55 protein-coding genes and 1 pseudogene (2 of these 56 only partly in view) are annotated in these 57,671 nt (G+C 41.9%); 4 read left to right on the top strand and 52 right to left on the bottom strand.

From position 1 onward, the window contains the following. The 3 genes from H8S51_RS08560 to H8S51_RS08550 all read right to left on the bottom strand — a co-directional run. Positions 1–498, bottom strand: partial view of an N-acetylmannosamine-6-phosphate 2-epimerase gene (locus tag H8S51_RS08560; protein ID WP_015520595.1) — the 5' portion only. The gene continues 201 nt to the left of window position 1, outside the view; the window shows 498 of its 699 coding nt (coding positions 1–498); the start codon lies at positions 496–498; the stop codon falls past the left edge of the window. Positions 499–777: 279 nt separating this feature from the next. Beyond that, positions 778–1,272, bottom strand: a complete 495-nt coding sequence (locus H8S51_RS08555; RefSeq protein ID WP_015520593.1) for a QueT transporter family protein — start codon at positions 1,270–1,272, stop codon at positions 778–780. 136 nt (positions 1,273–1,408) lie between these two features. Further along, positions 1,409–1,855 (bottom strand): S24/S26 family peptidase, encoded by a 447-nt coding sequence (locus H8S51_RS08550; protein WP_186899560.1) that lies wholly within the window; start codon positions 1,853–1,855, stop codon positions 1,409–1,411. 127 nt (positions 1,856–1,982) lie between these two features. Between H8S51_RS08550 and H8S51_RS08545 the strand changes: the two genes are divergently transcribed. After that, positions 1,983–3,176 (top strand): PqqD family protein, encoded by a 1,194-nt coding sequence (locus H8S51_RS08545; RefSeq protein ID WP_186899559.1) that lies wholly within the window; start codon positions 1,983–1,985, stop codon positions 3,174–3,176. A gap of 11 nt (positions 3,177–3,187) precedes the next feature. Here the strand turns inward: H8S51_RS08545 and H8S51_RS08540 are convergent, their stop codons facing one another. From H8S51_RS08540 to H8S51_RS08440, 21 genes and pseudogenes are all read right to left on the bottom strand, one after another. Continuing rightward, positions 3,188–4,954, bottom strand: coding sequence for an ABC transporter ATP-binding protein (locus H8S51_RS08540; protein WP_117919239.1), 1,767 nt, complete (start codon positions 4,952–4,954; stop codon positions 3,188–3,190). Positions 4,955–5,092: 138 nt separating this feature from the next. Then, positions 5,093–5,398, bottom strand: a complete 306-nt coding sequence (locus H8S51_RS08535) for a hypothetical protein (protein WP_241070976.1) — start codon at positions 5,396–5,398, stop codon at positions 5,093–5,095. Between the two features lie 106 nt (positions 5,399–5,504). Then, the gene (locus H8S51_RS08530) at positions 5,505–5,885 is read right to left on the bottom strand and encodes a hypothetical protein (RefSeq protein ID WP_117919237.1); all 381 of its coding nucleotides are present in this window, start codon (positions 5,883–5,885) and stop codon (positions 5,505–5,507) included. Positions 5,886–5,992: 107 nt separating this feature from the next. Next, positions 5,993–6,109 (bottom strand): annotated as a pseudogene (locus H8S51_RS18425) (glycosyltransferase); the annotation flags it as partial. A 60-nt stretch (positions 6,110–6,169) separates the two neighbouring features. After that, the gene (locus H8S51_RS08520; protein WP_186899558.1) at positions 6,170–7,591 is read right to left on the bottom strand and encodes a DUF4832 domain-containing protein; all 1,422 of its coding nucleotides are present in this window, start codon (positions 7,589–7,591) and stop codon (positions 6,170–6,172) included. 14 nt (positions 7,592–7,605) lie between these two features. Then, complete coding sequence (locus tag H8S51_RS08515; protein WP_118208969.1) at positions 7,606–8,871, bottom strand: nucleotidyltransferase domain-containing protein; 1,266 nt, start codon at positions 8,869–8,871, stop codon at positions 7,606–7,608. Next, a complete protein-coding gene (locus tag H8S51_RS08510; protein WP_186899557.1) occupies positions 8,855–10,399 on the bottom strand; it encodes a lipopolysaccharide biosynthesis protein in 1,545 nt (514 codons plus the stop codon). Before H8S51_RS08510 ends, H8S51_RS08515 begins: the two co-directional genes overlap by 17 nt. A 42-nt stretch (positions 10,400–10,441) precedes the next feature. Next, on the bottom strand, positions 10,442–11,428 hold the full coding sequence (locus H8S51_RS08505) for a glycosyltransferase family 2 protein (protein WP_241070975.1): 987 nt from the start codon (positions 11,426–11,428) through the stop codon (positions 10,442–10,444). A gap of 18 nt (positions 11,429–11,446) precedes the next feature. After that, positions 11,447–12,685 carry a DUF4874 domain-containing protein gene (locus tag H8S51_RS08500; protein ID WP_186899556.1) on the bottom strand — a complete coding sequence of 413 codons (1,239 nt, stop codon included), beginning with the start codon at positions 12,683–12,685 and terminating at the stop codon, positions 11,447–11,449. After that, positions 12,660–13,457, bottom strand: coding sequence for a glycosyltransferase family 2 protein (locus H8S51_RS08495; RefSeq protein WP_118209041.1), 798 nt, complete (start codon positions 13,455–13,457; stop codon positions 12,660–12,662). The genes H8S51_RS08500 and H8S51_RS08495 overlap by 26 nt, the downstream gene beginning before the upstream one ends. A gap of 35 nt (positions 13,458–13,492) precedes the next feature. Beyond that, positions 13,493–14,716: a glycosyltransferase gene (locus tag H8S51_RS08490; protein ID WP_118208972.1), complete on the bottom strand. Its 1,224-nt coding sequence runs from the start codon at positions 14,714–14,716 to the stop codon at positions 13,493–13,495. Further along, positions 14,688–15,071, bottom strand: a complete 384-nt coding sequence (locus H8S51_RS08485; RefSeq protein ID WP_117919225.1) for a DUF2304 family protein — start codon at positions 15,069–15,071, stop codon at positions 14,688–14,690. The genes H8S51_RS08490 and H8S51_RS08485 overlap by 29 nt, the downstream gene beginning before the upstream one ends. Further along, positions 15,068–16,522, bottom strand: coding sequence for an exopolysaccharide Pel transporter PelG (pelG, locus tag H8S51_RS08480; RefSeq protein WP_118208974.1), 1,455 nt, complete (start codon positions 16,520–16,522; stop codon positions 15,068–15,070). The genes H8S51_RS08485 and pelG overlap by 4 nt, the downstream gene beginning before the upstream one ends. A gap of 3 nt (positions 16,523–16,525) precedes the next feature. After that, positions 16,526–17,968: a GT4 family glycosyltransferase PelF gene (gene pelF / locus H8S51_RS08475; RefSeq protein ID WP_117919221.1), complete on the bottom strand. Its 1,443-nt coding sequence runs from the start codon at positions 17,966–17,968 to the stop codon at positions 16,526–16,528. Positions 17,969–17,970: 2 nt separating this feature from the next. Continuing rightward, on the bottom strand, positions 17,971–19,845 hold the full coding sequence (locus H8S51_RS08470; RefSeq protein ID WP_241070974.1) for a DUF2194 domain-containing protein: 1,875 nt from the start codon (positions 19,843–19,845) through the stop codon (positions 17,971–17,973). A gap of 30 nt (positions 19,846–19,875) precedes the next feature. After that, positions 19,876–22,266 (bottom strand): amino acid ABC transporter permease, encoded by a 2,391-nt coding sequence (locus H8S51_RS08465; protein WP_241071006.1) that lies wholly within the window; start codon positions 22,264–22,266, stop codon positions 19,876–19,878. Positions 22,267–22,286: 20 nt separating this feature from the next. Beyond that, complete coding sequence (locus tag H8S51_RS08460; RefSeq protein ID WP_186899555.1) at positions 22,287–23,198, bottom strand: hypothetical protein; 912 nt, start codon at positions 23,196–23,198, stop codon at positions 22,287–22,289. After that, the gene (locus H8S51_RS08455; protein WP_186899554.1) at positions 23,195–25,372 is read right to left on the bottom strand and encodes an NAD-dependent epimerase/dehydratase family protein; all 2,178 of its coding nucleotides are present in this window, start codon (positions 25,370–25,372) and stop codon (positions 23,195–23,197) included. Before H8S51_RS08455 ends, H8S51_RS08460 begins: the two co-directional genes overlap by 4 nt. A 13-nt stretch (positions 25,373–25,385) precedes the next feature. Then, on the bottom strand, positions 25,386–25,637 hold the full coding sequence (locus H8S51_RS08450; protein WP_117919213.1) for a PqqD family protein: 252 nt from the start codon (positions 25,635–25,637) through the stop codon (positions 25,386–25,388). A 21-nt stretch (positions 25,638–25,658) separates the two neighbouring features. Beyond that, on the bottom strand, positions 25,659–26,504 hold the full coding sequence (gene dapF, locus H8S51_RS08445) for a diaminopimelate epimerase (RefSeq protein ID WP_117919211.1): 846 nt from the start codon (positions 26,502–26,504) through the stop codon (positions 25,659–25,661). Between the two features lie 54 nt (positions 26,505–26,558). Further along, positions 26,559–26,867 (bottom strand): hypothetical protein, encoded by a 309-nt coding sequence (locus H8S51_RS08440; RefSeq protein ID WP_241070973.1) that lies wholly within the window; start codon positions 26,865–26,867, stop codon positions 26,559–26,561. A 155-nt stretch (positions 26,868–27,022) separates the two neighbouring features. Here H8S51_RS08440 and sigG point away from each other — a divergent pair, with 155 nt between their 5' ends. Further along, entirely contained in the window at positions 27,023–27,802 is a 780-nt protein-coding gene (gene sigG / locus H8S51_RS08435; RefSeq protein WP_118208980.1) for an RNA polymerase sporulation sigma factor SigG, read from the top strand. Here the strand turns inward: sigG and H8S51_RS08430 are convergent. The 18 genes from H8S51_RS08430 to H8S51_RS08345 form a co-directional block, all read right to left on the bottom strand. Continuing rightward, positions 27,799–29,409 carry an MBL fold metallo-hydrolase RNA specificity domain-containing protein gene (locus H8S51_RS08430; protein ID WP_186899553.1) on the bottom strand — a complete coding sequence of 537 codons (1,611 nt, stop codon included), beginning with the start codon at positions 29,407–29,409 and terminating at the stop codon, positions 27,799–27,801. The two genes, sigG and H8S51_RS08430, sit on opposite strands and share 4 nt — an antisense overlap. A 128-nt stretch (positions 29,410–29,537) precedes the next feature. Continuing rightward, the gene (sigE, locus tag H8S51_RS08425; RefSeq protein ID WP_117919201.1) at positions 29,538–30,269 is read right to left on the bottom strand and encodes an RNA polymerase sporulation sigma factor SigE; all 732 of its coding nucleotides are present in this window, start codon (positions 30,267–30,269) and stop codon (positions 29,538–29,540) included. Positions 30,270–30,300: 31 nt separating this feature from the next. After that, positions 30,301–31,092: a sigma-E processing peptidase SpoIIGA gene (locus H8S51_RS08420; RefSeq protein ID WP_330414569.1), complete on the bottom strand. Its 792-nt coding sequence runs from the start codon at positions 31,090–31,092 to the stop codon at positions 30,301–30,303. A gap of 208 nt (positions 31,093–31,300) precedes the next feature. Next, positions 31,301–32,500 carry a cell division protein FtsZ gene (gene ftsZ, locus H8S51_RS08415; protein ID WP_186899552.1) on the bottom strand — a complete coding sequence of 400 codons (1,200 nt, stop codon included), beginning with the start codon at positions 32,498–32,500 and terminating at the stop codon, positions 31,301–31,303. Positions 32,501–32,614: 114 nt separating this feature from the next. Then, entirely contained in the window at positions 32,615–33,370 is a 756-nt protein-coding gene (locus H8S51_RS08410) for a cell division protein FtsQ/DivIB (protein WP_117919195.1), read from the bottom strand. Positions 33,371–33,372: 2 nt separating this feature from the next. Then, positions 33,373–34,491, bottom strand: a complete 1,119-nt coding sequence (locus H8S51_RS08405) for an FtsW/RodA/SpoVE family cell cycle protein (RefSeq protein ID WP_117919193.1) — start codon at positions 34,489–34,491, stop codon at positions 33,373–33,375. 47 nt (positions 34,492–34,538) lie between these two features. After that, positions 34,539–35,903: a UDP-N-acetylmuramoyl-L-alanine--D-glutamate ligase gene (gene murD, locus H8S51_RS08400; RefSeq protein WP_186899551.1), complete on the bottom strand. Its 1,365-nt coding sequence runs from the start codon at positions 35,901–35,903 to the stop codon at positions 34,539–34,541. A 30-nt stretch (positions 35,904–35,933) separates the two neighbouring features. Then, positions 35,934–36,887, bottom strand: coding sequence for a phospho-N-acetylmuramoyl-pentapeptide-transferase (gene mraY, locus H8S51_RS08395; RefSeq protein ID WP_118209043.1), 954 nt, complete (start codon positions 36,885–36,887; stop codon positions 35,934–35,936). A gap of 74 nt (positions 36,888–36,961) precedes the next feature. Then, positions 36,962–38,716, bottom strand: coding sequence for a peptidoglycan D,D-transpeptidase FtsI family protein (locus H8S51_RS08390; RefSeq protein ID WP_186899550.1), 1,755 nt, complete (start codon positions 38,714–38,716; stop codon positions 36,962–36,964). A gap of 52 nt (positions 38,717–38,768) precedes the next feature. Beyond that, on the bottom strand, positions 38,769–40,820 hold the full coding sequence (locus H8S51_RS08385; protein ID WP_186899549.1) for a peptidoglycan D,D-transpeptidase FtsI family protein: 2,052 nt from the start codon (positions 40,818–40,820) through the stop codon (positions 38,769–38,771). Between the two features lie 44 nt (positions 40,821–40,864). Next, positions 40,865–41,368 (bottom strand): hypothetical protein, encoded by a 504-nt coding sequence (locus H8S51_RS08380; protein ID WP_118208986.1) that lies wholly within the window; start codon positions 41,366–41,368, stop codon positions 40,865–40,867. A gap of 15 nt (positions 41,369–41,383) precedes the next feature. Then, entirely contained in the window at positions 41,384–42,322 is a 939-nt protein-coding gene (gene rsmH, locus H8S51_RS08375) for a 16S rRNA (cytosine(1402)-N(4))-methyltransferase RsmH (protein WP_118208987.1), read from the bottom strand. Positions 42,323–42,333: 11 nt separating this feature from the next. Beyond that, positions 42,334–42,768 carry a division/cell wall cluster transcriptional repressor MraZ gene (gene mraZ / locus H8S51_RS08370; RefSeq protein ID WP_117919182.1) on the bottom strand — a complete coding sequence of 145 codons (435 nt, stop codon included), beginning with the start codon at positions 42,766–42,768 and terminating at the stop codon, positions 42,334–42,336. Positions 42,769–43,037: 269 nt separating this feature from the next. After that, complete coding sequence (locus tag H8S51_RS08365; RefSeq protein WP_117919180.1) at positions 43,038–43,205, bottom strand: Spo0E family sporulation regulatory protein-aspartic acid phosphatase; 168 nt, start codon at positions 43,203–43,205, stop codon at positions 43,038–43,040. A 181-nt stretch (positions 43,206–43,386) separates the two neighbouring features. After that, entirely contained in the window at positions 43,387–43,974 is a 588-nt protein-coding gene (locus H8S51_RS08360) for a zinc dependent phospholipase C family protein (protein WP_118208988.1), read from the bottom strand. Positions 43,975–44,191: 217 nt separating this feature from the next. Next, entirely contained in the window at positions 44,192–44,509 is a 318-nt protein-coding gene (locus H8S51_RS08355) for a DUF1540 domain-containing protein (protein ID WP_117919176.1), read from the bottom strand. 173 nt (positions 44,510–44,682) lie between these two features. Next, complete coding sequence (locus tag H8S51_RS08350; RefSeq protein WP_241070971.1) at positions 44,683–44,907, bottom strand: hypothetical protein; 225 nt, start codon at positions 44,905–44,907, stop codon at positions 44,683–44,685. A gap of 74 nt (positions 44,908–44,981) precedes the next feature. Continuing rightward, complete coding sequence (locus tag H8S51_RS08345) at positions 44,982–45,485, bottom strand: SEC-C metal-binding domain-containing protein (RefSeq protein WP_117919172.1); 504 nt, start codon at positions 45,483–45,485, stop codon at positions 44,982–44,984. Between the two features lie 239 nt (positions 45,486–45,724). Between H8S51_RS08345 and H8S51_RS08340 the strand changes: the two genes are divergently transcribed. After that, positions 45,725–45,940, top strand: a complete 216-nt coding sequence (locus H8S51_RS08340) for a hypothetical protein (protein ID WP_241070970.1) — start codon at positions 45,725–45,727, stop codon at positions 45,938–45,940. A 22-nt stretch (positions 45,941–45,962) separates the two neighbouring features. On the opposite strand, the gene H8S51_RS08335 is transcribed toward H8S51_RS08340, so the two are convergent. The 8 genes from H8S51_RS08335 to H8S51_RS08300 all read right to left on the bottom strand — a co-directional run bounded on the left by H8S51_RS08335 (position 45,963) and on the right by H8S51_RS08300 (position 54,882). After that, a complete protein-coding gene (locus H8S51_RS08335; protein WP_118208990.1) occupies positions 45,963–47,324 on the bottom strand; it encodes a citrate/2-methylcitrate synthase in 1,362 nt (453 codons plus the stop codon). Further along, positions 47,321–47,767 carry a MarR family winged helix-turn-helix transcriptional regulator gene (locus tag H8S51_RS08330; protein ID WP_241070969.1) on the bottom strand — a complete coding sequence of 149 codons (447 nt, stop codon included), beginning with the start codon at positions 47,765–47,767 and terminating at the stop codon, positions 47,321–47,323. Before H8S51_RS08330 ends, H8S51_RS08335 begins: the two co-directional genes overlap by 4 nt. A 268-nt stretch (positions 47,768–48,035) precedes the next feature. Then, positions 48,036–48,686, bottom strand: coding sequence for a DUF4340 domain-containing protein (locus H8S51_RS08325; RefSeq protein WP_117919165.1), 651 nt, complete (start codon positions 48,684–48,686; stop codon positions 48,036–48,038). Beyond that, positions 48,686–50,806, bottom strand: a complete 2,121-nt coding sequence (locus H8S51_RS08320; protein WP_186899548.1) for a Gldg family protein — start codon at positions 50,804–50,806, stop codon at positions 48,686–48,688. The genes H8S51_RS08325 and H8S51_RS08320 overlap by 1 nt, the downstream gene beginning before the upstream one ends. Then, entirely contained in the window at positions 50,806–51,753 is a 948-nt protein-coding gene (locus H8S51_RS08315) for an ABC transporter ATP-binding protein (RefSeq protein WP_186899547.1), read from the bottom strand. The genes H8S51_RS08320 and H8S51_RS08315 overlap by 1 nt, the downstream gene beginning before the upstream one ends. 181 nt (positions 51,754–51,934) lie before the next feature. Beyond that, a complete protein-coding gene (locus H8S51_RS08310) occupies positions 51,935–52,537 on the bottom strand; it encodes an HAD family hydrolase (protein ID WP_186899546.1) in 603 nt (200 codons plus the stop codon). Positions 52,538–52,554: 17 nt separating this feature from the next. Then, entirely contained in the window at positions 52,555–53,835 is a 1,281-nt protein-coding gene (locus H8S51_RS08305) for an adenylosuccinate synthase (protein WP_117919157.1), read from the bottom strand. A 165-nt stretch (positions 53,836–54,000) separates the two neighbouring features. Then, on the bottom strand, positions 54,001–54,882 hold the full coding sequence (locus tag H8S51_RS08300; protein WP_186899545.1) for a LysR family transcriptional regulator: 882 nt from the start codon (positions 54,880–54,882) through the stop codon (positions 54,001–54,003). Between the two features lie 159 nt (positions 54,883–55,041). Between H8S51_RS08300 and H8S51_RS08295 the strand changes: the two genes are divergently transcribed. Then, a complete protein-coding gene (locus H8S51_RS08295; protein ID WP_186899544.1) occupies positions 55,042–56,391 on the top strand; it encodes an MATE family efflux transporter in 1,350 nt (449 codons plus the stop codon). A 165-nt stretch (positions 56,392–56,556) separates the two neighbouring features. Here the strand turns inward: H8S51_RS08295 and H8S51_RS08290 are convergent, their stop codons facing one another. Both H8S51_RS08290 and H8S51_RS08285 read right to left on the bottom strand, forming a co-directional pair. After that, entirely contained in the window at positions 56,557–57,432 is an 876-nt protein-coding gene (locus tag H8S51_RS08290; protein WP_117919151.1) for a DegV family protein, read from the bottom strand. Positions 57,433–57,447: 15 nt separating this feature from the next. Further along, a protein-coding gene (locus tag H8S51_RS08285) for a methylglyoxal synthase (RefSeq protein WP_117919149.1) crosses the window boundary here: on the bottom strand, positions 57,448–57,671 show its 3' end. 256 nt of this gene lie beyond the right edge of the window; only the last 224 of its 480 coding nucleotides appear in the window; its start codon lies off the right edge, out of view; its stop codon occupies positions 57,448–57,450.

The following is a 57,671-nucleotide window of genomic DNA, read 5'->3' as shown; positions in this document are numbered from 1 at the left end:
TTCAATTTTGTCATTTACGCTGTACGGCGTATATCCCACAAGTGTTGTTCCAATAAAATCAAATCCAATTTCATCTGCAAATAATGCTTCCTCCACCGTTGAACAGTCTGCCATAAATTTTTGATCCGGATATTTTTCTTTCACTTTTTCAAAAAATTCTTTCAGATAAGTTCCATCTGGTCTGATGCGCTTTGTTGCATCCACTGCAATAATTTCTGGTTTTATCTCCATCAATGCATCTACCTCTTTTAAGGTCGGTGTAATATATACTTCTGAATTGTCATACACCTCCTTGATAATACCGATGATTGGAAGTGAAACATTCTTTCTTATCTCAAGAATATCTTCTACCGTATTTGCCCGAATTCCTGCTGCTCCACCCTCATATGCGGCTTTGGCCATCCGCCCCATAATAAATGATGAATGTAAAGGTTCATCTTCTAGTGCCTGACACGATACAATCAGCTTGCTTCGCAAATTCTCAAACTGCGCTTCCATTCTCTTACTCCTTTCACATCACCTTTGGGATCCTCTGTGATATAAATTTTATACCCCGAATTTCCGGTTTTTTCAACGATTTTACCCGATACTGAATCTACTTTCCTTCAAAATTGATATTTTTTGTTTTTGCGAAACTTCTTTCACAAAATTCTTTCAAAATTCCGGTTTCTTTTGTACACTTTTGCACAAACATCAGAAGAAGGTTCATCAAAATTGACAAAAAAAGAGTACTGATCACAAGCTGCACTTATAATCAGTACTCCTTTTCTGCCCTCACTAATCTTCGTTTTTAAAGATCACACTGCGGTAATTATTTAACACTTTATATAAGATCATACCTAACACATAGCAGGAAATCACTTCGCCGATTCCGACAGTCAACATAAAGAATGGGATCGTCCCCTCTGCCATGTACACATATGCCAGAACAAACGGTACAATGATCGTATTTGCCACGATCGGTGGTAACGGAGCCAGCCATTTGTGCTTTCTTAACGCATAAGTTCCACATGCCCCGATCAGTGTCGCAAGACTGCCAAACACAACATCAAGCGGCATGCAGCCGGTGAGCAGATTGCTGAGCAGGCATCCTATAAAAAGTCCCGGAATAGCTGCCGGTGTAAATACTGGTAAAATGGTAAGTGCCTCGGAAATCCTGACCTGAATTGCGCCGGAAGCAAGATTGAATGCACTGATAAAATAAGTCAGTACAACATAGATAGCTGCGATAAGTGCAGCTTGCACGATAAGTAATACTTTTTTGTTTCTCATTTGTTTCTCCTTTAGTTTTGTTTTACGAGTGGAAGGTCTCGAACACTCGATATTACTGCAACTTCCTGAGTCTAACATAACTTTTGGAAAAAAGCAACACCCCGGCAGAAACATTTGCTTTTTTTATATATTTTATTTATTTTTGTATAAATTTATTTATATGCAGCTTTCGCACCCATGCAGTAAATGACCAAAATATCCCTCTCACCGGTCGCAGCAGCAGCCACATACCTGATAAAATTACATAAAATGGATTTTTCACGCTGATGCGGTGTCCATTTCTTACAAATGCAGTTAGAATCCCCTTTATCTGGTCTTCCTGCACCGGTCCTTCTATCTCCATCTGATTATCACCGACCATATAAAACTGACCATCCCTGCATTTTACGACACGGTGTAAAACCAGGATACTTCCTTTTCTGCGATATAACACGACATCTGCACGCCGAATTTTTTTTACATCTGCCTTTTTTATGACTGCAGCATCCCGCCCCGGTACAAACATCGGGTACATACTATATCCTTCGGGATAAATCTGTATTACTTCCCCCGCTTCTAATAACTGCTCGATATCGTACTTCATTACATTCCCCCCGTTAAAATCACTCCGTCTTTTTTAATTTCATGACATCCGGAAATATTGTAGCATTTCCATTTTGCTAATGCTATAATATTTCCAATTCATTTTCATGTAAAGGAGCCGCAGCCATATGAAAATATCTGACGGATTTTTTAAAACAACACTTTCCTCTGTTCCCTATGTTCTTCCCTATGGGCAGAAAATTGCTGACCATGCCCGTTCTCTGCGTCTGAATGAGTCTGGTGCCCTTTTATGGGACACTCTCTCCACCGGTGCGGATAAAAGCACACTTTTGTCAATCATGAAAAACTACTATAATGCAGATGAAACTATGCTGCCACAGTTCGAATCTGACTTGGACAGTTATCTTTCCACCTTAAAAAAACTTGGCATGCTTTCTGACAATACACTGACACAAACTGCCTGCCCGGATCATGTCTGGACCGGCAATACTTTTCCTGCACTTTTTTCCGACAATCACGCACTTAAATATTTTAAGATCGGTACTCTCTGCTTCTCATGGTCCGGTCCGGATGTTTTGTTTGACACTTATTTTAAAGATTTTTCCTGCGAAGCCGCTGTGGCTGATCAGGCCATTCTGGTACAGACCGGAAAGCCGTCGGGGCTTTTAGAAGGAACACTGCTGCTTAGTACTGCCGAGCTTACTATCTTCGACGTTACAGACACTTACCGTTTTGTCTTTGGCACCCACTGGGGTATTCATGAAATGCGTGTAAAAAAAGACGGTTCCGCCGCCGTCCTCTACTGCACCGACGACTACACCACAAACCACGCAGATGATATCTTTCATGCACTGCGTTTTGCTTTCCTGATTGTTGCAGCATGGCATGACCTTTTTGTCCTGCATTCGGTTTCCATATTATATCAGGGCAAAGCCTGGCTCTTTTCCGGCAGTTCCGGCACCGGCAAATCCACACATGCAGACCTCTGGATGAATCAGTACCAGACTCCGGTTTTAAACGGAGATCTGAACATCCTTGGCATAAAAAACGGAATGCCTTGCGTATACGGTCTGCCCTGGTGTGGAACCTCTGAAATATACACCACCACGACCTATCCACTTGGCGGCATTGTATTTTTAAAGCAGGCTCCTTTTAACCGTGTCGATTTTCTCTCTCTGGATGAACAGGCACTTTGTCTGGTGCAGCGCATGATCTCTCCGACCTGGACAAAAGATCTGGTGCTAAAAAGCCTTGCATTTGCAGAAAAACTTGCCCCGCTGACACGGATTCTCCGGTTGAACTGTACCAAAGATCCCGAAGCTGCAGCCGTCATGAAAGCAGCTATCGATTTGTCTGTCTGAGCTGTTTTCTTTTAAAAATCATCCATCATTTTCTGTACTTCCTGTGTTGTCAGCACGACACACTTCTGCTCACGGATACCATACACTCTCTCACATACTGATAATACTGTCGGACGGTGTGTGGTCACAATGCAGGTGCGCGGCTCATCTGTCTGCATAATATTTTTCAAAACCTTTCGCTCTGTTGCAACATCAAGTGCACTTGTTGCCTCATCTAAAAGCAAGATCGGCGCATGGCGAAGCAGTGCCCTTGCGATGGAAAGGCGCTGCGCCTGTCCCTCTGAAAATCCTCCTCCCCGCTCTCCTACTCTGCTGTATATTCCATCCGGCAGTTTCTGCACAAACTCCCATGCGCAGGCTGCTATAAGGACCTCTCTGATTTCATCATCCGTAGCGTCCGGTCTGACGTTGCGCATATTCTCTGCAATTGTTCCGGAAAACATTGTATTTCCCTGTGGTACATAAGAAAAAAGCCGACGTGCTGCTGGTGTGATTGCAAGTACTTCTCCTGTTTTCTCTCCCACCAGATCCTCCGCACCTCCTTGTATATGTAACAGAGCAAGCATGATACGTAAAAGTGTTGTTTTTCCTTCACCGGAAGGTCCCACTAACGCAACGATCTCGTGTGGATGTGCTTCAAAATCCGCTTCTGTAAATACTCTTGTTCCATTGTGGTAGGTATAAGACATCTTAGAAAAACAAAGACCGATACCACGCTCCCTGTTCTCCTCATAAAATTTTTCTACACGTTCTGCATCCGAATAATCTTCTTTCGGCATTCCAAGGATATCCATCAGCCTTCCCGCAGATGTGGTCAGTGAAATTGCCGTCGGTACCAGCGACACAAGCTGATTTAATGTTCCTGTCAGCGAACCGGATAAAGATAAAAACATCGTCATAGTACCATAGGAAATCGCACCACTCCAGACACGGTAAATACCAAATCCATAACAGCTATATGACACTGCAAGCCCGACAACCGATAATAAGATCGAAGTTGCCATGGACATTTTCTGGAACTCTAATTTCATGCTAAGGTATTCTTTCTGCAGACCGCGCAGCCGTTCTCCGTAGAGACGCACCAGATCAAATGCTTTGATCGTCTGTATATTAGAAAATGCTTCCTGGTTAAATCCTGACATCTTCGCATTCATGGCTGCACTTTTTTCATTATTGCCCTTCATGCGTTTTAAGATCCGTTTCGACATAAGCATGCTGACCGGCATGCCAAGCATGGCAAGCAGTGCAAACATCGGATCATTGTAAAAGACAAGTGCAAATGTACTGATGAATCGCACCGTATAGATGACCAGATTTGGAATCCAGCTTAAAATACCATTCGAAATGTTGGAGGCATCAGAATTCCAGCGTGTCAGAAGATCACCCGTATGATACTTCTGGATCTCTTCAAGATCCGTCACAAGCATTTTATCAAAAATATCTGCTTTGATATCATTGTCCACACTGATACTGATCTTATTGGAAAAATAACTTGTAACCTGTGAGATCAGCATATTTCCTATGGAAAATCCGATATACAGACAGAATGTACGCACTAAAAGTCCTGCCTGCTGTCCAGTGATAATATCGACCATATCCCTTGAGATCAGACTTGATATCAGTGAAATGACCGTTCCCGACAGACCAAGAAGGGTATAAAAAATCATCTGTTTCCAGTACTTTCTCGCATACTCATAGATCCAGACAGTTTCCCGCCACATATCTTTTAATACGCCCTCTTTGATCCTTTTATGATAATGTCTCAGACTGTCTAACATAATAATCTCCATTTCATTCCGTTCCCGGTTATTATAACAAATCTGTACCACGAAAAAAAGAGGTTACCACATGGATATGTGTCAGATAATCGCCCAAACACATGCCATATGATAACCCTGTTCTGATTTCTATATGCTCTACATAGACCAATCCGTTACCGTATCATCCGGTCCGTATCCTTTCTTTTCCCATGTTGGCTTACGGTTTCCATTATCGGTATCATAGCTTCCAGCGTATCCGGAATCCACGTAATGTGTCTTAAGTCCACAAGCTGAAGCTGTATTAGCCGGACATCCCAGACATCCGAACTGCTGCCTGTAACCTCTGGTACCCCCATTCCATGAAGAATAGTCCGGTGCCTGCCAGTTGCCGTTCATATACTGGCTGTCACATTTTATGCCGCTTGCTACATGGTCGTTTGCACCACCGCTTGCAAGATACACGCCTTCTGCCGTATCCTAATATGCGATGATCGTTGGTCTTTCATATCTGTTGATTACTTCTATATTCCTCAGTTCATTTATTATTTTATCTTACCGGATCTGTCCCTTAGTCTGTAATACTTACCCCTGTAATTGCAAGACCTGCATCTGACTGTACGACCAGATCGCCAAACCCAATATTATCCGTCGGATTCTGATGATATCCCAAAGCAATGCAAAGGGAACTTGTTCCGTCACCTGATGTACATCCTGTACCACCGGATACATAACTGACCGGCTGGTTAAACGAAATGTTCAACTGCTGTGCTTCCCTGGTATGATCTGCATCATGTTTACCATTAACCTGAATGCGGTAATCTCCTCTTCCGTCCTGCGGAGTCTGATGTATATAAGCAGATGCTGTATAACATCCTGCCCCACTTGCCAGATACACCCCTTCTGCAAGTTCATCACTGGTAACTAACATCGGTTTCATATACTCTCTCATATGAACTTCCCTCTCCCTGTTTTTAGTCTTATTCTATAATTTTACCCATATCCGTCTGTACTGTCAAGCATCACCACACGTCTTTTTTCTCCCAAAATCGACTTTTTAATGATCTCCACATCTTCTCCACCCGGCAGCAGAGATTCAATGCACCTTGTCATGTAACTTTCAGAGTTATAGCATGGAACTACAAAGCTAAGATATATTTTTCTGTTCTCTGTCATAATTTTTCCTTCCTTTCACAGTTTATCTTACGGAAAAACTCAAACAAAATCGGAACCATTTTACGATTCGAGTAAAATGGTTCCGATCTTATATCCTTCATTTTCTATTTTCTGTTCATTGGCAAATGTGATAAAACTGCCGTCTGCTGTATCACGCAGTGCAAAATACACACTGTAGCATCCCTTTTTTACTCCCCGAAGCGGTACACTGACAGAAAAGCTCTCTTTTCTGTCTGCTTCATTTTCTCCCAAAAGCGATCTGACATCTCCTGATGGACTTTCCTCATAAATCGTCTGTCCGTTCTCATCTTTCACAAGAAGTACCGGCTCATATTCTTTATAGACCGGTGCAAAACCGACATTTTGCAATGCCACTGTGATCTCTGCCGTATCTTCCCAGAAGTCATGCTGCATGGAAACTTCTGACAACAGCAGACGATAGCCTAAATGTCTGCGTATATACGAAAGGCCATCCATACCATCAAAACAATCCTCTGTCTGCACCTTAGATGATGCCCATTTTTCCAATACGGCTTCATCATAATCCTCATTCAGATAGGTCACATGCATGGTTTTCAGATCCGCAATGGCATGCTCGAAATCATTGTATCCGTTGTCAATAATGACCTCCCCGCCATTTGGCACACGTGAACATAACTTTTCCTGAAATGCAAGTTCTTCACTGCGGTTCCATGCCTGATCCACCCCGGCTTCTGCAGCACTCTTCTCCCCATAAGTTCCGCAGTCATTGCCGCTTCCTAACATTCCGTCATTGAACAGTCCCAGCATGTCATATAAAGGATCATTCGGACCATTTTTTCTGGAAACGTCTGCACTTTCCATGATCTTCCTCCACTGTACCGGTGTTCGCACAGCAAGATACATCTGACCATTTGTCGATTGTACAAGCTGTTTTGCAAGCTGCTGCAAAGAATCCGTTTCTGCATATTTTGTTCCATTCAGTTCCCCCCAGTTGCCGACAAAAAGCCCCTGTAGTGTAAAAACAGAATCCCTGTATTTTGCCAATACCTCTCCTGTCTGCTGCATATGTTTTAACACAATGTCAATACTCTGTGGCTCATACTTTTCATTTTCTCCATTCCAGTCATACAAAAAACGTACGATCCAGTGTACTTTTGCAGCCGACATCGCCTGAAACAGTTTTTCTATATTTTGCAGACCTTCTTTTGATATCTCTTTTTCCCGATATTCCCTTAAATTGATCTGCACCATGGCAAGTGCATGATCTGAATCTTTTTCCATCTGTGTGTCTAACTGTTCCCCCATATCCACCGGTTCGTCCGATATCAAAAACCCATAAATATGATAAAAACCCCGGTCCGGATTCCATATTTCCTCTGAAGATTCCGTAAAATTTTCTTCCGTCAGCATTACTTTCCAGTGAAAATAGTCATGTACTCCGGCAATAATCCCGGCAATCACAAGCACAAACAGAATGAAAAACAGTAATTTTTTTCTCATTCTACTCCTCTTTTTTAGTCCATTTCAAACAGTTTCATTTTTGTTACCAGACGGCTCCGTTTTTTTGCATTTTTTAAGATAGCTATGCTCGATATTCCGCGAAGTTTCCGGTTACGGTATACAAATCCGAAGAATGTCCTTACCCACAAAATGGGATAAAGTATTTTATACCTTCCGGCTTTCGGATGGCTTAAATGCATCTGATGATGGAACTCCCGGATATAATCCATCCATCCAGTCCCCCTCATGGCTACCATCCGCTCCGGGGCCGCCTCACCAAACTCTTCAGATTCCATGATCTCTGTAAAAAATTCTTTCAGGTAAGATTCATCCTTCATACCGTCAGCTTCGCCCTGATTTTTGAGAAACTCCACCTTTTGTTCTGATAATCCCAGATATCTGATACAAAATTCCGTAACGACACATGCAAAATTTAAAATTCCGCATTCCCGGACCAGATTTAAAAATATCTTATCTTCCTCTGCCGTACATCCATGTTCCCAGAACACAACCCAGTCACATAAAAGTTTTAATCCAAACCCCGAACGCAGAAAATGCTGAAGCATATGTAACAGCAGATAAAATGCCTGATACGGTGGTGATGTCAGGAAAAAATCCACCCCCATCACATTTTCCGTAACTCTGTTTTCAAAGAAAGTCTTCTGACATTTTTTCATAAAAGCGTTCACTTCCTGTGAATCAAATGGCTCCACCAGCGCACTATGCAGTTCCAGGCGAATCCCTTCCTGACTTATATAAGTAAGATGATGATTTTCCTGATGACCACCTTCCGCCATAAAACCATGCGCTAACAGATAACTGCCCGCTTTCTGCGCCGTCTGTTCATCCTCAAATAAAAGATCAACATCCCCTGATTTACGCAGTTCCGGCACCGGATAAAGTCCTGCTATACCGCTTCCCTTCAGTAAGATCGTATGCATCCCTGCATCCTCCAAAAGTCCGGTCACATACCTGCTCATAAACAGCAGGCGATAAGACTGCCCTACAGTCTGTATACTTTTCTCTTCCACCCTTTTCCAGTCTTCCCCGTTTTCAGGCAGGATGTCTTCCAATACATCATATAAAAGCGGCAGCACACGATGGTTATCCGCTATCGAAAGAATGCTTTTCCAGTCTGTTTTCTGTTGTTTTATCTTTTCACATTTTTGTTTTATATCTGCCGGATTATCCTCATGCAACTCTGCATGCAGAGCTGCATCCAGAAGGCTGCACAATATAAGTTCTTTTTCTTCATTTTTTTCTTCATTTTTTTCTTCCATCGTTCCACCTCTTCTTCCAGATAGCAAGTGCCTTTCTCTTTACAATCCCAAATTCTTTTGTACGGCAAAAACATAAAAGCATCACAAGATGTGGCACTACCGCACAAATGAAAAGTCTTTTCAAAAATACAACAATGACACTGCCGCCTGAAAATGCACATATCCTGTCTGTTCCATACCATGTCAATCCTGTCACTGCTGCATAGATCACATAACGGACAAAGAATGAAGATACTTTCGCATGCAGTCTTTGCCGGTACAGAACATATGGCTCCACCCATACAGATGTGAGCATGGTAGAGAGAAACGTTCCTGCAAATACTCCAAATGTTCCTGCCTTCCATACCAGAATTACCGAAATGACAAGGTTTAACACTGCTTCTACCAATGCTTTATACCTGTCAAACCAGAACAATCCAAGTGAATCTCTGAATGTCAGTACCGCTTTTCTCGTTCCATTGATATAGAAATTGATGCATAAGATCAAAACCACAGGCATCTGAAACAAATACTGCTTTCCAAATGTGAGTTCCACAAATGGATTTAACAATTCATACAGACAGATCGCAGCGAATCCATAAAGCCAGTTTCCGATAAAAAAAGCCGTCTCAAAAATACTCTTTACTCTTTTTTCGTCTTCCGTTGCCCCAAGATTTCCGACACTCGCTGTGATTCCCTGAAAAATCTGATCCAGCACCTGTCTGACTGATCCGATCAAAAGGTAATAATTTGAATAAATACCTACACTGACAACCCCCACAAAGGAGGAAATAAGCAGGTTATCTGTATTATTGACCACTACATTTCCAAGTTTATGCATCAGCATGGCTTTTATATTGCGGAATATATCTTTTCTCTCTTCTTCCGGCAGTTTTTCTTTTGTTTTCTCTTTCAGATAGGGATACATCCGATCCGCCTTCAACGAGATACAGATATTTGAAAGCAGTGTACAGACAATATAAATGATCAGGAATAATATAAAATTGTGTGTTGTAAGTAAAATGAGGATCTGACAGATATCCTGCAAAATCAGAAAAGCCGTCTGATATAAAAGAACGATATAGTTCAACTGATGCACTTCGATCAATGTTCTTTTATATACCAGCAGATACGATACGACCGAATTTGCCAGATATAAAAAATAAATAAGCATCAGATGATCCACATCCGGCCGGTTTTTCATAAGAATATCAAAGAAAGGGACGATCGACAGTCCTAACACTGCCACACAGCCTGCTGTAATACGGTAGAATGTCTGAAACATCCGCATCAGAATCTGCTGTCTTTTGATATCCCCCTGCGCGATCGGGCGATAGAGCGCATAACTGATCGCCGTCTCCACACCAAGTTCTGTCAGTGAGAGTACATTTAAGATATCTGTGAAAAGTCCGTTGATTCCGACATAACTTTCACTGAGTGTATGTGTAAATACCACACGTGTCACAAATCCCATCAGGATCGCAGCGATTCTTGAGATCATTGCAACCATGGTATTCATGGTAGAATATTCTGTTCTGCTCTTTTCCATCTGTATTCTCACCTCTCTCCTATTTTCACAAAATGTGCCCGGTTATTCAGATTCCACACCGTGCAGTAACCGGTAGACTGCGCCAAATGCCCTTACGCTGACACTGATCATACAGGCGCTTCCCTTTAAATGAAGTGAAACCTTTTTATCCATAAGATACTGGGGCAGTTTTTGTCTGACATATTTTTTTATTTTTCTGCAGTCAGCGGCAACATAATTACCGTTCCGGCTCATTGCAGCAGCCATCCCCATCAGATCAAACAGATAGTGGTTTTCAAATAATTTTTTATACTGTGGATACCTGCGTGAATACATCCTGCAGTAATCCTCAAACATCATCATTGCCTTCTGGTATGTTCTGTCATATCCACAATTGCATACACCTGATTTTCTCTGCATATAATAATATTTCGTTTTTGTTCCGCATACGATTCTGCCACATTGCTCTAGTACCCGGCAGAACATCTCATAATCTTCCGCAAAAGACAGTTCCGTTGAAAAACGGATTCCGTCAAGAACCTCCCGTCGAAACAGTTTATTCCAGACATAGGCACGCAGATAGCATCTCTCATGCAAAACACCAAGTGCTTCTCTTCCGTTTAAACAGACCACATTTCTTGGACTTTCAAACCTTTTTTCCACACCGGAATCATATTTGTACCATCCGGAACATGTGGCGATCTGTGCTTTATATGTTTTTAAAAGCCCGGTCAGGTAGGTATACATATCCGGATCTAATACATCATCCGCATCAACAAATGCAATATATGCACCTGTTGCCTCCTTCAGACCTTTATTTCTCGCACCAGACACTCCTTTATTTTTTTCGTGATATACTTTTATACGCGCATCTGCACCCTGGAGCCTGTCACATATCTCTGCAGAACCGTCATTAGATCCATCATCGATCAAAAGTATCTCCAGATCCGGATATGTCTGACCCATAATACTCTGCACACAGCTTTCCAGATAATTTTTCACATTATATACCGGCACGATCACACTGATCTTGTCTGTCTTTTTTGTCATGTTTTTCATACTCCCTTTTTATCTGAGATATAGCTGTTCTCCTGCCCCCTCATTTGCAAAACGTATCTCCGCTTTTCCTCTGCATCTTGTCAGCTTCAGATAATATTTTTCCTTTCCATCCTGCAATCCTGACAGTGGAAATATAATTTTTGCTGTTTCATGTCCGGATAATGTCCGGATATCATAATCTGCCGTATAAACATCTTCTGTTCCGTCCATATTTTCCTTAACCAATGCAAGTTCTGCTTTATCACAGATATTGGAAAATCCGGTATTGGCTATCTCAATTTCTATTCTGTCTGTATAAAATACAGCTTTCTCTGCCACAAAACGATATCCCAGGTGTGCACCAATATACTGGTAGAAACTGCCCCATTCCCCATATTCCATCTGTTTCCATTGGTCTAATATCTGCCCCTCATAAATGCTGTTGAGATATGTAACCCGCAAATCTTTCAGCGAAAGCAGCATTTCTTTCACAGGTGCCTCCTGCCCAAAAAGCACTTCCCCACCAAACGGAACCAATCCACATGTTTCCCGCATATAAACCAGTTCATCTTCAATGCACCAGTCCTCTGTCCACACACTGTCATCACGATGCTTCTGTCCAAAGGTCCCCATATGATTTTCTGAGCCAAAGATCGCATCATCAAATACTCCAGGCGCCAATTCGCCATCCTCTCCTGCCACTGCCATACGGCAGAAAGACGGTTTTCTGAGTGCGATCTTAATGTCCGGTCCTATCGCCTCTCTCCACGCTGCATAGAGTTTCCTGATGTATTCCTGATCCAGAAACTTAGATCCATGCATTTCCCCCCAGTTACCGATAAATAATCCCTGTGTTACAAAGATATCATCCTCATGTGCACGCACAACCGCTCCCATCTGCCTCATATGTGTTAAAATCATGGAAAACAACGTCGGTTCCCGTTCCATTCCTTTCCCCTTTGTGTCATACAAGACACGCAAAATGACCTCTTTCCCGTAACAGTGAAAACATTTTAAAATTTCATCAGCATACGCAAGTGCTTCTTGCGGAAGCTCTTTTCCCCGATATGCCCCGATGTCAAATCGTACCAGCACCAGTGTCTCGTCATCCCAGAAAGGCTGATATAAAAGCCCATCCGTATCTCTCTTATCCAGTGTAAATGTGTAAATATGATACCATCCTCTGCCCGGATTTGCACATTCTTTTCTGCTCTCTTCCGGGAATCTTACTGTAAAATGTTTTTTATTTCTGTTCTTCCAGAAAAACATCTTCTTTCCCTGCCCCCGCATCAATTTTTAGTACTTTTACACGGAATACTACTCCGATAATTGAAAACACCATACGAAACATGTAAATAACCGGTTTCAGTCCGGAATGCATACTGACCCCCGTCTGCCTGTTATGCATGACTGCCGGTATCTCTTCCACCTTAAATCCAAGCAGCAGCATCTGAATGATCATATTTGCATCCGGATATTTATCATCAAAATGCTTGTATTTCGAATAATATAAAAATGCCTTCCGGCTAAGTCCCTGCAGTCCGGTTGTCGGATCATATATATGACGTCCTGTCGTCATTTTGATCATCTTACGGAACAGCGCATATGCCAGTTTTTTTGTCATGGAAACCGGAAAATCAGAACTTTCCTCCATAAATCTTGATCCAAGCACAATGTCCGGATATCTGCCATCCGCATCCTTCTGCCGGAGTCTCTCATAAATTTGGGGAATATTGCATACATCATGCTGTCCGTCTGCATCCATCTGTATCACATACTTATATTTCCTTCGTATCGCATACTTATAACCGAGCTGTAAGGCACTGCCGTAACCAAGGTTAAACACGTGCGTAACTAACGTATGTCCATGCGCCTTTACCACCCAGTTTGTTGAATCCGAAGATGCATCATTCATAACAAGAATATCGGCAATAGACGCTATTTCCGGCTTTTCAAGTTCACAGAGCACTGCTTCGATATTCTTTTCCTCATTGTATGCAGGCATAATAATCAATAACTCTTTTTGCTTTTTCATTTCCATTCCAATCCTCTTTTTTGCTGCATGTATCTTTTCCGTCAATCTGACAGTAACCCGGTCAACAGTTCCATATCTTTCTCAAAGACAACATTTTTTTTGAGAGATGCCTCCCCGTACCGTTTTCTCATTGCCACATCTTCCACCATTCTGCATACAGCATCACTGACTGCTTCTGGTTCTAATCTGCATAAAATACCATCCACACCATCTTTGATCTGTTCACGGCTGCTCTCCGACGCAATTACCGGAAGTCCAAGTGTCTGTGCCTCCTGTATCGCAATGCTTTTTCCTTCAAATCCGGTTGCATGTACATAGATATCTGCACCCTTATAATACGGATACGGATTTTCCACAGATCCACACAGAATAAAATCTTTCTGTAAGCCAAGTGACCCGATCAACCGTTCGAGTTCCCTTCGTTTTGGTCCTTCCCCAAGAACATACCAGCGGACATTTTTATGTTTCTCTTTTATCATTTTCATTGCACGTATTGCTGTTGGATAAGATTTTTGTTCTGTGAGCCTGCCGACCGTCAAAAGCCTGATACCGTCAAAATCATCAGAAAATCCACCGGGTTGCAACGCCTTTGTTTTTATTTTTTCTGTATTGATGATATTATGAAAAACCTTTGTCCGTCCACTGCATTCCGGATAAACCTTCAAAAACTGCTGCTTTATTTCTTCCCCGATTGGAAAAACAGCATCATATTTCAGATAACAGTCACGGTCTGACTTCCTTGTATATCCTGCTTTCGTGTAATCAATATGTATGAACGCAGCCTTTTTCTTTGCATGGACGTGATCTGCAACATAATATGCCGATCCCCCCTCTAAATATGCAACCGCAAGATCATATTCTTCCGCAAACCGCTCTCCTCCATCAGACAGCACACGCCAAAGCAGTTTATCCGGTAAAATCTTACGTTTCTTTAACATATCCGCAAGCAATGACAAAAGATACGGCATCAGGCGGAATATGGTTCCACGGACAAACATGGTCTTTAATATTGTCCTGTACATGAAATATCTTCCCTCTTTCTGCAGAACAGACAAGGGCTGATACGATTTATTTTTCAGTATCACTTCTCCCGGCAGCCGCTTTACCAGTTCTCCCTGCCCCATCAGGACATAAAGAGATATTTCATACTGTACATCTTTTGTTTTTTCATTTTCCTTTATCAGTTTTTCAAGCAGTTCTAAAAGTGCCATCTCCGCACCGGCTCCGCCTAACGTATTAATTACGAACAATATCTTCTTTTTCATCCACAAGCACCTTCAGCTCCTGCAATATTCTTTCATTTTCCTGATTGAGCAGCGATACCTGCATCGCCAGTTCCTGATTTTTTACTACCACAACTGACACTGCCATACTGATCTTAAACAAAAACAGAATTATAACAGCAAACACCGCAAACATAAGCAAAACGATATTTTTTGCCCCACTCCACAGATAACAGACATCATCCAGGCTTACAACGATACCCGCCACAAGTAATGCCAGCGAAACGATCGCCCAGCCAAGTCCGATCACATCTGTGAGTTTCTGTCTTGCATACATAAACAGATCCATAATAAGCAGAAATATACCAAAACCTATCATCAACACTTTTAATATCATGCCCTGATCCCCTCTTTTCTGTCATAACTTTTTGCGGAAGGTTTTTTTCCTCTTTTTATTTTAAATAATTCACCCTGGCAGAAAATATGCACATCCATATGTCGTTCCACCCAGCGAAGTCTGAAATATCCAACAGTAAACCCAAGGAAACTTCCCATGACAAGCCCCGCACCATACCAGAGGTCAGGGAGTTCCTTTGAAAACAGCGTTCCAAAAAAAGTACCCATGCAAAAACATACCGCTGTTAAAAGTGCTCCTGTCATGTCATTAAAATAATACAGAAAAATCAGTTCCGCGTACAGCAGGAAAAGAATAAAATATCCGGCTGCAAGACAAGGATAAATCTGCATTACAAGCCCTGAAAATCCCATTCCCGGCAGCAATATCACACAGAGCAGATAAAGCACAACCGAAACGATAAACTGGATTCTCACAAGATTCATAAGCTCGGCGGCAAGCTGGCGGAACATTCTGTTTTTGGCATTGTTGATATCTTCCCATCTTCCACCGATAACAGCCTCCGAATAAGCCTTGTATCTCTCATGAAAATGCATTTCCACGCGGCTGATAAAAATAATAGTCGACGAAAGATTCGTAAACATTGCCAGACAGGTTGCCATATCATATGCCGGCGCATAGACAAATGTATCTGCCACCGTCATCTTTAAATCCGTCGTCCAAAATACAAAATTATGTATATAAAGTCCTAACGTATACAGCAGATTTGTTGCAACAAGATGCCAGTAAATTTTAAAATAGCGAAGCACCTTGCGGTACTGATGACTGTTTCTTTTAAAGTAACTCTTTATGGTTGCTGCTGATATTGATGCTGTCAGAAAAAATCCGATCGTAAGTGAAAGTAGCATGCTGTATATGATATCTCTGTGAAAGACTTTTACGAGCAGCCATGCAAGCCCAAATGCTGCCGCCATTCCCATCAGGAAAAATAAAGATATTTTCTGGTAGTCTTTGCAGATTGACAGATACAGCATGGAATAAAATACCAGCAGAAGCGAAATAAATCCACAAAATCCGGTAAACACAAATACCAGATCCACCTGCCCCTTCAGATACTCTCTGATACAGAACGGAATCGCAAACAGACACCCAAACACGATATTCAGAAACAGTCCGACTTCATAGCATGGCAGGATATCTTCGTATTTCTCCTCATAAATAATATCGGACATATATCTCGATAATACAGCATTAAACGGCGCCGCAACCAGCAGGGAAAATATAAAAATATAAAGTACCGTGCCTGAAAATAATCCTCTTCTCGCATATCCCACCGTCTCATAGCCAAGGAAGTGACTCATCAGCATCACATTGCCGATCACAACAAACATTGGTGCGATCGTAACCATGGTACTGTACCCAAAGCCCGCCAGATTTGCAAGGATCGTGCGCCTGTCATATATTTTCTGAAGTTTTACACCAATTCCAGCCATAGATCACACATCCCCTTTCTTTCCCTGCTCTCTGTCTGCATGCTCAAACTGCCGGTAGATCTGCCGGTACGTTTCTCTCATGTCATTTACAAGATACCGGCTCCTTAGTCTCCGGTAACCGTTTTCTCCCATACCGATTCTCTTCTCCCTGTGCCGTGCAAGATCTACCATCGCGGCGGCAATCTCCTCCACATTCATGATATGTGTGATGATCCCTGCCTCCCCAAACGAATCCCCTTCGCCATAGATCAGTCCTCTGCAATTTCCTACATCCGTTGCAATCACCGGCTTTTTCGCAGCAAAACTTTCCAGGATCGTAAGCGGCTGTCCCTCACTGATACTCGTGAGTATGGTCATATCCATTCTGCCAAGATACTCTGTCACGTCAACTTTTCCCGTAAAGATCACATCTTCCACACCAAGCAGTTCCACCAGTTCTAAACATTCTTTTGCATATTCTTTTTCTTCGTCCGATGGTCCCATGATCCATAACGCAAGTTTTGGTGCCTCTTTTTTTGCATAAGCAAATGCCCGGATCATCGTTTTCACATCCTTGATCGGCGCGATTCTGAGCACAGCCCCGATATTGATCATATCATCATCTTCTCTCTTTTCCTCAAGACATCTGACAAATCTCTGTGCATCAATACCGTTTGGCGTGATTTTTATTTTTTCTGCGGGACATCCAAGTTCGATCTGAAGTTCCATGGCATGCTTGTAAAGGCATGTTACCTGATCTGCATACCGGTATGCAAGCAGTGACATTTTTTTAAACTGTTCAATCCAGATATTTTTATAGATACCACCTACCCACTTTGCACGGATCAGTTCCTCCTCCCGTTCCCTTGTATAAATTCCATGTTCTGAAACCATAAGCGCACATCCATATCTTTTCTTTGCCATGCTTCCGATCACCCCTGCATACCCGGTTGCAACACAGTGATACAGATCTGCTTTGGGCAGTTCCATCTTTAAGGTCAGAAATAGCGGCAGATAAATGGACCGCATCGTCCACAAAAAATCAGAAAAGACAACCTGTGAATACTTAAGCTGATAACACTCCCGCACTGCCTTTAAAAAATCTTCTCCCATCAAAAGAGCATTCAGTGAAAATTCTTTCTTTTCAAATAATGTAAACAATGTATCCCACTCAACGTTACGGTTTAAAAGTAAGGATCGCAGCGCCTCATATTCTGTCTGATTTAAGTGCAGTTTTTTATTTTTCTTCTGTTCTACCCAGTCATAATCTTCCAGATAAAGTTCATAAACTTCTGACACATTTTCCGGCAGTTCATACACAAATTTTCCCCGGTAGGAACGGTTTGCCACGATCGAAAGCACCACAAATTCGATCTCCGGAAAAGATTTTATCATGCTGTTGATCCAGCTCGACACACCACCTACCACATAAGGATAACATCCCTCTGCTACAATACATACTTTCATTCTCAATCCTCGTAAAAAAACAATTGTTTTTCTTCTTCCTCATTCAACCGGATCGTTACCTCATCATTCTCTGCACAGATCAGGTAAACACCATCCTCAACTGCAGAAAAACTTCCGCCATGCATTTCTTCTATTTCACGGCTTCCTGTATGCAGTAAGAACCATGCTTGCTCCTCTAATCCATCCACATGCAGCGAAATCGTATTATCTTCAGATTCCACGGAATAGGAAAGTGCAAAGAATCTGCGGATTCTCTGGTCGCTCTTCGAAAGAGTCGTCTCATCAAACACCATATACGGTTTCTGATAAGTACAGATGTTAGACGCCGCTTCCTTCGAAAGGACCTCCCATGCATCAGCTTTTTTCTCCGGATACGCTGCCACAAGCAGATCCCACACTGTATTGGAATATCCCAGCGCTGTCTGAATGCATCTCTGTCTGAAATCATCCATAAATGTGTGATTTACGCCGTCCCCGGTAGCCCGCTGCAGCGTCACATTTTCCTTGGCAAAAGAAATGACCGGTTCATCGTAAGTCTGTGATTCCGGGGTTACAACTGTCCTTATTCCGCCAAGTTTATCATTTTCTAAGGCATCACCAAGTTCATTTTCATTTTCCAGGAATAAAGACTGAAAACCGTAATCCGGTGCCTCTCTTTTCCAGAACTGTTCATCCTGCTCCATTTTTTCAGACAATCCGGTATCCGACACATTACCGGAGGAAAGCCCGGCTTCCCCATACTCCTCTTTCAATAATTTCAGATAATATGCAACTTCTCCCTCCCTCGGTTCATTTTCATCATTATAATCAAACTGTGGTGTCATCATACAAGTCAGTTTTGCATCGATCTTTCGTTCAATTGAAACCAGAGACGGCCAGATAATCTCCCGAAACAACGCTTTCTGTGACTGACTGTATATTTTTTCCATATTATTTTCATTTTCTGATGCAAATCCCGGATAATTTGCGATCACAAGATTTTGTGCATTAACCACCGGATAAATCTCAAAGGAAGATGCTTCTGCCATCATTGCATCCAGGATTCCAATACCGGAATTATCTTCCAGATAATCACCATTCACACAGAACACACAGGCATTTTCCAGTCCGTTTCTCCATATGATCGCAGGCTGTCTTCCACTGTCCGGCCGGACATCTTCTAACATTCCAACCATATAGCTTTTGGTTCCCTCACCCGTCACATACCACGGAACCGTAAGATCCATATCCTTATTTTTTTCTTCTTCCTCATCTTTCGCCTGATAGATGACTTCCCCGCCAAGCAGAAATCCTGCAAACAGATGTATGCCTTCGAGTGTTACTTCTTTCTGTTCCACATAACGGATTCCAAGCAGTTTTCTCAAACTGTTGTTCTTCTCGATCTCATCCGCATCCGGAAGTCCTGAAACCACAACATTTACACCATTTTCAACCGCATCACTGACCGCATTTATATTCTCCCTGTTTTCCAGATATGTTCCATCTAAGACCAGAACATCCGGCAGATCATCTTCATCATCCATGATAACATTCAGGGAGTCTGCGGTCTGAAAATCCCGCTTACTGTATGTACACCACCATTTTACCGTGTTTTTTGTTTTTTCACTCTGTCCGGCATAAAAAACCCTTGCCGTTTTTTGTTCACTCTGTCCGGATGCAGGAAACATATCCTTTTCCGTAAGTTCTGTCCGGGCACTCTCCTGATATTCATTGATTCCATATTTACTGAGTTTATCTTTCATCACACCCGTAAACTGAAACATAAACAATAAAATAACGAGCATGATAGTGATCGTAGCAAAATTTCTCCGGGATACCATCACATTTTCCTTTCCAGATCCATCTCTTTTGGCATCTGCTATTTTTTCTGCCGGCAATAGAATATATGATCTTCAAACATCCTATTGTCATTCATTATATCCATAATCAATCGAAAAATCATATAAACTGTAGGTATTCTGTTCTACCACATAACAGACAAAATCATCTGTTTCATAATACACCTGCATTTCTTTTCCATACAGTTCCATAAATGCCTGTGCCCAGTAATACATCCTTGACATTATGATCCATCTGTTTTCACCCTCATAAACGGAAATATCATTTGCTGTCGGCAGCGGTTTTTTTGCTCCTTCTTCCGAGATCCGCTGTCCGCTTCCCTCATATGCTACAGTATAATCAAGCGGTATCTTCTCAATAAAGAAATATACACGGTCTGTCGGCAATGTCAGATTTCCGTTTACCGCATTTCCTTCCATACTTCGTAAAAATGTGATCGTCTCCTCGTGACGCGCATAATCTTCCATCATTCGCAGTTCATCATTTGCAGAACAGATCGTATATTTATACTTTTCGTTTTCTCTTTTTATATTTGCCAGACAAGTGATCGCCGAATTTGACTGCAGTGCTGTTACGATCGACGGTGTACGGATCTGGTTTCCATTGACCAGTACCGCAACCAGGGCGGCTGAGGTCAGCAGTGAGACCAGATTCATCCAGATATCATGCTTAAAAAATCCAAAGACCAGTGCCACTATGCCGTCTGCTCCAAGCCCTATCGCTGCCGGTATCATGTAAGCCACATATATACTGCACCTGCTTGCATCCATAATATGCGGCAGTCCAAAACGCCATGCACTAAGAAAAATCATCAGAAGCAGCAGTCCAAATCCGGTGGACATCAGCATTGATCCGTAGTCACGTTTTCCAATGAGCACAAATAATAATCCTCCTGCCAGACAAAATCCCTCACAGCCAAAAATGAACATCATCCACTGGTCACTTGCCTGAAGCATTACAACATTGTGCACTCCCGTCCAAAGATAATCCAGACCGTTCTTTGCAATATCAGTGATCCGGAACCGTACCCTTTCCACCAGCGCAGCAAACGCTGACGTTTTTACCTGCGTTGTTTCCGGCATCTGTACATTGTCTGTGCTATTACCGGACACTGTCTGATTCATTGTATTTCCGGCCGGACCCATGCTTTCCGTCGTGCCCTGGCTCAGTGCACCCGTTGTATTCATTTCTTCGTTTTCATTATCTGTAACATCTGTTTGTTCTTCCTCATTGCCTGTATTACTGCTGCCATTGATCACGTTAAGTCCCCAGCCAAGTGATCCCTGCAATGGTGTTCCCTGTAAAAATGCGATTCCCATCGGCAGCACTGCTAAGAAAATACTTAAGATACCGGTCGCAAGTACCCGGAAAAAATATTCCTTCTTAAAAATACGAAACAGATATCCCCCTGCGATACCGATGCAGAACAGACCTGCTACCATGGTGTCATAAAAATGCACAATAAGTGTAAGACCAAATCCTGCAACAAATCCCATCAGATAACGGGTACTTTTGCACTTCCAGGTTTTTAATCCGGCAATATTTTTTTCTTTTCTGCATTGATCCACTTCTGCTTTCCGCTGTCTTAAAAAGGCAAACATAAAGTAAATTCCCGGCAGAATAAATATCATACCAAATTCCTGTGGCAGGGAACTGTAGTAACGGGAATAGGTATTCCTGTTAAAAAATGCTGCAAGCACATAAAAAAACACAGCTCCCCATGCGCAATATGATGTTCTGCAGCATGCTTTCAAAAATGCCAGCAGTGCATAATGGATATATAAAACCTGCACTACATAAAAAAGCCGGAGTAGAACATATGTTTCTATTCCTGTTACAGCATGAATATAATAGATCACACAATGGAATCCAAACGGATAAATCCCAGCTACAAATACATCATTATTTCCCATTGCATTGATCCAGTAATTGTGCACAGGTATATCGGATGCACAATAACCGTATGTATGGATCATATTGGTTCCATACATCACAAGAACCGTTGCAGTAAATACAATAAACAGCACTCCATCAGCAAAATGTCTGATGATCAGTCCACACATTCTTCTGCACAGCTTCTTCACCTTCCTGCCAATCCACTGGACTATCTCAAGAAGGAGCAGCTTGATGCCAAGCGTCTCCCGGATGACATGCGATGTTCTGTTTCCTATGACGTGCCCGATTTTTTTTGGTGAAACTCTTTTCGTACGGATCAAGGATACAATAACCGGGAGAACACTGCCCAAAATCAGTGTGAATCTTCCAGAAATATGAAGTAATTGAAGAAATAATACCAGATTGATCAGATAAAAATGACCTAATACAATATAAAAGAAAAACCTGACACTAAATATTTCATCTTTCAGCCTGCGATGCAAAAGCAGTGCCGGAACCGCTATAAAAAGCCCGGTATAGATCACAAAAATGCTGATAAACTGTAATACAGTCAGAACTTTCATCGACACTGCCATCACCTCCTTCAGCTAAAAATACGAATCAATTCCAATGTTTCTCTGTCTATTACAATATCGGATTTTTTTAATTTTTCCAATTCATCAAAGAAATCTTTTTTGTTTCCCTCTGTAAAATAAAGTTTTAAGTAGCAGGTATAGGTTGATAACTCCTCCGGATAAAGTTCCCTGCTCTTATCGCACCAGTATTTCATGCGCTTGAAATCCTTTATCTTAAGAAGCATCATACAAAGCCCCTCAATATAGGAAACCTGCAGTTTTTCCTGATATTTTTCATCCAGGAAGCTGCATGCCTCTTCCATCATGTCAATATAGGTCTGCTGTTCCTTTTCATGAAACACCTCCTGGATCAAAACTCCATACATGTACTCGATCAGGATACATGCTGCTTCTGCCGCATCGCATCCATCCTGTTTCATCTGAAGGTAAAGTTCCTGCGAACGCTTTCTGAAATCATTCAGTGCATCCCTTAATACCGTGGCGGCATAATGTGACGTTTCTGTGTCCTCACTGTTTAATGCAAGTGAAATGGATGCCAGGGAATTCTGTACATCTCCACGTACTACGTTCATTACCAGTGTTCTCAAACTGTCCTTATCACTGATTGCAAGTGCTTCCTCGATCGGTACTAAATTTCCTTCCCTCTCCTCATCAGCACGAAGATGTGTCTTTACACGCTCTTTACTGAAAATAACATCCTCAAGATCTACATTCTGTCTGAAAAAGACCTTATTAAACACCAGTCCGGCAAAAAAGAACAACGGTCCCACCACCGGACACAGAAACATAACGATGCCTTTCATCAGTATATCTGTTTTTTTCCCTTCACGTCTGCCCAGACTGCTCCATACCACGTAAAAAATAGTAACCGCCATATTGATCAAAAGGACGATACAAAATCTCTTTTCCGTAACTGTCATAAAAATATATCCTCCTGAATCTGACAGTACACTCCCTCTTTTTCAAACCTTTCTCTTACCATATCTGCATCCTTTGTACTGGTATTTGCAAGAAGTGCATACATTTTTCCGTCTTCAAGTTCACCGACATAATCACTTTGTCTCAAGAGTTTTGTAAGCCGTCTGCCAGTCTCTTCACGGTCTTTTTCCTCTGTGTCCACAGAAAGCAGTGCACACTGTGTCAGTCCCTTATCCCTTGCCTTTAAATATGCCTTTACGAGGGATGAAAAGGCTTCCGGTTCCAATATATTTGTTCCCTGTATGTATCGCTGCTGCTCTAACGCGGCAATATAACGGTTTGCACGCACCACCGCATTCTGGATCAGATAGCCGATAACTGTCAGCATATTTGCCTGTCCTAACGTCATCCTTTCCCACGGAATCCCCCAGATCATCAGTATCAGCTGCATCTCATCTTCTGAATAAATGGCATTCGCCATAAGCGGATACCTTTCATCCATATTTTTATTAATATAAACCTTCTTCCCGGCAAGAACCGTATACATGGCATCCATCTGGCTGTAATTGATCGAATTACCAAGACTGCGTGCTTTTGCTGATGTTGCAGAAAAAAGACGTGCATAAGAACGGTTCGCCACTGTATAAATTGCCACATCCTTGCTTCCCATCAGTCTTGCAAGCACTTCCGCTGCATAAAAAAGTACCTCACATGGTTCATACTGCTCAAGACTTGACGTGATCTCATATAGTTTTCCAAAACTGTCATTCTGATTTACGATCTGATTTGCAAGAATCTCTTTTACCCTGACATTGCTGACATTAATATCTGAAATATCATCCAGCTGCTTGGTTAAATATGATACCTCATGCTGCTGTTCCTCTCTCATCGCGCGAAGCTGGTCCCTTAAGTAACCTACTGCCAGACCTAAGATCAGAAGCTGTGCGATCCAGACATAGGTATTATAGTCAAGCATGACATCAAATCCGCTTCTGTGATACATCTGCCGGAAACAATATCCCGCCACGGCAAGCAGCGCAGAAAACGTTGCCTGCTGCTGTCCATACACAAGTGCAAACAACAGCACATACAGAAGATAAAAATCAATATTCTGAAAATATTCACTTCCAACTGCCCGGTTATTTAACATAAAAAATGGGATAAAACAGATAAGGTTTTCCATAAAAGGGATCAGATTCGTTATGATTTCCTTTGTTCTGCTGCCAAATCTTTGAAACAAATACCCCTTTTTCCTCACTATATCTGTAAATTCTGCTGCATGCCTGCCAAAATAAGCCGCAATCTTTTCCACATCAGTCCCGGCATGATGAATCACACGAAGCCCAAACTCTTCCTCGTATCTTTTACCGGAAAGCATAACTTCCCGGTATTTTTCGTTTTCTTCTTCTATGACACTGACTCCGGTCTTCATTCCCGCAGCAACTGCCTTAGCAAGGTCATACCGTGATATTTTTTCCCCGGAAGACAGTTGATACAATGTGTGTTTATGCTCCTTTGTCACCATCATCTGGTAAATAAACTCCACTGCATCAGCCTCGTGCAAAAGCATTATTTTTTCATTCTGTGACGCAATGATCTCACCGGTATTTACAGCCTCTAAGCACATCTTTGCGCAGATCGTATCGGTATCTTCTTTCTTTCGTATCTCCCCATACAGATGATCAAGCCGGAGAACCACAATGTCATTCCCCATCCGTGCATAATTTTTACAGATTTCTTCTCCGATGGCAATTGCCTGCCCTCTCTTGCTGCATGCCCCGGTAAGATCGTCCTCCTTCATAAGACGGGCATTTTCACCATCAAAAACACTCTCCGAAGAAAGATAGACAAATCTGCCTTTCTTTAAAGCTATATAATTCATCAAAATATTCGTAAGTCCGGCCGCGTAGGATGCCGCTGTATTTTCCACCTTGTTCCAGGAGAAATTATGGTCGTATGCCCCCCAAAAAACAACCACCTGTGGCATGATGCTCTCTAATACCTCCCGCACACAGGCATCCTCATACGAAAAATGATACACTTCAAATACTTTCTTTAAACTATACCCTTTCTTTGGTTCCTCCGTCAGAACGAATACCCTGTGTCCTTCTTTATTCAGCCTGTTAATCATAAGGCGCATGAAATTTCCGCCATTTCCAACCAGCAATATGTTCATATCTGTCCCATCCTCAAATAATACCCTGTTGTCTTAACTCCATCATAAACTGTTTCACATCACTTTGTGCACCGGAGAATGATAATTCATATTCTTTTGCAAATGCCTGTACGATCTCATCTTCGGACATTCCTGAAATATACGCACGATAAATATATGCACCACACTCGTTTAACATGAACGGTTTTTTATATTGTTTTCCCTGCTCCATATCCAAAAGCCAGTACGCCCCTGCCGCATGACGTAATTGATACCGTTCTTTCATCTAAATCATTTCCTTTCTCTTTCATGAAAAAAACTGCTCTGCAACAGTAATTTTTCCAATATATACAACCGAACCCGTCATAAAAATTCTACCGTCTTCCCCAAACTCTATAAAAAGATCTCCACCGTGCATATGTACGGTCACTTCATCTCCCACCAGCCCTAAACGGTGAGAAGCTGCTGCTGCCGCACAGGCCCCGGTGCCGGAAGCAAACGTATAACCTGCTCCACGTTCATAGATCTCAACCTGTATATTTTTTTCATCCACGATCTGGCAAAGCTGCATATTGATACGATTCGGAAAATATTTTGCATTTTCCACATACGGTCCTAACTGCATTGCCTTCTTGCGGTCTACCCGTTCAAGCATGATAACACAGTTAGGATTGCCCATGGATACACAGGTTGCATTATAAAAATTATCGCAGAAAAATATCGATTCTCCCACGACTTCTCCTTCAAATCCAAGTGCCGGGATCTGTTCTGCCTCAAATACCGCATATCCCATATCCACACGCATGCGCTCTCCAGCATCATCCAGAAAAGTTACAAGCGTATCCCCCGCCTTTGTGGTCAGATAATACTTTTTTTCTTTTACATAGCCGGCATCTTTTAAATATCTTGAAAAAATCCGGATGCCATTGCCGCTTTTTTCAGCTTCACTTCCATCCGGATTAAAAATTCGTACTTTAATTTTTTTATCTTCAATAAGCGGTCCGTACAAAATTCCATCTGCACCGACGCCAATATTACGTCTGCATAACTGCTTTATCAGTCTTTCGTTTAAAACAACGTCATTTTTCTTTGGATCGAAAATCAGATAATCATTGCCAACCCCATGATATTTGCGAAGTATGATTTCAGACATTCTGATTCCTCTGTTATTTTCCTTATGATATCATATGCAAAAAATAAATAACGGTTACTCTACTCCCCCATTTTCAAAGAGACGATGGATATTCTCTGCCTTTTCATGAAGGATCTTGTCTATCTGTTCTCTTTTCACACCATCTAAGTCTTTCTCCTGACCATACTGACCTGAATATGCATTTGTTGCTCTATTGTAGTCTTCCTGCATATTTTCGTCTGCAGTCTGTTCCTGCTTACTTTCTGTTTCCCCAGTCTGCATCTGTTTCATTGGATCGGTCTGTGCTCTCGGAATATAATTCACATTCCAGTACTTGATAATACTTCTCGCAATCCGTTCCTGCTCATTTCTTTTATCGATCATATCTTTCATCATCACTGCACCACACTCTGTTCTGGTTTTTGATACCTTTTTATTTTAACACGAAACTCTTTGGAAAAAAAGTTAATTTCTGAATAAAATTCATCTGTTTGAAGCATGCTCTTTATGGTAAATACGAAATTCCGGAGGAAAACAGCATGGCTTCTTATAAAGTAGAAATCTGCGGTGTCAATACCGCAAAACTCCCCATTTTGAAAGAAGAGGAAAAAGATGCTCTGTTTGCGCGAATCAAGCAGGGAGACAACGCTGCCAGAGAAACATATATCAAGGGCAATCTCAGACTGGTATTAAGTGTCATCAAACGTTTTTCCGGCAACCACGAAAATGTTGATGATCTCTTTCAGATCGGATGTATCGGTCTGATCAAATCCATCGATAACTTTGATCCAACGATCGGTGTAAAATTCTCCACCTACGCAGTACCAATGATCATAGGTGAAATCCGGCGCTACCTGCGCGACAATAACTCTATCCGTGTCAGCCGTTCCCTGCGCGACACTGCCTACAAGGCAATCCATACAAAAGAGATTCTCTCAAAATCTGAAAACAAAGAACCGACTCTTGACGAAATCGCAGCCGAATCCGGCATTTCCAAAGAGGATATTGTCTTTGCCCTTGATGCCATACAAAGCCCGCTCAGTCTTTATGATCCGGTCTATACTGACGGCGGTGACACACTCTATGTCATGGATCAGATCAGCGACAAAAAAAACCGGGAAGAAAACTGGATCGAAGAACTATCCTTAAACGACGCTCTTAACCGGCTGAACGAACGCGAAAATTATATTTTAAAACTTCGTTTTTTTGAAGGCAAAACGCAGATGGAAGTGGCTGACGAGATCCATATCTCACAGGCTCAGGTCAGCCGTCTGGAAAAATCCGCCTTAAAATCCATCCGTCATTATCTGTCGCTTTAACGTTCCCACTTATTACACAGGGCATTGATCTGATCTGCAAATTTACCAAGTTCTTTGTTTGGCATTCCTTCGCATTTATTGATAACCGTAAGAAGCCTCTGTCCCGCAGCAAGCAGTCTTGCAAATACATTGCTTGACGCACGGCTCTTCTCCATCGTCTTTTTCTCTGCCCGTTCCCTGGAACCTTCACGCACCTGTTCACCTGTTGCAAGGTCAAATGCGTCTCCCGGGAACGGTGCATATGCATCATATCCCAGAGCATCTTTCAGATGGTCTGCAAACTGCTCTGTGACTTTATCCTCCCCATGTACCACAAATACTTTTTTCGGTTTGTTTTCAAATGATGCCGCCCACTTTGTAAGCTGTTCCACGTCCGCATGTCCGCTGATACCCGGAAGATTCTCGATCGTTGCTGCGACCTCGATCGTCTCTCCAAAAAGCCTGACTTCTTTCGCACCATTTAAAAGGGAAAAGCCAAGCGTTCCAGGTACCTGGTATCCTACAAATAAAATCGTGGAATCTTTTCTCCACAGATTATGTTTCAAATGGTGGCGGATACGTCCCGCCTCACACATTCCAGATGCAGAAATAATAACTTTCGGATCATCATTAAAGTTAATCATCTTCGATTCATCACTTGTGATCGCCATTTTAAGTCCCGGAAATCCGATCGGGTTAATCCCCTGCTGCACAAGTGCTCTCGCATCTTCATCAAAACATTCTTCCACGCTCTTATTAAAGATGCTTGTAGCCTCAACCGCTAACGGGCTGTCTATGTATACCTCAAAATTTTCAAATTCAGGCAGCAGATGTTCGCTTTTGATCCTGCGTATAAAATAAAGCATCTCCTGCGTTCTGCCTACGGAAAATGCCGGGATGACCAGATTGCCTCCCCGTTCATACAGCGTCTCTTTGATCACTTTCGCAAGGGCGATCGCAAAATCCAGAGGTGTATTGTGTTTTCTGTCACCGTAAGTTGACTCCATGATCACATAATCGGCATCTTTGATATATTCCGGATCCTTGATAAGCGGACGGCTGCCCGGCCCGATATCTCCGGAAAATGCCAGTTTTACCTCTGTTCCGTCATCATCCTGTACCCACATTTCAATGCTTGAAGATCCAAGCAGATGACCGGCATCCACAAATCTTACTTCAAGTCCGTCACAGACTTTAATCTTTTTCTGATAATCACACGGCACAAAATGATTCAGCACGCTCATCGCATCATTCATATCGTAAAGAGGAACTATTTCCGGTTTTCCGGCTCGTTTTGCCTTCCGGTTACGCCACTCTGCCTCAAACATCTGGATATGTGCGCTGTCTTTGAGCATAATGTTACACAGTTCATTAGTCGCTAACGTACAGTAAATTTTGCCGCGAAAACCATGATTGTATAAAAGAGGCAATAATCCGGAATGGTCAATATGTGCATGTGTCACAAACACATAATCGATCATTGCCGCATTAACCGGTATATCCTGGTTCGTGTATAGATCCGGTCCCTGTTCCATTCCACAGTCCACCAGTATATGCTTATCTGCAAATGACAGATAATGACAACTGCCCGTTACCTCATGTGCTGCGCCTAAAAATTCCAATACCATATGAAGTCCCCCATTCTGTCTGCTTTTCTTTCATTATACTATTTTTCAGCTATATGCACAATATTTTTTCAGATTTTATAAATTTTTTAATCATTTTGTCATTTTGCACAACAACATAAAATGGTGTTTTATTCCAGTCGCACGATTTCTTTTTTCAGTCTTCCCATGATCTTTTTTTCCAGTCTGGATATATAAGACTGGGAAATACCAAGCATATCCGCAACCTCCTTCTGTGTTTTTTCTTCACCGTCAATCGTGTTTAATCCAAACCGCAGTTCAATGATCATCCGTTCCCTTCCGGAAAGCTTTCCAATTGCGGTCTTAAGCAGCCGGTGTTCCACATCCGTTTCAATGTCATGGTAGATCACGTCCTCGTCAGTTCCTAAAATATCTGAAAGCAGCAGTTCATTTCCATCCCAGTCAACATTTAGGGGTTCATCAATAGACACTTCCATTCTTGTTTTACTGTTTCGCCGCAGATACATCAGGATTTCGTTTTCAATACATCTCGATGCATAGGTCGCCAGTTTAATGTTTTTTCCTGGATTAAATGTGTTGATCGCCTTGATCAGGCCGATCGTGCCGATCGAGATCAGATCTTCCACCCCAACACCGGTATTATCAAATTTCTTTGCAATATAAACCACAAGTCTCAGGTTGTGTTCGATCAGGCGTTTCCTCGCAAGCTGCCCGCTTTCATCACTTGTGAGCATCTCTATACATACCGCCTCATCTTCACCTGCAAGTGGCGGTGGAAGTACCTCTGCACCTCCGATATAATGCACTTCATTCTTTTTCTTTCGAAAAATACCAGGAAATATCATTGTTCTTATCTTTGGTATCGCAAATTTTATGTACATTCCCAATTCCACCTTAATTTTTATTTTCACACTATATGCCATGCGGCATAATGCTTGATGCATTCAGAATCATTTCATACTCCTTACCGTCAAATAACATTTTATCTGCCGTTCCGATCGCCGCATTCTGGATCTTTACCGCATGTTTTCCCTGGAAAATTATCATTTCATCCACATTAGTTACCGCAATTAACCCATTCTTTTCTCCCAGTGACCGATAGGGCACAAACCGTACCAGATCTTTTTCCTTTGAAAAGATCTTTTCTGCTGTGGTTTCCGATAAAATACTGATTTCCTGTCCTGTGTACGGGTCCATCAGCTGATTTCCGCTATCCCAGTATGCATGCAGTCTGATATGTCTTTCCCCTTTTTTTAATTCCGCAGGATATATATGATTTCCGTAAATGCGTCTTTCTCCAAAACAGATCACTGCCGTAACCACTGCCGCCGTCACAACAAATATCTGTAAAACCTCATTTTGTGTAAATATCTGCTGTTCTAAGAGCCATTCCAGTGCTCCTCCCTGTATCACACACATAAAATAGGTTACAACCCAGTTTTCCAGATAGCTGCGCTTTCCTTCCCAGCCAAAACACAAAAATACCATCCCCGTATTTAAAACAAAATGTGCGATCAGCAAATACAGTATCCTGTTTCTTATAAAACAAACCAGAAACAGATGAAACAGCGAAAATATAAGCGATACTGCAAACAACCGCCCGGCATGTATTCTCCGTTTCAGCAGACAGTTGCATCCAAGTATTGCCATATAATCCATGAACAGATTTTCAAGCAGGAACACATCTGCATAAAATACATATATCTCGCCTCACCTCTTTTCTCAGATTCTTTTGCATCTTTACTGCCATTATAAAACGTATAACATTACTTTTTTGTCAAAACAGGAACTGCAAATCCTAAAAATCATCCCTTATTTTCGACAAGTGATCATCTGTGCTATACGAAAAAAGAGATCTACACATTTTGTCAATGCATAAATCTCTTTTCTGATGTACATAATTATCTTATATTTATTTTCTTGAATTTTTAAGGAAATCCGGGATTTTAATATCCATCGGCTGTACCGTACTCTCTGGCTGGCGTGGTCTTTGGATACCGGAGAATGTCGGTGTTGTTGCCTGTGTCTGCGTATGTGCCTGTACACTTGCACCAAGATTTGCTGCCTGTCTGTTAATTCCAGGTGTTCCAACCGGTCTTGTAACGTTCGCAGTATTTCCATAACGGAGATCCGGCATGATCTTGCTCTTTGGTGCCGCCTGGGCATTCTCAAGTCCTGTTGCGATAACCGTGATGGTTGCTTCATCTGTCATGGACTCATCATACTTCGCACCGAAAATAATATTGGCATTATCACCTGCAAGATCCTGAACATAACTTGCGGCATCGTTCGCATCCATCAGGGAAATATCACCGGATATATTAATGATAACATGAGATGCACCATTGATCGTTGTCTCTAACAGTGGACTTGCAACTGCAAGTTTAACTGCTTCGATCGCCTTGTCATCACCCTTTGCATTACCAATACCGATATGTGCCATACCCTTGTCCTTCATAACTGTGGAAACATCGGCAAAGTCAAGATTGATCAATGCAGGCAGATTAATGAGGTCTGTAATTCCCTGAACAGCCTGCTGCAACACTTCGTCAGCCTTCTTCAAAGCATCCGGCATAGTTGTACGTCTGTCAACGATCTCCAAAAGTTTGTCATTCGGGATCACGATCAGAGTATCAACGCTCTCTTTTAAACGGTCAATACCGGAAAGTGCATTTAACATACGCTGTTTTGCTTCAAATTTAAATGGCTTTGTCACAACGCCGACCGTTAAGATTCCCTGCTCTTTTGCAATCTTAGCAACAACCGGTGCTGCACCTGTTCCGGTTCCACCGCCCATACCACAGGTTACAAAAACCATATCCGCGCCTTTTACTGCTGCAGATAATTCTTCCATGCTCTCCTCAGCGGCTTTCTGACCGATCTCAGGCTGTGCTCCAGCTCCAAGTCCTTTCGTCAGCTTCTCACCGATCTGAATCAGTGTCGGTGCTTTGCAGAGTGCCAAAGCCTGTTTATCTGTGTTTACCCCGATAAACTCGACTCCCCCGATACTCTCATCAATCATTCTATTTACAGCATTATTACCAGCTCCTCCTACTCCGATCACGATGATCTTTGCACTGGTATCCGCTTCTGTTGTCTTAATCTCCAGCAAGGTAGTTCCTCCTTCATTTAGCTTAAAAATTTACAGCTAAAAAACTCATATACACTATAATATAATTTTTCTTACAATTAATCAACTGATTTTTCAAAAAAGATTACACTTTTTTTACAGATCTGCACGGTCAAACACAATATCTGTCGTATCCGGCGTCCATGTTTCTAAATGAAGTATACCGGACAGTCCCGACAGTTGTGGCATAATTGCGGAAAGTCTTGCAATTTTCTGTGTCAGATAATCCTCTGAGCCAACATTGACTGTAATCGTTCCGTAGGTAAGCTGTGGCTGCATTGCACTGTCATAATGGATCTCTTCCGGTTCCAGCTCATATTTTTTCAATAATTGTGTCAATGTCAGAAGATTTCTCAGCAGATTCGAATCCTCAAGCGGCAGTTTTTCATATAAAACCACACTGTCGCAGGTAACGCCTGTGATCTTTGGCACTCCCTCGATTACATCCGATGAAGTTTCCACAACAAATCCGTCTTTATCAAAATATGCATACTGCCCAAGTGTATCTATATAGAAACTTCCGAGAATGCCTTTTTCCGTAACAGAAATCCGCAGTGTATGTGGATCATCCAGTGAAATTTCCATTGTATCTACAAACGGCACCTCTCCGATGTCCACAAACCGGTATTTCAGGTCTACATACAGGCTGTTCCACGAATAATCATCATCCAGCACCATATTTTTAATCTGATCGGCTGAATAAAGACTGTTTCCTTCTACAACCACATTCTGAACTGTAAACACCTTTACCACGATCAGTGCAGTAAGTGCTGCCAGCATCAGAACCACTAAGAATATACAGGCTCCAATTTTTCTTCTTTTTTTTCTTTTTCTCTGTTCTTTGATTCTCATAATCAGGCAACCTCTAATTTAATTCCCCTCGATACAGAAAGCGCCAGACCCATCTCTGCCAACAAAATCGATATGGATGTTCCTCCATAACTGATAAACGGCAGTGATACACCCGTATTTGGAATTGTATTCGTAACAACCGCAATGTTGAGTAATACCTGAATCGCCAGATGTGCCATAATTCCAACTACGATCAATGCTCCATAAAGATCAGAGGCATTATTTGCAATGATCATCAGACGCCAGATAATAAGCAGGTACAACAATATCAGACAGACTGCGCCAAAAAGACCAAGTTCTTCACATATAACAGAAAAGATCATATCATTCTGTGCCTCCGGGATAAATCCCAGTTTCTGCATACTCTCTCCCAATCCTTTGCCAAAAAGCCCTCCGGAACCGATCGCATATAATCCCTGCAGCGTCTGATACCCTTTTTCATAGTCCTCCGGATGCAGCCAGATCATAACACGCTCTGCACGGTAAGATGCCAGCAGAATAAACAGAGTGCCAGCCAGACCTACTCCTATTCCCATGATGATGAACTGTAAATATTTTGGACTTGCAACAAATAACATGCAGACAGCAATTCCAAGGATAATAATTGCCGTACTTAAGTTATTATACGCAACCACCGCAAAAATCGGCAGAATAAAAAGCATGATCTTAACCAGGCTTTTAAATTCACCAATACGTTTTGGTGTTTTATAGATGATCGTCGCAAGGAAAATTATAACCGCGATTTTCGCAATCTCAGATGGCTGGAACTGGATCGGTCCGATCCTGAACCATCGCGACTGTCCTTTTGCACTTGTTCCGACAAAAATAACTGCTGTACATAACGTCAATGCCACAAAATACGCAAGCGTTGAAACCTGCATCCAGAACTTATATGGAATTTTCGAAATAAATAACATTGCTGCTATTCCAAGTGCGCTTGCATACATCTGCCTTTTCACATAATATGCTGCATCGTTAAATCTTGTCGATCCATAATAAGAACTGGTACTGTATAACATGATCAGCCCAAAGCACAGCAAAAATATAATCAGAAATAACAGGCTGTAATCAAAATACCGGATCGCTTTTTGTTTTTTTTCATTTTCCCGTCTTCTTGCCATAATTTTTCCTCATTTATATAAAACCTGTCTGATCAAACCCTGATTCTTTATTCCGGCAGTTCCATGACATATTGCCGGAACAGATCTCCACGCTGCGTATAATCCTTAAAATCTCCCCAGCTTGCACATGCAGGCGAGAGCAATACTGCTTCCCCGGTTTCTGCCAGTCTGTAACAGTTGTCTACCGCTTCTTTTAATGTATCACAACAAACGATATTCCCAAAACCATGCTTTTGTGCACATTCTGCGATTTTTTCTTTCGTCTGTCCAATTAACAAAAGATATTTTACTTTTCCCTCAAAGCTGTCAATCCACTCATCAAATTCAAGTTCTTTATCATACCCACCGCCGATGAGCACCGTTTTCCGGTTCATTGCCCTGATTCCGCGAATTGCCGCATCCGGATTTGTCGCTTTAGAATCATTATAATACATAACACCATGCAATTCCCGCACAAATTCAATGCGGTGTTTTACACCCTGAAACTCTTTTAACACGCTCTGTATCACATCAGCCGGTGCTCCCATGCAAAGCGCAGCACCGGAAGCCGCCATGACATTTTCATAATTGTGTGTTCCAAGAAGTTTCAGTTTATCTATGTCTATCAGTTTTTCCGGTTCTTTTTCCTTCTGAGCTATCCAGATCGCGTCATTTTTCAGATATATTCCCTCTGCTAATGATCTTTTGCTGCTGAAAAACAATACCTTTGTTTTAAGCGTTTCTGCAAAAAAACGAAGTATTTCATCCTCATAATTGAGTATACATACATCATCCATTGTCTGACACTTTGTAATACTTTCCTTTGCCCGGATATATGCCTCCATGGTGTGATGTCTGTCAAGATGATCCGGCGTGATATTTAAAATTGCAGAAACGGAGGGATGGAAAGTTTCCATTGTTTCTAACTGAAAACTGCTGATCTCTGCCACTGCAATGGTCTGTTCTGTGGTTTTTTCAACGATCGAAGTATATGGGATACCAATATTTCCAACAACAAATACTTCCGGATAACATTTCTTTAGGATTTCTCCCACAAGTGTTGTCGTTGTCGTTTTGCCGTTTGTACCCGTAATTGCTGCAACCCGCCCTTTTGCAAGCCGGTATGCAAGTTCTGCCTCTCCCCATATCGGTATGCCGGCATTATATATCTTTTGCATTGCCAAAGAATCAAGCGGTATGCCGGGGCTTACCACAGCAAGCTCCATTTTATCAACTGCCTCATCCGGCAATTCTCCTACCCACAACGGGCAGTCCGAAAATACCGGATACGTTTTTTTCCAGGCAGCAGTATCGAACTTTTTGTTTTCATCGAACAGAAAGACGCTGCACCCAAGTTTCTTTAGTAACGCCCCGGCGGCAATCCCACTTTTTCCAAGTCCTGCCACCAATACCTGTTTTCCTGTCAGATCCATGCATTACTCCATTTCCACATGTGATTTTTATTACATTGCAAGCAGTGCGATCAGGCACAAAATTGCTGTCGTGATAGAAAATACAGCAACAACTCTTGTCTCAGACCATCCGCCAAGTTCAAAATGATGATGAATCGGTGCCATACGGAAAATACGCTTTCCGCCGGTTTTCTTAAAATAAGTCACCTGAATGATAACGGATAAAACTTCCACCAGGTAGATCAGACCCACGATCAGAATAAAAAGAGGCATCTGCATCATATATGCTGTTGATACTACAAAGCCACCCAGTGCCAGGGATCCGGTATCTCCCATAAATACACTTGCCGGATATACATTAAACAGTAAAAATCCAAGCAGTGCTCCCACAACAGCACAGGTGATCGGTGCAATTCCTGCATTAGTTCCGATTGCTACAACTGAAAAGAATGTTGCAACCATGATCGTAACGCTTGATGCTAATCCGTCAAGTCCATCCGTAAAATTCGTTCCGTTTACGGTGCCGACTACCGCAAAAAACAGAACCGGAATTGCCAGCCATCCAAGATCTAAGTATTTTCCCCCTGAGAACGGGATCAGCATGGTAAGTGCCACACCGGAATATTTCACCATGTATACAGCAAATACACCTGTGACAATGATCTGAAGAATCATCTTCTGCCATGCCAGCAGTCCATCTGAACGGCGCAGCACAACTTTTAAATAATCATCCAAAAATCCGATCACACCAAATCCGACTGTCATAAACAGAATCGGAATGATCTTCGGATAATCTTTGACATAAAACAGGGATGTTATGATAATACTTGCAAGAATCATCAGTCCCCCCATTGTCGGGGTTCCGTTTTTCTTTAAATGGGATTCAAGTTCTTTTCGTTCTGTCTGACCTACCTTGAGTCTTCTTAAGAAAGGAATCACAACTGGTCCTAACAGTGCACTGATTGCGAATGCAATAATTACCGGTATTACAATTTCATATGTCATAATAATCTCCATTCTTGCGCCGGTTTTGCGCTCATGTACTTTTTTAACAACACAATAGTATACGTCATTTTTTATCATTTCGCAAGATACGGCAAAATGTTTTCCATAATTTCTTTTGCAACAGGTGCCGCGATCTGCCCTCCGTAATAAGTTCCTTTCGGATCGTTGATTACAACGAGCACTAAAACTTTCGGATCATCCGCAGGGGCAAATCCAAGAAATGACGAGATGTATTTATGTTCACTCCTTGGAAGTGTCTGTGAAGTAGCAGTTTTTCCTCCAATGGAAAAACCTTCTATTTTAGCATTCTTTCCACTGCCATCAGAGACAACCCTCTCTAACAGATAACGCATTGTTTCCGACGTTTCTTCCCTGCAGATGTCATTTTTTGTTTCATATCTCAATGTTTCTACCTCATTTTCCCCTTCTCCTGTGATTTTTACCCCAAAATGCGGCGTGATACGGTGTCCCCCATTTATAATAGAAGAAACAGTAGTCACAAGCTGCATCGGCGTGATCTGAAAGGACTGCCCGAACGATATGGTTGCAAGCTCTACCGGACCGACATTTTCTTTTTTGTGCATGATCGTTGCCGCTTCTCCGGGCAGATCCACATTTGTTTTCGACAGCAGTCCAAACTGTCTGAAATACTTATAAAAATTGTCAACCCCAAGTCTTTCTCCAAGTTCGATAAATACCGGATTACATGAATTCATAATTCCTGTTTCAAACGTTTCTGCCCCATGTCCGGTCGTCTTGGCACACCGTATCCTCCGGTCCTCCACCAGTTTATATCCGGGACAGTAAAAATTATCCGTCAGCTTAACGACTCCCTGTTCTAATGCTGCTGCCGCTGTAATGATCTTAAATGTGGAACCCGGTTCATAAGTATCACTGATACATTGATTTCTCCACATCTGGTTCAAAAGATCCTGTTTTTTCTCCGCAGGAATATTTTCCTCATTGATCAGTGTAAACGGATCATTCAGATGAAACTCCGGATAATTTACCATTGCATAGATTTCTCCATCTGACGGATTCATCACGATAACAGACACATATTTTGCATCTTTTTTGATATAGGTCTTCTCTGCCGCCTGTTCACAGTATAACTGTATATTATAGTCCATGGAAATATTAAGGTCGTATCCGTTGACCGGTTCAAGTCTCGTCTCCCCTGCATTTTCAATCTCAATCCCCCTTGCATCTGTAAGTGTAAGTATTTTCCCATTCGTCCCCTGAAGATAAGAATCATACTTTACTTCAAGTCCCACAATTCCCTGGTTATCACCACCTGTAAATCCCAATACTTTTGATGCTAACGTATCGTAGGGATAATACCGCTTATAATCTTCGTCTACTTTGATCCCCGGAAGTTTATATGCCCGTATCTTATCTCCTGTCTCTTTTGGGACATTTGTCTTTATGCGCTCTATGGAGCTCACCTTTTCCACACGTTTCCGCACTGTTTTCTCTGGTAGTTCAAGTTCTTTTACCAGTGCAGTGATCACTGCCTCTTTATCTTCGATCTGGCTGTGTATGACCGATATGGTGCAGACCGACTTGTTAGTTGCAAGTACCACACCGTTTTTGTCTAAAATTTTTCCTCTCGCTGCCTTAATATCACGCTCCCTCTCATGCAGATTCTGCGCCTTTTGTCCATAATATCCGGAGCAAAATATCATAAGATACACCAGTCTTCCAAGTAAAAATAAAAGCGCCAGAAATACAACCGTAAACATTACCATGATCTTTTTCCGATGAAATGTTTTACTTCTATAAAAAGGAAGTTCCTGCTGCATATATAAAAACCTCACAAAAGTTTTCATAGCATTTTATTCTTACTTTTGTGAGGTTATGTATTTTGTTTTATACTTTTCTTTACTGCTGACCTTCATCTGCCCCCGGATCAATATCTTCGGCTGGCTGTTCCCCCGTATTCTCCGGCAGTTCATCCGTCGTATCCGGCACATCCAGACTCTCCTCAGCCGTAGAGTTTGCAACATCGGCTGCCGTCACATCACCGACATCGCCTTCGTCTTCACCTTTGATTCCCCATCCTTCATGAATACCGGTAGTATCTTCATCCCGGTATATATTCATATAAGGAAGAACCTCCTCTAAGATCTCTCTTACGATATTCTGTGCATAAGTACTGTGGAACTGTTCTGCAACATTCGGTTCATCCACAACACAGTAAATGACAAGCTGCGGATCTTCCACCGGCGCAAATCCGATAAACGACACCAGATAATTAATGCCATCACGTCCTGCTTTCTGGGCTGTACCGGTTTTTCCTCCCATGGAATATCCATCTACCTTTGCAGTTACTGCAGTACCGCCTGTGACCGTAGAATACATATACTGTTTTAAGGCATCACTCGTTGACTTCGATACCGTCTCCCGTAAAAGGGTTGGTGTCACTTCACTGATCGTATTTCCGCTTTCATCCGTTATCCTTTTCACAACATGCGGCTGATAAAGACTTCCACCATTGACCAGAGAACAATATGCCGTGGCAAGCTGTATCATCGTCGTATTGAAATTCTGTCCAAACGCATTGGTTGCAAGATCGACTGGTCCCATATTATCTGCCGTATAGATCAGGGAATCTGTTCTTGCTTCTCCTGGAAGATCGATCCCCGTTCTTTGTCCAAAGCCAAATATCTGCTGATATCTGGTGAAAATATCACTCCCCAGACGATAGGATATCTGCATCATCGCATCATTGCAGGAATTCATAAGTGTCTGTTCAAGTGTTTCCATCCCATGTCCGCTTCTGTTTACACAGTGGATATCATGTCCACCCACATGCTCATATCCATCACAGTAAAAACTGTCTCCCGTCGAAACCTTGCCCGTTTCAAGTCCTGCCGCCACCGTAAATGGTTTTGCAGTAGATCCAGGTTCATAAGTATATGTTGTACAGAAATTCTGCCAGATTTTATTCAAGGCATCCATCTGTGTATCTTCGTCCATTGCATCAATCTCTTCCTGCGTATAATATGCCGAAAGATCTCTTGGATTGCTCAGATCATAATTCGGATAATTAGCCATTGCAAGAACATCCCCGTTATTCGGATTCATGACCAGTACTCCGACATGGCTAGCCCCAGGCTCTCCCTCGCGGTAATTCCCGGTATAGGCTTCATTAAAATCTGCAATCTTTTGTTCTACCACAGACTGGATATGGGAATCGATCGTAGACACAACTGTGTTACCATTTTTCGCAGCTTTGATAGTCTTTTCAAAGTTATTATCTGTATTTAAATATCCGTACTCTCTTCCATCCACACCGTTTAAAGTTTCATTGTAATACTGTTCAAGACCGTTCACACCAACGTTTCCGGAAGCTGTAAATCCTACAATAGAGCTCGCAAGTGCACCATACGGATATTCCCTTTGATATTCCTTTTCAAACCACACACCCTTGATATTGGGATTTATCTTTTTTCCTTTTTCATCCACAGCTTCCTGCATTTCAACAAATGGCTGTATTTCTTCGTAAGATGCCTTTTTCTTCAGCACGATATAACGGCTGTCATTCTGCTCTTTCGCGTAACCATACAATGTATTGCTGTCCATATCCTCAAAGCAGCTTGTAAGCGCCTGAATTGTAGGCTCAATATACTCCTCTTTGCTGGTCATGACCGAACAGTCTAAAATGACATTATAAACGGCGATACTGGTTGCAAGTACAGTACCCTTGCTGTCCACAATATCGCCTCTCTGATACGGAATGGTCTGACTGTCATATTCCTGCTGTGACAAAACAATTTTTTCGTATTTATCACCGCTGGTATGTTCAATATACATAAGTCTCCCGATCAGCCCTGTCAGTAAAACTGCAATCGCACTGAACATAACGACCAGTTTTTTCTGCATGCGTCTCGGAAACTTCAACCATGGTTTTCTTCTTCTCTTTGCTGCCATCCTTACCCCTGCATTTCTTATATCACAGTATCAAAACATGCATTCTATTTCTGCGGTATTTCACTGTACTGGTTCATAAAATCATCATTGTCAACAGTATAATAGATAATCTGGGATTCTTTTGCATATGACATTCCAAGCTCATTTAATGCTTTTTCCCTGACACTGTCAAGGTCTACAGACATACGGATTCTCTTATATGCCTCATCATTATCTGCCTTTAAATCAGCGATCTGGCTTTCTAAATTGCTGATCGTATTCATTCTTGCCGTCATATCTGACTGTATTTTTATGTAGGTTCCTGCAAATACGCCAAATACGATCACTGCCATGGTAAGAAATATCACATAACTCTTGCTCATCCGAAGCTGACGTTCCTGATTTCTTCTTACCTGACGTTTTCTTCTACGCAGTTGTTCTTCCCGTTCTCTTTCTTCTCTTTCCCGTCTTTCTCTTCGGTAATCAGGTACTGCTTCCATGCGGCGCACCGTATTGCCATCCACATAATAATTTCTTCCGGAAGCTCTCCTCTCCGTCTGATCTCTCATAATATTCCTCCCTAACTATCTTCGTTCAAATACACGAAGTTTTGCACTTTTTGACCTCGAATTTTCTTCCAGTTCCTTCTCCGATGGAAGAATCGGCTTTCTTGTAATCACTTTTCCTTTTGAAACTTTTCCACAGACACAGACCGGAAAATCACTCGGACAGGTACATGGGTTTTCATTTCTCTTAAAATTTGATTTTACAATACGGTCTTCTAACGAATGGAATGTAATAATGCAGATCCTTCCACCCGGATTCAAAAGATCGATCATCTCATCTAAATGATCTCTAAGCACTTCAAGTTCGTGATTTAACTCAATACGGATCGCCTGAAATGTACGCTTTGCCGGATGCCCTCCGGTTACCTGTACTTTCATCGGAATAGCTGCCCGTATAATAGCTGTCAGTTCTCCTGCTGTCTCGATCGTTTTCTTTTGACGTTCCGCTACAATATGTTTTGCAATATTTTTTGCAAATTTATCTTCCCCGTAATCACGTATAATACGGTATAAGTCCATTTCACTGTATCCATTGACAATATCTTTTGCTGTCTGGCTCTGTCTGTCATCCATACGCATATCAAGCGGTGCATCCGGTTCCCGGTAAGTAAATCCACGCTCTGGTGTATCTAACTGGAAGGAAGAGACACCAAGGTCAAGTACAATACCGTCTACTTTGTCCACTCCGATCGCGTGCAGTTCTTCTTTCATATTGGCATAGTTGCTGCGGATCAGTGTCGCTTTATTTCCAAACTCTGTAAGGCGTTCCCCGGCTGCCCTGATCGCATCTGCATCCTGATCAATGCCGATCAGTCTTCCATTTTCCCCCAAATGCTTCAGGATCTGATAAGAATGTCCGCCACCGCCTAAGGTTCCGTCCACATAGATTCCATCCGGTCTGATATTTAAATTTTCGATTGTCTCATTTAATAATACAGAATAATGATGAAATTCCACTGTCCTCACCTCTAAATGCTAAATCCTAACTCTGCCATATGTTCTGCGATATCATCCATCTCGTCCTCATCATAAGTATTTTCCAGCCATCTGTCTTTATCCCAGATTTCCACACGGCTCAGCACGCCGACTAAGACGACATCTTTTTGTAAATCAGCGTATTCCCTCAAAACCGGCGGAAGTAAAATTCTTCCCTGCTTGTCCAGTTCTAGTGCCGCTGCTCCTGCGAAGAAAAAACGCGAAAATTTTCTGGCGTCCTTAGAGGTCATGGAAATCCCCCGGAACTTTTCTTCGATGTTGTGCCACTCTTCTTTGGTATACACAAATAAGCATCCATCCAATCCCTTTGTCACTACAAATTCATCGCCAAGCTGCTCTCTGAACTTTGCAGGGATGATCAGTCTGCCTTTTGGATCCACTGTGTGATTGTATTCTCCCATGAACATAACACAAACACCTGCCTTTAAGTGGAACTAAAATCCTAAAGATCTGATCTTCCACCAAACAGGATCTCATCTACCACTTTGTACCATTTCGTACCACTTTCCTCCACATTTATATACATCTTAAACCACTCTTAAGAAAAAATCAAGAATTTCCTTGATTTTCCAGTGGTTTTTTATGGTAATGTCGCTAATTTGTTGCACAAAAAAAGAACGGTAGTACCTTTGTCCTATCGTTCTTATAAATAATATTTTCCATATTCGACTGTCTGTCAGCTCATCTGTACCTGCTGTTTTCTCTCTAAGTATTCTTCGATCAGCTTGTCTAGTTCCGTACTTTTTCGATAATATTCCTCGAATTCATCGTTCTGTAAAAATGATTGATTGAGTTCTGATCTGACAGACTCAATTTCTCTTTGAATTTCTTCGATTCTGTTCATATGAATCCTCCTTAACTGCCAAGATTCCTATGCCACTTTCATCGCGTTGCTGGCGGTTTATAGTACTTATGACACCCTTTTCTCTGATATTTACATATTACTCCTAAATCATGCAAAAATCAATCAAAACAGCATGCCACTTCTCCCCATTTTTCGACAGCAGCTATTGCAATTTTCCACTTTATGAGTGTTTCAGACGGTGATTTTCGCTCTTTCTCGCAAGAACTTCTATCATTCCTTCAATCGCCTTACGATTCACCTCAACAATATGTGTAATATCATCTGAAACATCATGTTTTCGCTCAATATAATCATCATGCGCTTTCTGGATATAATCGCAGAGAGCTTTTGCATCCATAAAATGTCCACCCGGCACATGTTGTCTCTCAGCTTCCCCGCTTTTGATATAAGATCTCAGATCACGTTTTAATTTTTCTTCATAAGAGCAGTGATCCTTGAATCCTCCCGGATATATTTTGTTGTGTGGAAATGTAAAATAATCTGCAAGATAATGACTGACCTGTCCTAAATCCCTGTAATATTTTCCACCCTTTTTATTCATAACCTTCTGTCCTTCCGACAACCGGGCAATATGCTTTTTCACATAAGGGAACGTTCCATTGATCTCATGCCTTTTATAAACAAAAGAAGGTTTGATATCAGGAAGAACACTTCCAATGTAAAACGACAACCTATGTTTTTTTAATTCTTTGTCGTCAAGACTGTTTACGATATATTTTGCAAGAGAAATATGAGATTTTTTCCTCATTCTAAAAGCCTCCCATTCCAGTGCATCCCTGTCATACAAAAATGTAAGCTATGATCATGACTTATTTCCTACTCGCATTATACGTCCCATCTGATTGAAATACAAGTTAAGAATTTCTGAACATTTTCTGTACGTTCTGTGTCGGATTTTATATCTACCATAAGAAAAACCGGAGACTTTTCAATACAAATCTCCGGTTTTCCATGCAAATCTGTTGTTATGAATTACAGCAGAAACTTGCACATTCTGTATCCCTGCAGTTACATGCATCACCGCCCGCGATACCAATATGCTCTGCATCACACTTTTCTGCCTTATTGAAGACACAATTTGTAGCACAGCATGATACATCAATATTTTTCGGTGCATCTTTCGTTACATTCTTTGCGCATTTATCCCCACGCTCCACAAAACTTCCGCAGCAGGTATCTTCACATTCTTTTGCGTCTTCTCCCTCCACTTTGATACTGCCTTTGTGGCAGCAGTTTGCCTCATTGTAAATACAGCCTGTAACTGAACAATCCAGAATTGTCATTTTTTCTCCTTTCATCCCTTATAAAAAGGGGACAGTCTTTCGTATTTTTATCATTTCTTTCGCAATGATCTGACTGTCTGGTATTAGTTTCTCTCTTTTGGGGAAATTTATGCCTTTCCGGCAGATTAGAGAGCATATTTTTTTGACAATATCCGGATTTTTATCATAAAATTTTATTCCCGGTCCTCTTCATCCCAGTCCCAGTCGTCCTCTTCTCCATTGTTGGTGATATAAGTTGTGCCATTATCACAGCCATATTTTGCATTCTTGCGCGGTGAGATCAACATTCCGATGATCACACCGGAGAGTGCTGCTATTGCAACGATCAAAGTTCCATCCAGTTTTGTAACAGAAACGCTCTCTGTCATATCTGCAAAAAATTCTTTTAATTTTTTCATACAATGTTCTCCTTTCAGATACATAAAAATCCCTGTGTTCTGATAATCTTCAAAACACCGGGATTTTGTTTTACTTATTTATTCATACAGCAGTATTTATATTTCTTGCCAGATCCGCATGGGCATGGATCGTTACGTCCGATCTTTTTGCCAACAATAACAGTTCCGGACTTCTTCTGCTCTAAGTACAGTCTTCTTTTTGTCTCACCATCGAAGATCTCATTCCACTGAGGAAGCTCATACAGCCAGTCAGCCTTTGCATCTACCATGTTCTTGTATAATTTTTCTTTATCAAATGCAAGGCTTACTTTTGTATCCTCCTCCATGGTATCGATTGGATTCGGCTCTACTAAACTGTCATTGATTCCATCCAGGAAACCTGTCATCTCCATGATGCTCAGATTATATTTATCAGCAAGCTCTTTTACAGTTCCCTCAACCTTCTCATCCGGGTTTGTAAGAAGCTTCTCATATACGCCTTTTTCCAAAAGGAAATATCTCTGCCAGAATCTCTGTAATTCCCCTCTGTCTGTTTTCTCATTATAGGCAATTTTCTGCCACTGTTCTAATAATGCCATAGTCTGTTTCCTCGTTTTCTATGTGAATTGTGGTTGCATTTAACATGCATGTACTATTATAGCAAACATCCACTGTTTTTGCAATTCATTAATTTATGATGTTTGCATTTCATGCCGTCTTTATTTTTCTTGACTCTTCTGATACTTTCGGCTAGGATAATCTTAGTACAGCTGCGGTATTTTGTCTGTCTTTGACTCACATCATGCCGGTAAACATATATAAAACTGGAGGTCTTACTTTGAAAAAAATAAAACGTATCCTCGCCATTTCCGGCGCCGTCATTTTAGCCGGGCTTTATATTTCCACCATTTTCTGTGCGCTCTCTTCCAATGAGAACTACATGGATATGCTGATGGCTTCGGTTTATGCAACTGTGATCATCCCAGTTCTGGTCTGGGCATATTCCTTTGTATATAAGATGATCAAAAAAAATAACGGGCAGAAGGAAGAATAATCTTTCTTCTGCTCATTTTTTGTTACTGTTCTCGCTCTTCTAACGGCACGTACACTTTCTCCGGCATGATGCTCCGGTATGCAGGACGAATGATCTTATCCATATTTACCAGTTCTTCCATACGATGTGCACTCCATCCGACAATACGGGCGATCGCAAAGATCGGTGTATAAAGTTCTAACGGAATGTCTAACATGCTGTATACAAATCCACTGTAAAAATCAACATTTGCAGAAACTCCTTTGTAAATATGACGTTTTTCTGCGATCACTTCTGGTGCAAGATTCTCCACCATACTGTAAAGTGCAAAATCTTTTTCCCTTCCCTTTGCCACAGCAAGCCGTTCCACAAAACTTTTGAACACGCGTGCTCTCGGATCAGAAAGCGAATAAACGGCATGGCCCATGCCATAGATCAGGCCTTTGCGATCAAATGCCTGTTTGTCAACAAGCTGCTCTAAGTAGTTTTTAACTTCATCCCTGTCTCCCCAGTCCTTTACATGGCTTCTCATATCATCCATCATTTCTACAACCTTGATATTGGCACCACCGTGTTTTGGTCCTTTCAGGGAAGAAAGTGCTGCTGCCATGACAGAATATGTATCAGATCCGGAGGATGTTACAACTCTTGTTGTAAATGTAGAGTTATTTCCTCCACCATGCTCCATATGAAGCACCAGTGCTATATCGAGCACGCGCGCTTCCAGTTCCGTGTATGCCTTATCCGGTCGGAGCATAAGAAGCAGATTCTCTGCTGCAGACAGCCCCTCCTGCGGACGATGGATATAAAGGCTGTCATCACAGATATAATGGTTATATGCATGGTAGCCGTATACCGCAAGCATCGGAAATACACTGATCAGTTTGATACACTGTTCTAACTGTGTATGAAGTTCCTGGTCTGCGATCGTCTCATCATAGGAAGCAAGTGTCAGCACACTTCTTGTCAGTGAATTCATGATATCCTTGCTCGGTGCCTTCATAATGACATCTCTGGTAAAGTTTGTCGGAAGCTGTCTGCACTCTTCGAGCATGCTCTTGAATGCTCCTAATTTTGCAGTATCCGGCAGTTCACCAAACAAAAGAAGATATGCCACTTCCTCAAATCCAAAACGTTTCCCTTCAAATCCCTGGATCAGATCGATCACATTATAACCACGGTACCAGAGCTGTCCGTCACACGGAATCTTTTTTCCATTTTCTGTTTTAAATGCATCAATTCTTGAGATATTGCTGATTCCTGCAAGTACACCGGTTCCATCTACGTCCCTTAAACCACGTTTTACACCGAACTCTTTAAACAGCTCCGGCGGGATCCTGTCGTTACGTTCACATATCATCATCAGTTCTTCCGTTTCTTTTCCAAAATCTCCATATTGGTTCATACCCCATCCTCCTGTTCTGCCTGAATGTTTTTCATAATCTTACCCATTACACGCTTTAAGCAGCTGCGTTCTTCTTCTGTCACTCCCGCAAACAGACGTTCCAAAATATCCGCCCGGATCTGCTCAAATTCCTCCAGCACAGGTTTTGCCTTACCAGTCATGCGAATGTGTATCCTTCTGTGGTCTTCCTCATCTGCGATCAGTTCAATATAACCATGCTGCTTTAAATTATCCACTGATTTCGAAATATGAGCCTTGGACAAATGCTGTATCTCGATCAGATCCTTTGCAGTATCTTTCTGCTTTTCATGGGAAATCAGATAAAGGATATCCAGTTCCACGTGACGCAGTCCATAGGTCTCCATCAGCCGTTCACACGCCTGCTCGATCACTTTTCTCATCTGCTGGTTGGTTCCAAACAATTCATACTCACTGTACATCATCCCTGCTCCACATTCTTTTTCTTATGGCAAATATTTTTTTACTGTTTTGCGGTTTGAATTAGTTCATTAATGAACTTTCTAATACTTATGTTACCCCTTTTTCTAAAATGTGTCAAATTAATAATTTATGAACTTATGTAAATGTTGTTGTCCACACATACTGTACAACCAACAGCGATTACCAAAAAAATACCGGACTGCATTCATCCGCAATCCGGTACTTTTTTCATTTACAACAGCAGCTCTGCAAGTTTATCATGCAATTCTGCTATTTCGTCTCTGTTTCTTCTATTTCCAATGTCTCTGTATCATTTGGCACCACTGTTGCTGTTTCTGTTTCCTCCACGGCTTCTGACGGTTCTTCTGTTTCCGTATCATCGGATTTTGCTGTCAGCTCCTCAATACTTTTATCAAATCCGGTTGCTGTTGCACTGTCTACAACATAGATAGTATCACTTTCACCTGTTTTTAAATAATACTCATTCGTGATCTCATTCTGACTTCCAATATAGATAGTGGTAAGTCCGGCATCCGTTTTTAGTGTAATCGTATTAGAAGGATCATCCAGTCCAAAATCAGTAAGACTGTCGTACTCTGTAACCTCATCTGTCGCTGTGATCTTCGCTGCTTTTTTCAGAAGTGTCTCTAATGCACTTTCATCAATATCAACGGACTGATCATCGTCATAAATCCATTCCGTTCCATTTTTTGTAAAGGAAAGCGTTGTTCCATCCAGCACATAAGAAAATTGTGTGATATCAGAAACTTCAATATCTGTTACCGTTATCTTTTCTGCCTCCGTCTTTGCTTCCTCTTTTTCTTCCTGCTTTTTACTGTAAAAATGAACACCTATATAGGCAAGGATCAGTAATATCAGCAAAATGACCAGAATGACCATCTGTTTTTTCTGTTTCTGCATTATTTTTTCCTCCTTACTGCCCAGATCACAACTCCAATGACGATCAGAACAACCGGTATAAAAATGCTTGCCACCAGTCCGCCGATAATCGTGGAAATTGATGTGATCGTGATCGTGCTCATCTTATAATCTTTTACCGGAATGACGCTGGTATCATTATCTGCTCCCCCGGTCAGATTCGTCACGATATCCGTAAACATGGATACGTTGCTTCCTGATACGATCTGATCCGTAGAATCCGTAAACAATTCCATGGAACCAATGGCAACAATCTGGGACGATGTATCATCTACTGTTTTTTCTGCAGCAAGTGCGATCGTAAACGGACCTTCAATATCTCCATCCTCTTTTTCAGAAGTTGTCGCGTTGCCGGCATCAATTTTTGAAACAGCCTTATCCGTTGTCTGTAACAGCGCTGTGTATGTCACATCATCGGAAGATCCGTCATAACTGAACGCCTCACTGTACGGTGCAAAAATATATTTGCCGCTGACAGATGATGTATAATCACTGCTCTCTACTTCCGGAAGCAGATAATACGGAATGTTATTATAATAGTAGGAACTGTCATTTTCCATGACAATACCGTCCACACGCTCAATGCCATACGCTTTTAAAATGCTTTCAAAATTTGTCAGATCCTTGTACTGGAAATTTGTCGTGATCAGTGCCTTTCCACCTTTTTCCAGATAATCTGTCACTTTCTTTGCATCATCTGCTGAAAAGTCTGATGTTGGTGCATTGATAATGATCGCCGATGCATCCTCAGGCACTGCATCTTCTTTTAACAATGTCAGCTCTGTGAGTGTCATATTGGCTTTTTCAACTGCCTCAGTAAATCCACCGGACAGTGCAGTTTCACCATGTCCTGTAATCTCATAAACAACCGGCAGTTCACTTGAATCTTTTGTCACATACTGGAGTGCACTTGTGATCTGTCCCTCTGCATCATATCCGTCAAGACTTCTTGTATAAGAAGAATAATCATAGGAATATTCATAAATATCATTATAATCGATCACCCTCGAACGTGCATCGCTCACCACTATCAGACTGTTTGAGGTCGGTGCTTCCGTCGTATATTTCTGGAAAAATGTCGGGTTTGTTGACGGGTTGATATAGCTTACTTTTATATGGTCAGACAGATCCTCATAACGCTGCAGCGTTTCGGAAAGTGTACTGTCCGCATTTTTCTCTGCTGCAAGCACATAAATATTAACGTCCGAATCAAGCGTCTTTAAGTAATCTTTTGTTGTATCTGTAATAGAATATAACTTTGTAGATGTCGCATCGATCGCTGTGACTGTGGATGGCAGTTCATCTGCCACCAGGTTCACAACAACTGCGATTGCAAAAGCAACAACGATCATACCAATTGAGAACGCACCCGGTGCGATCTTTTTTGTGCTGACAGAATATCTGCGTTTCTGGATCAGCTGGCAGCTTAAAAACAGGCAGATCCCGATCACAGACAGGAAATAAATAACGCCTGTAAGATCCAGACAGCCGTTCATAAATTTATCCAGCGGCGTATAAAGATCATATGCATTTAATATTTTTGTCAGAATATTACCGCTCTGCGAGATCATACTGGTAATACTTGACATCATATAACCCAGGAACAGTGCTGCAAACCCTAAAACTGCTGCAATAACCTGGCTTTCGGTTACAACCGACATCAGCATACCGACCGAAATGCACGCACTGCCATACAGCCAGAATCCTAAGATAGCAACATAGCTTTCTCCAAGCGGAACCGAGCCATAAATTGATAAAAATAATGGTGTCAGTGCAACGATGACCATGGCAATGGAAAATACTCCGACCATGGCAAGATATTTGCCAAACACAATCTTACCAAGCGGAACAGGGGATGTCAGCATCAGCTGATCGGTTCTTGTATGCCTCTCCTCCGCAAAACTGCGCATCGTAAGTACCGGTACTGCGATCATAACAATAAATGCGACTGCCGAAAGTGAATACGATACGTAAGGCGAACCGGATCTTAAATTATAAGCATAAAAATATAAACCATATAACGCAAGTACCGCCGCTATGAAAAGCCATCCCACCACAGTCTGGAAATAGGATCTGATCTCACGTTTAAAAATTGCAAACATTATTTTGTTCCTCCTTCCTGTGCGGTAAGTTCAAGGAATACATCCTCTAAGGACTTCGATGCTGCTTTCATCTCTAAGATCGGCATATGATGTTCCACACAGGTGTGATAAATTGCTTCCCTTACATCCGCATCTTTTTTTGCTGTCACAAGAAGCCCTACTGTACCATCCTCTTTCGCCTCTGTTTTTTCACACCGTTCTACCTGTGCAATCTCGCGGATTGCCGTCTCTGCCTCATTTTCTTCCGCTTTCAGCAAAAGTTCAATCTCCTGTGCACCAGTCATCCGCTCCAGCAGATTCTCTGTCGAATCACTGGCAACCAGTTTTCCATGAGAGATAATAAATACATGATCACAGACAGCAGAGATTTCAGACAAAATATGAGAACTGAGTATAATTGTATGTTTCTTTCCAAGTTCTCTGATGAGATCCCTGATCTCAATGATCTGTTTCGGGTCTAATCCTACCGTCGGTTCATCTAAGATCAGTATTTCCGGATATCCAAGTACCGCCTGTGCAAAACCGACTCTCTGACGGTAACCTTTTGACAGGTTGCGGATCAATCTTCCTGATACTTCCTCCGTTCTTGTAATTTTCATGGCTTCTTTCACATAACCTGCCCGCAGGCTCTTATCTAATTTCTTTAATTCAGCCACAAAATCCAGATATTCTTTTACCGTCATATCCATATAAAGAGGCGGCAGCTCCGGCAGATACCCCACACACTTTTTTGCTTCCTCCGGCTGTTTTAACACATCAAATCCGTTGATTTTTACCTCACCGCCTGTTGCTGCAAGGTAGCCGGTAATAATGTTCATCGTTGTTGATTTTCCGGCACCATTCGGTCCTAAAAAGCCGTAAATTCTGCCAGGCTCTACTGTGAGCGACAAATCATCAACGGCGACATGACTGCCGTATTTTTTTACCAGATGATTGATTTCAATCACGTTTTTCTCCTCCTTATTCCATTCCCTAAATATTACTTTATAAGGGTAACGTGTAATTGTGTTTAAAAGTGGATGAATCTGTGATAAAAGTGTGAACGTAAAAACAAAGAGCCATCTCCACATCTGTGAAAACAGCTCTTTGTTTTATATGCCCTTATAACAGGCAGGATCATGTAAATTCTTACACAACACCGTATGTTTTTAATTTTTCCAAGGCTTCCTGATACGTTGTAAATAATACCGTATAAATCCCCCGCGCTTCTGCTGCCTCGACATTCTCCCTGCGGTCATCTAAAAATACACATTCATCTGCCGTCAGTTTAAATTTGTCCAGCAGAGTCTGATAGATTTCCGGTTCCGGCTTGATCTGGTGAACTTCAAAGGAGAACACCTGACCGTCTACATCTTCTAAGAACGACAGTGCTTCCGTAGTGTGCTCATAAGTCCATTTTCCATAATTAGAAAGGATATATACATGATAACCTTTCTTTTTCAGTTTCTGAATCCATGCACGTGAATATTCATACTGGTAAATCGCCATTCCGACATTGTCCCAGAACATACGGATCTCTTTTTCATAGTCCGGTGCATTCTGAACAAATACCGCAAGCTGTTCATCAGAATCTAGAACACTGCGGTCTGATTCATTCCATGCATCCGAATAAACAGTCGCATTCCCAACTGCTTTCTCCGTCTTTTCATCAAAACCTAACTTCTGAAATGCCGCATGTGGATCCCAGTTGACCAGCACCATGCCTACATCAAAAATAATATTTTTTATCATACCAGATATCCTTTTTCTTATTTGGTGCGGTAAATGATGTCATCTCTTCCCGGTCCGTTTGATACCATGGTGATCGGGTATCCGATCTGCTCCTCAATGAACTCTACATATTTTCTGCAGTTTTCCGGAAGATCCTCGTATTTTTTGATTCCGCGGATATCGCATTTCCATCCCGGAAGTTTCTTTAATACCGGTTTTGCCTTCTCTAATTTTGCAGTTGTCGGGAAATCTGTTGTCACTTCACCGTCGATCTCATATCCAACGCATACCGGGATCTCATCTAAGTAACCAAGTACATCAAGTACCGTGAATGCAACATCTGTTGTTCCCTGCAGACGGCAGCCATATTTACTTGCCACACAATCGAACCATCCCATACGTCTCGGACGTCCTGTAGTCGCACCGAACTCACCGCCGTCACCACCACGTCTTCTAAGCTCATCTGCCTCATCACCGAAGATCTCACTGACAAATGCACCTGCTCCGACTGCAGAAGAATATGCCTTACATACTGTTACAATCTGTTTGATCTCATATGGCGGGATACCTGCTCCGATCGCACCGTAAGCTGCTAATGTAGAAGAAGATGTAACCATCGGGTAAATTCCGTGATCAGGATCTTTTAAAGTACCAAGCTGTCCCTCTAATAAAATAGTCTTTCCTTCTTTGATCGCCTGATCCAGATAAGAAGAAACATCGCATACATAAGGTGCAATGGTATCGCGGTACTCATGTAATGTCTCTAATAATTCATCCGGATTGATCAGTGGTTTATGATATAAATGCTCTAAGAGTACATTCTTTGTCTCTGCAATACGGACAACCTTTTCTTTTAACAGTTCCTCATCGAATAACTCGCTGACCTGGAAACCGATCTTTGCATATTTATCAGAATAAAATGGTGCGATACCTGACTTTGTGGAACCGAAAGATTTACCGCCTAAACGCTCTTCCTCATACTGGTCAAATAAAATGTGGTACGGCATCACCATCTGTGCACGGTCGGAAACTAAAATCTTTGGCTTCGGAACGCCTTTCTCCACGATAGACTGGATTTCTTTCATAAGTACCGGAATGTTTAAAGCGACACCATTGCCGATCACGCTTGTGGTGTGTCCGTAAAATACACCTGACGGTAATGTGTGAAGTGCAAACTTTCCGTAATCATTTACGATCGTATGACCTGCATTTGCACCACCCTGGAAACGTACGATAATATCTGCTTCCTTTGCAAGCATATCTGTAATCTTTCCTTTTCCTTCATCGCCCCAGTTGGCTCCAACGACTGCTTTTACCATTTGAATATCCTCCTAGTTTTTCTATGCTATTCCTGTCCGGAAAAAAAGGTGGCAGCGTAAAAACTGTCACCCATTCCCTGTTTTTACTTACTGATTATACATGATGTTTTTCTATAAGTAAAATTAATATTCTTTATATCTGATATAATCATTCATTATGTAAATTTATAAAAGTCCTTTTAAAAGCTTTGCCGCAGCCGCAGACATCGGGATCCTCTCATTTAACACGATACAGAATTTTCGTGCCGGAATCTCTTTTTCAAACTGCAGCTTAAAAAGTCTGCCATCCTCCTCATACTCTTTTGCAAATTCTTCCATCACACTTGCGATCCCGAGATTACGGAGCGCAAACTGAATCAGCATATCACTGGTGGCAAGTTCAAATTCCGGGGACACCGTCACACCTTCTTCCCTTAAAAATGCCTCCACATAATGTCTCGTTGAGGTACTTCCCTCTAAACACACCAGCGGATATTCCGAAAGTTCCTCATATTTCATTTTCTTTCCACAAAGTTCTTTATATTTTTTGCCTGCCACAAAGACGTCCCTGATTTCTTTTACCGGAATGATCTTAAGCCAGCCCTGCGGTTCAACCGGAGAACTTACGATTCCAAAATCAATTCTGCCATCTGCAAGATGCTGCAGGGTTTCCGGTGTCGGCGCATTTGTCACGGTTACCCGGATATTAGGATATTTTTCATGAAACCGCTCCAGATAAGGCAGCAGATAATATTTTAGCGTCATATCACTTGCACCGATGCAGATCTCTCCTTTTTCAAGATTGAGCATCTCAAGAAGCCTCCTCTCCCCGGAAAGAATTGCCTCGTAGCCACGCTCCACATAAGAAAAAAGCATCTCCCCTTCCTTTGTCAGGCGAACTCCCTTTGCCGTCCTTACAAATAATGCACAGCCAAGATCTTTTTCTAAATGTTTGATTGCCTGACTGACCGCAGGCTGTGAGATAGAAAGTTTTTCTGCCGCCAGAGTAATGCTTTTCTGCTTTGCTGTATAATAAAATATCTTATAGTATTCCAAATTAATATCCATTTTAATCCTCATTTCCGGGCAACTTGTTGTGAAGGAGCTGTCCATTTTTAAAATTAGGAAAAAAGTCATATTTTCCGCTTGTATTTCTGATTTTCCTGACGTATACTAAGCCTTACATGTTTATTATCATACCAAAGTTTGAAAGGAGTTTCCAGTAGCATGACAAAAGATATGACCACCGGCAGTTCATTAAAAATCATACTGTTTTTTTCCATTCCGGTTTTATTAGGAAATCTGTTCCAGCAATTTTATAATATGGTAGACACGATCATCGTGGGAAGATATCTCGGTGAAGAAGCACTTGCCGCCGTTGGTTCTACCGGATGCATCATGTTTCTGGTGCTCGGATTTGCAACCGGTATCGCACAGGGATTTGGCGTCATGATATCACACGCTTTCGGTGCAAAAGATTTTCGTTTGTTAAAACACTATGTTGCGCTCTCTCTGATCTTAACCGTGATCGTTTCGGCAATCCTCACAATTCCGACTGTTGCGGCATCCCGTCTGTTTTTAGTCTGGATGCACACACCGGACAATATACTTTCCATGGCAGATGCCTATATCAAAGTTATTTTTGCAGGTATTATCTTAACGATGCTATATAATGTTTCTGCCGGTATTTTAAGAGGAATCGGGGACAGCAAAACACCACTTTACTTTTTGATCTTTTCTTCTATATTAAATGTTGTACTGGATCTTTTATTTATTGTTGTGTTAAAAACAGGAACCGCCGGTGCTGCTTATGCCACCATTATTGCACAGGGAATTTCTGCGATCTTATGTTTTATCCATATGTTCCGGCAGTTTGAGATCCTTCGCACAACAAAAGCGGATTATTATCTGGATCGCCCGGGTGTCATTAACATGCTCTCGATCGGTATCCCAATGGCATTAAATTACTCCATCACCGCCATTGGAACCATGATCCTGCAGAGTGCTGTCAACGTGTTTGGTTCCAGTGTGGTTGCTTCCTTTACAGCTGCCTCTAAGGTCAACAATATCGCAACTCAGACCATGCCGACGCTCGGTACCGCCATGGCAACCTACTGTGGTCAGAATCTCGGTGCAGGAAAATACAACCGTATTTTCGACGGTATGCGCAAAGGATTTTTCATCTGTATCGCTGCAGCAGCCATCGGTGCTGCCATCTGTATTTTCGGTGGAGAATTTATCGTAAGCTGGTTTGTAAGCAATCCTTCCGATGAGATTTTCTCCTACGCCATGATGTATTTAAAAACAGTGAGCTGGTTTTTCCTCCCGCTTGCCATGATCTTTTTATACCGCAATGCCTTACAGGGATTAGGCGAAGGACTTGTTCCAATGTTGAGTGGCGTGATCGAGCTGGTATGCCGCTTTGTTGCGATCGCACTCCTGCAGAAACCGCTCGGTTATCAGGGGATCTGCCTTGCTGATCCTGCTGCCTGGGTGGGCGCCGGTATTCCTCTGATGATCACTTATATCATATGGAAACATAAAAAAATCAAACTGCACGGTCATACTTTATCATGATCCTAAACAATATAATCTAAATCAGGCACTTAGATTTTTCTTATTTTCAGGCAATGTGAAGAATAGGAATGTATTAAATAAAAATCGGTTGAAAACTAAATTTCTTATGAAATTCAGTCTCCAACCGATTTTCTTATATATTTTTTACTTTCTTTTATTTTCTGATTACTCTTCCAGTTCCGGAATCTTTCTTGAACATGCCACTGCTAATGCTCCCGGTCCGATATGGCAGGAAATACTAAGTGAAAGCGGATCCATACGGATCTCCATGCCTGGAAATGCTTCCTGCACTTCTTTCTTAAAGTTCTCTGCCGCTTCCAAGTCATGCGTGTATGCCATCTCAAGATACATATGCTCTCCGGCTGGATCTTTGAAGCGGTTGGCAAAATCGTTCTTCATTGCCTCGATCATCATGCTCTTTGCCTGTTTTACAGTTCTTGCCTTGGCAAATGCGTCTAATTTTTCCCCCTGGATCTGAAGTACCGGTTTTAACTTTAACAATGTTCCGAGTGCTGCAGCCGCCGGTGTGATCCTGCCGCCCTTTTTCAGATAATAAAGTGTGTCCACCATAATATAAATAGACGATTCAAATTTATCCCGCTCTAAGATCTCTTTAATTTCAGATGCAGATCTTCCCTGTTTCGAAAGTGCGATCGCGTCTAAAACGGACTGCCGCTGTGTAACAGAAATTCTCTGATTGTTAACCACCTGTACCTTTCCATCGTAATCCTGTGAAAGCATAATGGCAGTCTCACAGGAACCGCTGAGTCCGGATGACATTGGAATATGCACGATCTCATCATACTCTTTTAACAGTTCATCCCAGGTGTCTGTGACATTTCCTACAAGTGGCATGGATGTATGGATGTCTGTCTTCTCAGATAGCATCTGGTAAAACTCTTCCTGTGACAGATCAATATCTTCATACAGTGTCTTATCTCCCACAAAAAAAGGCATCGGCATCACGGTAATTCCAAGTTCTTTTGCCATACTCTGTGTGATTCCACTATTGCTGTCTGATACGATTGCTACGTTGCTCATGAAAAATGTTCCCCCTTATAATGTCTCCGAACGTTTTTTGATGTTTTCTTTGAAGTTGATCACCTCATGCTCGTACTCTTCATTCATGTACTCTGATTTGATCATAAAATCTGCAGATGCTTTATTGTTTGCGATTGGGATATCATATACCTGTGCAATACGAAGCAATGCCTTTACATCAGGATCATGTGGCTGTGCAGTCAATGGATCAGAGAAGAAAATGACAAAGTCAACTTTTC

The organism is Roseburia rectibacter, from assembly GCF_014287515.2.
Classification (GTDB): domain Bacteria; phylum Bacillota; class Clostridia; order Lachnospirales; family Lachnospiraceae; genus Roseburia; species Roseburia rectibacter.
This window is presented reverse-complemented; position numbering and strand designations above follow the sequence as displayed.

Coding starts and splice junctions, on each gene's coding strand:
- H8S51_RS08495 (WP_118209041.1), bottom strand. CDS start 13,457: ATGGAAATGAAAAAGCAAAAAGAGTTATTGATTATTATGCCTGCATAC.
- mraY (WP_118209043.1), bottom strand. CDS start 36,887: ATGACATATGAAATTGTAATACCGGTAATTATTGCATTCGCAATCAGT.
- H8S51_RS08465 (WP_241071006.1), bottom strand. CDS start 22,266: ATGAAAGTTCTGACTGTATTACAGTTTATCAGCATTTTTGTGATCTAT.
- H8S51_RS08405 (WP_117919193.1), bottom strand. CDS start 34,491: ATGGCAAGAAGACGGGAAAATGAAAAAAAACAAAAAGCGATCCGGTAT.
- H8S51_RS08295 (WP_186899544.1), top strand. CDS start 55,042: ATGACAAAAGATATGACCACCGGCAGTTCATTAAAAATCATACTGTTT.
- H8S51_RS08365 (WP_117919180.1), bottom strand. CDS start 43,205: ATGAACAGAATCGAAGAAATTCAAAGAGAAATTGAGTCTGTCAGATCA.
- H8S51_RS08520 (WP_186899558.1), bottom strand. CDS start 7,591: ATGAGAAAAAAATTACTGTTTTTCATTCTGTTTGTGCTTGTGATTGCC.
- dapF (WP_117919211.1), bottom strand. CDS start 26,504: ATGTCTGAAATCATACTTCGCAAATATCATGGGGTTGGCAATGATTAT.
- H8S51_RS08320 (WP_186899548.1), bottom strand. CDS start 50,806: ATGTTTGCAATTTTTAAACGTGAGATCAGATCCTATTTCCAGACTGTG.
- H8S51_RS08555 (WP_015520593.1), bottom strand. CDS start 1,272: ATGAGAAACAAAAAAGTATTACTTATCGTGCAAGCTGCACTTATCGCA.
- H8S51_RS08545 (WP_186899559.1), top strand. CDS start 1,983: ATGAAAATATCTGACGGATTTTTTAAAACAACACTTTCCTCTGTTCCC.
- H8S51_RS08290 (WP_117919151.1), bottom strand. CDS start 57,432: ATGAGCAACGTAGCAATCGTATCAGACAGCAATAGTGGAATCACACAG.
- murD (WP_186899551.1), bottom strand. CDS start 35,903: ATGGATCTGACAGGAAAACAGGTATTGGTGGCAGGACTTGGAAAAAGT.
- H8S51_RS08385 (WP_186899549.1), bottom strand. CDS start 40,820: ATGGCAGCAAAGAGAAGAAGAAAACCATGGTTGAAGTTTCCGAGACGC.
- H8S51_RS08485 (WP_117919225.1), bottom strand. CDS start 15,071: ATGATATTAAAAGTGTTGATGATAGGTTTTGGTATATTTCTGCTTATT.
- H8S51_RS08335 (WP_118208990.1), bottom strand. CDS start 47,324: ATGAACCAATATGGAGATTTTGGAAAAGAAACGGAAGAACTGATGATG.
- H8S51_RS08490 (WP_118208972.1), bottom strand. CDS start 14,716: ATGAAAAAGAAGATATTGTTCGTAATTAATACGTTAGGCGGAGCCGGT.
- H8S51_RS08530 (WP_117919237.1), bottom strand. CDS start 5,885: ATGAGAGAGTATATGAAACCGATGTTAGTTACCAGTGATGAACTTGCA.
- H8S51_RS08380 (WP_118208986.1), bottom strand. CDS start 41,368: ATGAGAGATCAGACGGAGAGGAGAGCTTCCGGAAGAAATTATTATGTG.
- H8S51_RS08360 (WP_118208988.1), bottom strand. CDS start 43,974: ATGAGGAAAAAATCTCATATTTCTCTTGCAAAATATATCGTAAACAGT.
- H8S51_RS08510 (WP_186899557.1), bottom strand. CDS start 10,399: ATGGAAAAGAGCAGAACAGAATATTCTACCATGAATACCATGGTTGCA.
- H8S51_RS08300 (WP_186899545.1), bottom strand. CDS start 54,882: ATGGATATTAATTTGGAATACTATAAGATATTTTATTATACAGCAAAG.
- H8S51_RS08440 (WP_241070973.1), bottom strand. CDS start 26,867: ATGATCGATAAAAGAAATGAGCAGGAACGGATTGCGAGAAGTATTATC.
- H8S51_RS08310 (WP_186899546.1), bottom strand. CDS start 52,537: ATGATAAAAAATATTATTTTTGATGTAGGCATGGTGCTGGTCAACTGG.
- H8S51_RS08455 (WP_186899554.1), bottom strand. CDS start 25,372: ATGAACATATTGCTGGTTGGAAATGGCGGAAATTTCATGCGCCTTATG.
- H8S51_RS08305 (WP_117919157.1), bottom strand. CDS start 53,835: ATGGTAAAAGCAGTCGTTGGAGCCAACTGGGGCGATGAAGGAAAAGGA.
- pelF (WP_117919221.1), bottom strand. CDS start 17,968: ATGAAAGTATGTATTGTAGCAGAGGGATGTTATCCTTATGTGGTAGGT.
- H8S51_RS08325 (WP_117919165.1), bottom strand. CDS start 48,686: ATGCAGAAACAGAAAAAACAGATGGTCATTCTGGTCATTTTGCTGATA.
- H8S51_RS08345 (WP_117919172.1), bottom strand. CDS start 45,485: ATGGCATTATTAGAACAGTGGCAGAAAATTGCCTATAATGAGAAAACA.
- H8S51_RS08450 (WP_117919213.1), bottom strand. CDS start 25,637: ATGAAAGAACGGTATCAATTACGTCATGCGGCAGGGGCGTACTGGCTT.
- H8S51_RS08350 (WP_241070971.1), bottom strand. CDS start 44,907: ATGAAAAAATTAAAAGAATTTTTTGCAGATATGACAGAGAGCGTTTCT.
- sigE (WP_117919201.1), bottom strand. CDS start 30,269: ATGTACATAAAATTTGCGATACCAAAGATAAGAACAATGATATTTCCT.
- H8S51_RS08390 (WP_186899550.1), bottom strand. CDS start 38,716: ATGAAAACTTTTGTGAGGTTTTTATATATGCAGCAGGAACTTCCTTTT.
- H8S51_RS08330 (WP_241070969.1), bottom strand. CDS start 47,767: ATGATGTACAGTGAGTATGAATTGTTTGGAACCAACCAGCAGATGAGA.
- mraZ (WP_117919182.1), bottom strand. CDS start 42,768: ATGTTCATGGGAGAATACAATCACACAGTGGATCCAAAAGGCAGACTG.
- pelG (WP_118208974.1), bottom strand. CDS start 16,522: ATGGCTGGAATTGGTGTAAAACTTCAGAAAATATATGACAGGCGCACG.
- sigG (WP_118208980.1), top strand. CDS start 27,023: ATGGCTTCTTATAAAGTAGAAATCTGCGGTGTCAATACCGCAAAACTC.
- H8S51_RS08410 (WP_117919195.1), bottom strand. CDS start 33,370: ATGAGAATCAAAGAACAGAGAAAAAGAAAAAAAAGAAGAAAAATTGGA.
- H8S51_RS08500 (WP_186899556.1), bottom strand. CDS start 12,685: ATGTTTTTCTGGAAGAACAGAAATAAAAAACATTTTACAGTAAGATTC.
- H8S51_RS08355 (WP_117919176.1), bottom strand. CDS start 44,509: ATGACAATTCTGGATTGTTCAGTTACAGGCTGTATTTACAATGAGGCA.
- H8S51_RS08430 (WP_186899553.1), bottom strand. CDS start 29,409: ATGGTATTGGAATTTTTAGGCGCAGCACATGAGGTAACGGGCAGTTGT.
- H8S51_RS08550 (WP_186899560.1), bottom strand. CDS start 1,855: ATGAAGTACGATATCGAGCAGTTATTAGAAGCGGGGGAAGTAATACAG.
- H8S51_RS08540 (WP_117919239.1), bottom strand. CDS start 4,954: ATGTTAGACAGTCTGAGACATTATCATAAAAGGATCAAAGAGGGCGTA.
- H8S51_RS08460 (WP_186899555.1), bottom strand. CDS start 23,198: ATGACAGTTACGGAAAAGAGATTTTGTATCGTCCTTTTGATCAATATG.
- H8S51_RS08505 (WP_241070975.1), bottom strand. CDS start 11,428: ATGACAAAAAAGACAGACAAGATCAGTGTGATCGTGCCGGTATATAAT.
- H8S51_RS08515 (WP_118208969.1), bottom strand. CDS start 8,871: ATGGAAGAAAAAAATGAAGAAAAAAATGAAGAAAAAGAACTTATATTG.